Genomic DNA, 56,830 nt, shown 5'->3' with positions numbered 1-56,830 from the left:
TTTCGGCCGTCCCCTTGTCAGGGCTGTCGGGATTGTAGACCTCATCTCGATAAATGAACAGGATCACGTCCGCATCCTGTTCGATTGCGCCCGATTCGCGCAAATCCGACATCACCGGCCGCTTGTTCGGGCGCTGTTCGAGGCCGCGGTTCAGCTGCGACAGCGCGATCACCGGCACGTCGAGCTCCTTCGCGAGGCTCTTCAGCGATCGCGAGATTTCCGAAATTTCGGTCGCGCGGTTCTCGCCCTGCGACGAACCCGACATCAGCTGCAGGTAGTCGACGATGATCAGGCCGAGCTTGCCGCATTGTCGCGCGAGGCGCCGCGCGCGCGAGCGCAATTCCATCGGATTCAGGCCGCCCGTCTCGTCGATGAAGAGCTGCGCCTCGCTCATCTTCTGCACCGCGTGCGTCAGCTTCGGCCAATCCTCGTCCGTCAGGCGGCCGGTACGCATCCGGTGCTGGTCGAGCCGGCCGATCGAGCCGAGCATACGCATCACGAGCTGGGTGCCCGGCATTTCCATCGAGAACACCGCGACCGGCAACCCGTACTCGACCGCGACGTATTCGCCGATGTTCATGGAGAAGGCCGTATTGTGGGTCACGACGTAATCGTCGGTCACGTACAGCCGCGACGGATGCGAGACCGAAATGCATTGCGTGGCCGTCCGGCGCGTCGGCTCGATGCCGGCGATGACCGGCATCTTGCGGCGCACACGCCCGCCCGTCAGCCGGTCGCGCTTGCCCTGGAACAGGAACAGGCTCTGCGGATCCGGATGACTGATCGTGCAAACGTAAGCCGTCGCACCGGTCTTGCGTTCGCCGTCGACCGTGAAGCTCGTCGCCTTTTCGGCAATCTGGCACCATGCACCGAGCGAACGCGCCAGCTCGCGCACGTCGCTCGCCAACTGCGCACTGGCGGTCGAATAACGCACCGTCCCCCACGATTCGACCCAGCCGTCCGTGTCGAGCAGTCCGCGCAACAAATCCAGCCGCGCGTCCTTGTCCGCATCGAGGTAGAGGCGCGGGATGAACTTGTCGTAGCTCGTCCTCCCCCACACACCGAGCTGCTCGAGAGCAGCCTTGAGCGGGTTGGCGGACGGCCGGGCTTCCGCGGCCGTCGACGGCCGGCGCTTGATGCGCCAGTCGTGCTGGCCCGCGTATTCGAGCTCGAGCGACGCGTCGACACGCGCGCGCATCCGGTTCAACGTTTCCTCGGCCTTCACGCTGAAACGCACGGCAGTCCCGCCGAGCGCACCGTCGCCCAGCAGCGCGCCGAGCACCCACGGATCGATCGGCAGCGCCTCGCGATGACCGAACTCGCCGCTCGGCATGTCGATCCACAGCCGGTTCCGGTAGCGTTCGCGCGTCAGCAACGTGCGAATCTCCGCTGTCGACAGTACGCGCGGCTTTTCCCACTCACGGAAATGGACGCACCACAGGTGCTCGTCGCAGCATTCGGCCGAACGCCCATCCGAAAAGCGGACCCGATACACCTGGCGTTCGCCCTGCGGGTAGATCCCGGTCACGATCGACGCTGCGCCGTCGACCGAAGCAAGTGCATCACCGACTGCCAGCTCACCCATCGGCTTCCAGCCCGTCAGCGTCCTGACGCGCGCATCGAGCGGCTGGGCCTTACCCATCGACGGTCTTCCGGCCACGATGATCAGCTCGCCGCCGTGCATCCCGGACGTCATCCGGTCGAGGTCGACGAAGCCGGTCGGCGTGCCTGTGACGTCGCTCGGGTTCGCGGTGTGGTACAGCGTGTCGATGCGCTCGACCACCTGGGTAAGCAGCGGGCCGATCTCGAGGAAACCCTGGTTGCCGCGCGCGCCCTCCTCGGCGATCGAGAAGACCTTCGATTCGGCTTCGTCGAGCAGTTGGCGGACTTCCTTGCCCTGCGGATTGAAGGCGTCGGCCGAGATCTCGTCGGCGACCGACACCAGCCGGCGCAGCACCGCGCGATCACGCACGATTTCCGCGTAGCGGCGGATGTTCGCCGCGCTCGGCGTGTTCTGCGCGAGGGCGTTCAGGTACGCGAGCCCGCCGACGTCGTCGGCCTTGCCGGACGTGGTCAGCGCTTCGTACACGGTCACGACGTCGGCCGGGCGCGTCGACGCGATCAGGCGGCCGATGTGCTCGTAGATGATACGGTGGTCGTAGCGGTAGAAGTCGCCCTGCGACAGGAAATCGGCAATCCGGTCCCATGCCGCGTTGTCGAGCAACAGGCCGCCGAGCACCGACTGCTCGGCTTCGACCGAATGCGGCGGGACTTTCAGCGATTCGATTTGGGGATCTTGCGGCGCGTTCATGGGTTGGGATTATCGCGAATAGATGGCGGCAGCGCTACCACCGCTTGCCGGCGATCGGGCAATAAAAAAGGCAGGCCCCGGTTGCCCGGGCGCCTGCCCTTGTCCGGACGACGGAAGCCGCCCGGCAAGCTTGCATACGCTTACGCGTGGTCGCCGATCACGTTGATCGTGACGTCGACGACGACGTCCGTGTGCAGCGCGACCTGGACGTTGTGCTCGCCGATCATCTTCAGCGGGCCTTCCGGCATGCGCACTTGCAGCTTCTCGACTTCGTAGCCTGCCTTCTTCAGCAGTTCCGCGACGTCGCCGTTCGTGACCGAGCCGAACAGACGGCCGTCGACGCCCGACTTCTGCGTGATTTCGAACGACTGGCCGTTCAGCTTCTCGCCGACTGCCTGCGATGCTGCCAGCTTTTCAGCAGCGATCTTTTCGAGTTCAGCGCGGCGCACTTCGAATTCGGCGATCGCTTCCTTCGTTGCACGGCGAGCCTTGCGGTTCGGGATCAGGAAGTTGCGAGCGTAACCGTCCTTGACCTTGACGATATCGCCGAGGTTGCCCAGATTGGCGACTTTTTCCAACAGAATGATTTGCATTCGAATTCTCCTTATTGCGTCGCCTGATTACGCCTTGTGCTGATCGGTGTACGGCAGCAGCGCGAGGAAACGCGCACGCTTGATGGCCGTATCCAGCTGACGCTGATAGTGCGCCTTCGTACCCGTCAGACGAGCCGGCGTGATCTTGCCGTTTTCGCCGATGAAGTCCTTCAGCGTTTCCGTGTCCTTGTAGTCGATCTGCTCGACGCCTGCAGCCGTGAAACGGCAGAACTTCTTGCGCTTGAAGAGCGGGTTTTGTTGCTGACGACGCTTGTCGAATTTCTTACCAGTCGGGCGGGCCATGATTTCAGTCCTTTCCTGTGTCCTGCAATGCAGTGATGTGAAACACCAAGGTTCTCGCGTTGCGGCTTTTCTTGGCCAGGAAGCCCGTGAACAGCGTTTCGACGCCCATTTCACGACTTTCCAGCTTGCCGCTCGCCTCACCGGCCGCCACCGCCTCGATCGTCATTTCGACCTGACGGGGAATGCCTGCTTCGACGACTTCCGTGCGGTGATGCAATGTGGCGCTTGCGATCGGAACACCGGCCGGCGTATATCGCACCGGTGCGCGTTCGACGACGCTCGCCGTCAATTGCAACCTGTTCACGTGAGTGGCGCGCTCCTTGATGGCTTAATAAGTGACGAACTTAAGCCTGCGCTTCGGCCGGCTGAGCAGCAGCCGCCTTCTTGGCTTCTTCGCGCTGAACTTCCTTCATCATCGGCGACGGGCCGGTTTCGGCCTTCTTCATCTTGACGATGAGGTGACGCAGCACGGCGTCGTTGAACTTGAACGCGTGTTCGAGTTCGTCGAGCGTCGTCTGGTCGCACTCGATGTTCATGCAGACGTAGTGAGCCTTCGCGAGTTTCTCGATCATGTAGGCCAGCTGGCGACGGCCCCAGTCTTCGACACGGTGGATCTGGCCGCCGTGCGACGTGATCGTGGACTTGTAGCGCTCGATCATCGCGGGCACTTGCTCGCTTTGATCCGGGTGCACGATGAATACGATTTCGTAATGACGCATTACACACTCCTTGTGGATTAAAGCCACCCGGGCGTCTGAACCGGTGTGGCAAGTGAGAAGCCGAAGATTCTACCCCGGTTACGGGGCGCATGCAAGGCCAATCGACGATCGGCAGACGGATTCGGCCGTGTTTTCAAAGACTTGAACAGGCATGCGGGCGGCCGCGGCCGACATCCGGCCCTTCCACGGCCGGGGCCGGAACACGCGTGCGCCGCCCCTCGGCCGCGCCGTCATTCGCTGCGCGCGCTGGCAAGCCGCGCGCCGAGGGCCGTCCGGAACGCCGCGAGCGCCGACGGCTCGGCGTCGGTCACGGCCCACCACGTCATCCCGGCCGCGTTCCAGCGGTCGAGCGCATAGCCCTGCGACACGGTCGTGTACGGAGCAGCCGGCCGCTCCCCGGCCGGCTGCACGTAGACGTCGACCACGTGCTGCCGGTGGCGATAGACGAGCACCGCGACACGGCGACGCCCGACGTAGTCGAGCCGGCCGCCGACCAGCGCGAAGCCGTTCTTGGCGAGATCCTCGACCGGCGGCGCATAGTCGAGCCGGCCGTTGAACCACGGCTTGACCGTGTGCTGGTCGGTCGAGATCACGTCGATGGCGCGCGCCGACAGGTCGGCCCGTACATGGCTCGCGACGAGTTCGTCGACCGTTCGCTCGGTGTCGGCGTGGCGGGCCGACCACGCCATTCCGCCCGCCGCCGCGAGCGCCATCAACAGCGCGACGCCCCAGCCGAGGCCCGGCAACGCGGCCACGCGCGGCCCCGCGCCGGTCGATACCGGGCGTGCCGACCCGCCCCGCCCGGTCAGCCAGGAGAACCAGTCGCGTGCGCGCGGCCGCCGTGGCGGCGGTGACTGCCGTTCAGGCCGGGGCGCGGCCCGCGACGGTTCACGGGCAGGCGCATCGGCCGCGGCCGGCAGGCTCGCAAGAATGCTCGCCCGCAGCGCGTCCGGCGCGCGGTGATAATCGGCCTGCCGCACGGCCTGCACCAGCGTGACGATCCGCGCGCGTTCGCGGCGGCACGCGTCGCACCCGTCGACATGCTGCTGGACCCGCAACGCATCGGGCGCCGACAGCTCGCGGTCGACGTCCGCGTCCAGCAACGCTCGCGCTTCGTTACAGTCCATCGATAGCCTCCGATGCGGTTCCGCCCGCCGGCGTCCGGCCCGGCCGGCCTTCGGTCGTCGGCGCCGGCGCGGCGCCCAGCAGCGCGGCGAGCTTGCGCCGGCCGCGCGCGAGCCGCGACATCACCGTGCCGACCGGCACGTCGGCGATCGCCGCGATCTCGCGGTAGCTGAGGTCCTCCATCTCGCGCAGCACGAGCACCTCGCGGTATTCGGTCGGCAGCTTCGCGAGCGCCGCATTCACGAGCCGCACGTTCTCGCCGCGCAGCAGCTGCGCGAGCGGGTCCTCCGTCGCCGGCTGCCAGTCGTCGGGCACGTCCGCGTCGTCGAGCGTGTCGGGCAGCGCCACCTCGTGCGCATGCGTGCGCCGCCGCCACTCGGTGTACCAGGTGTGGCGCACGATCGTCAGCAGCCACGGCCGCGCGTTGTCGCCGCGACACGAATCGACGAAGCGCAGCGCGCGCATGCACGCGTCCTGCACGACGTCGTCCGCATCGCCGGCGCTGCCGCTCAGCCAGCGCGCGAGGTTGTACGCGGCGTCGAGATGCGGCAGCACGAGCATGCGAAACCGCTCGCCGCGCGCGGCTGCATCGTCCGCCGCCCGTTCATCGACCGCCTGTCCGGCTTGCCCCACATGGCCTCCCTGGTCCCGGCGGCCGACGCCGCGCCCGTTCCGCGCCCGGCGCCCGGACAGACCGGCAACGTGCGCGCTCGATGACCTTACCGCTGCTGCGTCGAGTTTATTCCCGCGCCGCACGCATGCAGCGTAAAAAATCGCAGGCGGCCGGGCGCGCCGGCCGTTACGGCGTGGTGCGCCAGTAGCCGGGGCGCGCATACGCTTCGCGCAGGTAATCGATGAAGTAACGCACGCGCGCCGGCACGTAGCGCTGCTGCGGGTAGACGGCGAGGATGTCGTAGTCGGGCAGCGCGTATTCGTCGAGCACGGTCTCGAGTTCGCCCGTTTCGAGCTGCGCGGCGATCTCCCACGTCGAACGCCAGCCGAGCCCGAGCCCCTCGGCCACCCAGCGGTGCAGCAGCTCGCCGTCGTTGCAGTCGAGATTGCCGGTCACGCGCATCGTCGCGATCTTGCCGTGACGCTGGAAATACCAGCCGCGGTTCTGCCCGCCCTGCAGGTTGAACGCGAGACAGTTGTGCTTGAGCAGGTCGTCGAGCGATTTCGGCCGGCCGTGCCGGCGGAAATAGTCGGGCGTGCCGCACACCACGCGCCGGTTCGACGCGAGCTTCACAGCGACGAAGTTCGGATCGACCGCGCCGCCGATCCGGATCGACAGGTCGTAGCCTTCGCGCACGAGATCGACGACGCGGTCGGTCAGGTTGAACGACAGCTGCATCTCCGGCTTGTCGGCCAGGAAGCCGGGCGCGTGCGGCGCGACGTGCTTGCGGCCGAACGCGGCCGGCGCCGACACGATCAGGTGCCCGCTGACCGCGCGCCGGCCGGCAGCCAGCTCGTTCTCGGCCTGATCCCATTCGGACAGCAGCCCGCGGCAGCGCTCGAGGAACGCGGCGCCCTCCTCGCTGACCACCAGCCGCCGCGTCGAGCGGTACATCAGCTTCACGCCGAGGCGCTTCTCCAGCGCGTCGATGCGCCGCCCCAGCACCACCGGCGACACGCCCTCCTCCAGCGCCGCCGCCGCGAGGCTGCCGGCATCGGCCACGCGCACGAACGTCTCGATCTGCTTGAAGCGGTCCATCTCCCGTCTCCGTCTTGGCTCCGACACCGGCGGGAAGCCCCGTCCGGCCGTCATTCCATACTTTTAGTTTCGAAATAAGCGACTTCGGCTGATCTTATCAAACCTTTCCTGCATCCCTAAAGTGTCCCCAACAGACCGATTCGCACGATCCGCCATATTCAAGGAGACATTCATGGCCAAGATGAGAGCCGTCGACGCAGCCGTACTCGTGCTCGAGAAGGAAGGCATCCAGACCGCGTTCGGCGTGCCGGGCGCGGCGATCAACCCGTTCTACTCGGCCATGCGCAAGTCGGGCGGCATCAGCCACGTGCTCGCGCGCCACGTCGAGGGCGCATCGCACATGGCCGAAGGCTTCACGCGGGCGGCGCCGGGCAACATCGGCGTGTGCATCGGCACGTCGGGCCCCGCCGGCACCGACATGATCACCGGCCTCTACTCCGCATCGGCCGACTCGATTCCGATCCTCGCGATCACGGGCCAGGCGCCGCGCGCGCGCCTTTACAAGGAAGACTTCCAGGCCGTCGACATCGAATCGATCGCGAAGCCGGTCACCAAGTGGGCCGTCACCGTGCGCGAACCGGCGCTCGTGCCGCGCGTGTTCCAGCAGGCGTTCCACCTGATGCGCTCGGGCCGCCCGGGCCCGGTGCTGGTCGACCTGCCGATCGACGTGCAGCTCGCCGAAATCGAGTTCGACATCGACACGTACGAACCGCTGCCGGTCTACAAGCCCGCGGCCACCCGCGCGCAGATCGAGAAGGCGCTCGCGATGCTCAACGACGCGGACAAGCCGCTGATCGTGTCGGGCGGCGGCGTGCTCAACGCGGCGGCCGAAGACCTGCTCGTGCAGTTCGCCGAAACGGTCGGCGTGCCGGTGATCCCGACGCTGATGTCGTGGGGCGCGATTCCCGACGATCACCCGCTGATGGCCGGCATGGTCGGCCTGCAGACGTCGCACCGCTACGGCAACGCGACGATGCTCGCGTCCGACTTCGTGCTCGGCATCGGCAACCGCTGGGCGAACCGCCACACGGGCAGCGTCGAGGTCTACACGAAGGGCCGCAAGTTCGTGCACGTCGACATCGAGCCGACGCAGATCGGCCGCGTGTTCGGCCCGGATCTCGGCATCGTGTCCGACGCGAAGGCGGCACTCGAGCTGTTCGTCGCGGTCGCGCGGGAATGGAAGGCCGCCGGCAAGCTGAAGGACCGCGGCGAGTGGGTATCCGAGTGCCAGGCGCGCAAGCGCACGCTGCAGCGCAAGACGCACTTCGACAACGTGCCGGTCAAGCCGCAGCGCGTGTACGAAGAGATGAACAAGGTGTTCGGCCGCGATACCTGCTACGTCAGCACGATCGGCCTGTCGCAGATCGCCGCCGCGCAGTTCCTGCACGTGTTCAAGGCACGCAACTGGATCAACTGCGGCCAGGCCGGCCCGCTCGGCTGGACGATCCCCGCCGCACTCGGCGTGCGTGCGGCCGACCCGAGCCGCCCGATCGTCGCGCTGTCCGGCGACTACGACTTCCAGTTCATGATCGAGGAGCTCGCGGCCGGCGCGCAATTCAAGTTGCCGTACGTGCACGTCGTCGTGAACAACTCGTACCTCGGGCTGATCCGCCAGGCGCAGCGCGCGTTCGACATGGACTACTGCGTGCAGCTCGCGTTCGACAACGTGAACGCGCCCGAACTGAACGGCTATGGCGTCGACCACGTGGCCGTCGCGGAAGGCCTCGGCTGCAAGGCGCTGCGCGTGTTCAAGCCGGAAGAGATCGAGCCGGCGCTGCGTCAGGCGCAAACGCTCGCGGAAGAGTTCAGCGTGCCGGTGGTCGTCGAGGTGATCCTCGAGCGCGTGACGAACATCTCGATGGGCACCGAGATCGACGCGATCAACGAATTCGAGGAGCTCGCCGAAAAGGCCGAGCACGCACCGACCGCGATCTCGATGCTCGACTGAAGCGCACGACATTTTTGACCGACCGAAGAGGCTTAGCTCATGCCGAAGTTTGCTGCAAACCTGACCATGCTGTTCAACGAAGTGCCGTTCCTCGACCGCTTCAAGGCGGCCGCGGACGCGGGCTTCGACGCCGTCGAGTTCCTGTTTCCGTATCCGTACGCGAAAGAAGAACTCGCCGAGCGGCTCGAGACGCACGGCCTGCGCCTCGTGCTGCACAACCTGCCCGCCGGCAACTGGGACCAGGGCGAGCGCGGCATCGCGTGCCTGCCCGATCGCGTCGGCGAATTCCAGGAAGGGGTCGGCCGGGCGATCGACTACGCGAAGGCGCTGAAGGTGCCGCAGCTGAACTGCCTGGTCGGCATCCCGTCGGCGAGCACGGCGCGCGACAAGACGTTCGTGACGATCGTCGACAACCTGCGCTTCGCCGCCGATGCGCTGAAGCGCGAAGGCATCCGCCTGCTCGTCGAGCCGTGCAACCGCTTCGACATCCCGGGCTTCGCGCTGAACCGCTCGTCGGAAGGCCTCGACGTGATCCGCGCGGTCGGCTCGGACAACCTGTTCCTGCAGTACGACATCTATCACATGCAACGCATGGAAGGCGAACTGGCCGCGACGATCGAACGCAACCTCGCGTCGATCGGCCACGTCCAGCTCGCGGACAACCCGGGCCGCAACGAGCCGGGCACCGGCGAGATCAACTACGCGTTCCTGTTCGCGCTGCTCGACCGGCTCGGCTATGCCGGCTACGTCGGCTGCGAATACAAGCCCCGCACCACCACGACGGAAGGCCTCGGCTGGCTGCAAAGCGTGGCCGGTTGCGCACCGGTCTCGGCGCGTCGCGCCGCCTGAGTCGCACCCTTTCCGTTTTCAGCCCCACAGGAGACTTTCACATGGCAACCATCGGTTTCATCGGCCTCGGCATCATGGGCGCGCACATGGCGCGCAACCTGCTCAAGGGCGATCATCAACTCGTCGTGAACGGCGCGTTTCCGATCCCGGACGATCTGCGCGGCAGCGCCAAGGTCGTCGCGAACTCGACCGAAGTCGCACGGCACGCGGACATCATCATCTCGATGGTGCCGGACACGCCGGACGTGCGTAACGTGCTGTTCGCCGACGACGGCGTCGCGAAGGGCCTGAGCGCCGGCAAGCTCGTGATCGACATGAGCTCGATCTCGCCGCTCGACACGCAGGCATTCGCGAAACAGATCAACGCGCTCGGCTGCGACTACCTCGACGCGCCGGTGTCCGGCGGCGAAGTCGGTGCGCGCGAAGCGACGCTGACGATCATGGTCGGCGGCCCCGAGAAGGCGTTCGAGCGCGCGAAGCCGCTGTTCGAGAAGATGGGCAAGAACATCACGCTCGTCGGCGACAACGGCGCGGGCCAGACCTGCAAGGTCGCGAACCAGATCATCGTCGCGCTGAACATCGAAGCGGTCGGCGAAGCGCTGCTGTTCGCCGCGCGTTCGGGCGCCGATCCGGAACGCGTGCGCCAGGCGCTGATGGGCGGCTTCGCCGCGTCGCGCATCCTCGAAGTGCACGGCGCGCGCATGACCAAGCGCACGTTCGACCCGGGCTTTCGCATCGAGCTGCACCAGAAGGACCTGAACCTCGCGCTCGACGGCGCGCGCAAGCTCGGCCTCGCGCTGCCGCACACCGCGAGCGCGCAGCAGTTGTTCAGCGTGTGCGCGTCGCACGGCGGCAAGGCATGGGATCACTCGGCACTCGTGCGCGCGCTCGAGATCATGTCGAACTTCGAGATCGGCCAGACGCCGGCCGCGTAACGCGGCCGCAGCAACGCGCGTTTGTGCTGCGATGGCGGACGCGCGCGACGAATGATTGCGATCCGGCCGCGGCCGGTCGCATCGATGCGCGGTGCACACGCGCATCACGGTGGGGCGCCCCGCCCTGCATCGCCAACGGCATGCGGGACGGGGCGAAAAACGCCGCTCTGGGCTGAGAGCGGCGTGGTGGGGTCCGCAGCGGCACCCGGCGGCGCCGGGGAAGCCTTGGTCGGTCAGACGTCGTCGTCGGGTGTCCGCCTGTCGGATTTCGCGTATTACATTTCTTTACGTTCGAGCGTGCGATTTTTCATGCAATCGTCGCGTCGAACGCCTACACTTTCGCCACGCCTTTCGAGAAAACCGCCGCGCCTGCGTTTCCCTCCGGAGACCGCACCCAGCGCGGTGTTTTTTTCGCCACTTCACGGCGCGTTTTCTTTTCAACCACCTAAGGAGTGCAACGATGGGTCTTCTTTCGTTTATTAAAGAGGCGGGTGAAAAACTGCTGGGTCACGCCGATGCACAGGCAGCGGAAGATCCGAATGCCGCGAACCAGACCGCGGCCGATGCGATCAAGAACTACATCAACTCGCAAGGTCTCGACACGTCGAACCTGACCGTCGCGTTCGACGGCGCGTCGCGCACCGTCACGCTGTCGGGCAGCGTCGCCGATCTCGACACGAAGGCGAAGGTCAAGGTCGCGGCCGGCAACGTGCAGGGTGTCGCGGGCGTCAACGACGACGGCCTGCAGCCGGACGATCCGGAAGTGCGGTACCACGACGTGAAGCCGGGCGACACGCTGTCGGCGATCGCCAAGGAAGTGTACGGCGACGCGAACAAGTACCCGGCGATCTTCGAGGCGAACAAGCCGATGCTGTCGAGCCCGGACCGGATCTACCCGGGCCAGAAGCTCGTGATTCCGCCGCAGTCCTGAGCATTCGCGCAGCGCTGATGCAAAAAAGGCAGGCCGCTCGGCCTGCCTTTCTTCATGGGCGACGCGCACCGCGCGATCGGCGCGTGTCGATCATCCCGTCATCGAATCACAGCGTATCGAACGCGCGCTGCAATGCGTCGCGATCGTGAATGCCGTTCGCGAGCGCGAGCATCAGCAGCACGCGCGCCTTGAACGGGTGCAGCGAGCCCGCGCTCACGAAACCGAGTGCATCGTCGCTCGCGGCGCCGTTGCGCATCACGTGCCCCGACCCGACGCGCGACGCACGGACCACCGCCACGCCCGCATTGACCGCATCGGCGAGCGCCGCCTGCAGCGTCGCATGAATCGACCCGTTGCCGGTGCCCGCGACGACGAGGCCGCGCACGCCGGCCCCGACGAGCGCATCGACGGCCGTGCGCGTCACGCCCGCATAGCTCGCGACGACCTCGACCGGCGGCCAGCTTGCCGCGATCGCCAGTTGCGTGTCGCGCGTGCGCGTGATGCGGCGCGCGAATTCGACGCGGCCGTCCTGTACCCAGCCGAGCGCCCCGAGCTCCGGCGACTGGAACGCGTCGACCGCATAGGTGCTCGTCTTCACGACGTCGCGCGCGCCGTGGATCCGGTTGTTGAACGCGACCAGCACGCCCTGCCCGCGCGCGGCCGGATGGGCGGCCACCGTCACCGCGTTCAGCAGGTTCAGCGGGCCGTCGGACGACAGCGCGGTCGCCGGCCGCATCGCGGCCGTCAGCACGACCGGCTTGTCGCCCCGGACGACCAGATGCAGCGCGTACGCCGTTTCCTCGAGCGTATCGGTGCCGTGGGTGATCACGATGCCGTCGATCGCGGGATCGGCCATCAGCGCGTCGATCCGCGCGGCGAGCGTGTTCCACAGCGGCAGCGCGAGATCCTTGCTGTCGATGCTGGCGATCTGCTCCGCGTCAATGCGCGCGACCGACGCGAGCGCCGGCACGGCGTCGACCAGGAAACTGACGCCGAGCGCGCCGGCCTGGTAGCCGGCCGTGCTGGCCGCGTCGGGCGCGGCGCCGGCGATCGTGCCGCCGGTGGCAAGTACGGCGATGCGCGGCAATGTCGCCGCGGACGAAGGGGATGCGGTGTTCGATGTATTCATGGCCGCGATTGTAATGGCTCCCGGCCGCGAGCCGGCAGGTTCCGGCGCGACGGGCCGGCGCCGGCCGCCGCGCGTCATGGTTTGTCCCGATCTCCTGGCCGCGTGCGCCGTCAACGGCCATGGCGTCCGCAACGTTATAGAAAGTGCCGTTTTGGTGTTTTCACCTTGATTTGCCATAATCGGAACGCGTGGTGCGATGTGGCCCTGTCCACGTCGCGTCGAGCTTCATGACGGCGTCGATCACGCGCAATTCACCCCATGGGAGTGTCGAAATGAAAATCCAATCGCTCGTAGCCGCACTGCTTCTCGGCGGCATGCTGGCTTCCCCCGCCTTCGCGGCGAACAGCCAGCAGGACAAGATGAAGGCCTGTAACACGCAGGCAGCCGGCAAGACGGGCGACGAACGCAAGGCGTTCATGAAGGACTGCCTGTCGGCGAAGCCCGCGAAGGCGATGACGCAGCAGGAAAAGATGAAGGCGTGCAACACGCAGGCCACCGGCAAGAAGGGGGACGATCGCAAGGCGTTCATGAAGAGCTGCCTGAGCAATCAGCCGGCCGCCTGAGTTCCGGCGCTCCCGTCTCGAATGCCGCGCACCGCTTCGGCGGGCGCGGCATTTTCATTTTCGTTGCACGCGCATCGACGCGCGCACGCCGCCTGTCCCTCCCCGTTTTCCGGCCCGCCGTCCCGACGCCGCCACAGGGGCGGTAATTCGGGTGCGGCAATTCGCCGCGTTTTCTTCTATGATGGCTGCAACGCGGCCCACCCAAGACCAAGAAGCGCCATCGGGCCGCCCTCGAGACGAACGCGCACGCGCGTCAAACGGAGGCCTGGATGGCATGGAGACAACACCGCTGGTTTCGCCGCTGGCTGATCGTGATCGTGTTCTGGGCCGTGCCCGTCGCGATCGTCGCCGTGCGCGAGATCCGCGAGGAAATGGCCTACAACAAGGCCGACCTGCAGCTCGCGCTGACCACCTGGCAGCTCACCGACGCGCAGCAGGCCGCCGGCGCCGCCGCGAAGTGCCGCGGGGATGCCGACGAGGCGCGCGCGGCCGGTTGCCCGGCCGATGTGCTGGCGGCCAACGCGCCGCGCCAGCAGGCGGCTCGCGACGAATACGTCGTGCGCCGCAATACGCTCGCCGGCTACCTGTGGCATGCGTTCGTCGGCTACTGGGTCGTCCCGGCCGCGTTCCTGTTCGCGTGCGGCGTCGTGATCGCGCTGATCCGTCGCGCGCTGCGCCGCCCGCCCATCAAGCCGCCCGTTCCCCCCGTCACGCACTGACACCGGCGCGCCGCGGGCGCCGCCCCTGCAATCGCCCGCACGTTCCCGCACGACGCCCCCGTGCGAGGCGCGCGTCGCGCGGGCGTCGCTTCGTCCGTTGGCGCGCCGCGACACCCGCGCGCGATTTGACGCTTTTTCACGTGGCAACGAAAAGTGGCCCTGATCCGCTGTGATATAACTGCCGACGTGATCCGCTCCTTGAGCGAGACTCACTCCGAACATCATCCGATGGAGAACAACGATGCAAAAACGGACTCTTGTGCTCAAAGCCGCCGCCGCGCTCATCGTCGGTAGCCTCGCGCTCACCGGTTGCACCACCACCCCGGACAAGCCGGACAATGCCGCCACCAACGCGTCGAAGCGTCAGTCGATCGACGCGAGCGTCGACGCCACGCTGTCGCGCATGTACTCCACCGTCAAGGGCTCGCGCGAGCTCGTCGCGAAATCGCGCGGCGTGCTGGTCTTCCCCGAAGTGCTCCAGGCCGGCTTCATCGTCGGGGCCCAGTCCGGCAACGGCGCGCTGCGCGTAGGCGGCAGCACCGTCGGCTACTACAACACGTCGTCGCTGTCGGTCGGCCTGCAGGCCGGCGCGCAGTCGAAGGCGGTCGTGTTCCTGTTCATGACGCAGCAGGCGCTCGACGAATTCCGCAGCTCGGACGGCTGGGCAGCCGGCGCCGGCGCATCGGTCGCGCTCGTGAAGATGGGCGCGAACGGCGCGGTCGATTCCAACACGGCCACCGCGCCGATCCAGGTCGTCGTGCTGACGAACGCCGGCCTGATGGGCGACGTGTCGATCAACGGCACCAAGGTCACGAAGCTCAAGATCTGACGTTGACGCACTGCCCGGGCGCTGCGCGCCGGGCATGCGCAAACGGCGATGTCCTCGCGGGCATCGCCGTTTTTTTATCCGCCCGCGCCGCGCGCCAGGTCGGCCAGGCTGCTCGGACCGCTCAGGTCGTCGAGTCGATCACCTTGAAGCGCGAACGCTTCTGCGCGCGGATCACCGACTGGTACACGTCCACGTACTGCTGCGCCATCCGGCGCGACGTGAAGCGCTCGTCGAAGCGCTGCCGCACGCGCGCACGCGGCAGCAGGTGCAACCGGTTCACCGCGGCCACCGCGCTGATTTCATCCTCGACGATGAACCCCGACACGCCCTCGTCCACCACTTCGGGCACCGCGCCGCGGTTGAATGCGATGACCGGCGTGCCGCACGACATCGCCTCGATCATCACCAGGCCGAACGGCTCCGGCCAGTCGATCGGAAACAGCAGCGCATGCGCGCCCGACAGGAATTCGGCCTTCTCGTGATCGGCGATCTCGCCGATGTACTCGACGTGCGGCAACGCGAAGAGCGGCTTGATCTCGCGGTCGAAGTATTCCTGGTCGGCCGCGTCGATCTTCGCGGCGATCCGGATCGGCAGCCCGCACTGGCGCGCGATGCGGATCGCGGTATCGACGCGTTTTTCCGGCGAGATACGGCCGAGGAACGCGAGATAGCGCGGCTCGACGGGCTGCGGCATGTACAGCGTATCGGGCAGCCCGTGATAGACGGTCGTCAGCCATTTCGCCTGCGGCAGCGGCTGGCGCTGCGCATTGGAGATCGAGATCACCGGCGCGGTGTTGAAGGTGTCGAACACCGGCTGCTGCTCGGGCAGGTCGAGCCGGCCGTGCAGCGTCGTCACGTAAGGCGTTTCCTGCCGGTTGAAGACCGAGAACGAGTAGTAGTCCATGTGGAAATGGAGCACGTCGAAATCCTTCGCGCGGCGCGCGACCGTCTCCATCAGCAGCATGTGCGGCGCGACCCGGTCGCGGATCGACGAATCGAGCCGCAGCGCGCGCGGCCACACGGCCTCGAGCGTCGCCCGCGTCGTCGAATCGCCGCTCGCGAACAGCGTCACATCGTGGCCGAGGTCGACGAGCGCCTCGGTGATGTAGGACACGACGCGCTCCGTGCCGCCGTACAGCTTCGGCGGCACGGATTCGGTCAGCGGGGCGATCTGGGCAATTCTCATGGTCCACGTCTCCTGTGTCCTGTCCGTTACGGTACGGCCGGCGGGATTCCGCGCTTGCGCGCGCCCGCCTGCGTCCATGCGGCGCCGGCCGGCGTGGCGCCAGCCGAATATCTCATTATTATTCGCGATCCCGATGAGCGGAACCGCTGGTCTTTCATTTTTTGGGGGTTGTTACAGACCGGATACATTCGGCCGACCGGGCACGGCCGCCTCGCAGCGGGGCCCGGCCGGGCCGATCACGCCCCAGGCGCACCGTCAGGCTGTCAACGCGACGGCCACTTCCACGCCGGCAGGTCGCGCGAGTCGGCATCGACGAGCGCGGTCGCGCCGAGCTGCTTGTCGAGCACCAGCGATTCGCAGCCGGCCTCGCGCTCGAGCGTCGCGATGAGCCGCGCCGCGTGAGACACGACCAGCACCTGCGAACGCCGGGCGGCCTGCGCGATCAGGCGGCCGAGCGCCGGCAGCAGATCGGGATGCAGGCTCGTCTCCGGTTCGTTCAGCACCATCAGCGCCGGCGGCCGCGGCGTCAGCAGCGCGGCCGCGAGCAGCAGGTAACGCAGCGTGCCATCCGACAGCTCGGCCGCCGCCAGCGGCCGCAGCAGCCCCGGCTGGCGCATCAGCACGTCGAAACGGCCGCGGCCGCCCGGGTTGTCGATCTCGACCGACGCACCGGGGAACGCGTCGTCGATCGCCGCGTCGAGCGCCGCGGCATCGCCGATTTCGCGGATCGTCTGCAGCGCGGCGGCCAGGTCGGCGCCGTCGTCCGCGAGCACCGGCGTATGCGTGCCGATGTGCGACTGGCGCGCCGGCGCGTGCGCATCGGTCCGGAAATGGTCGTAGAAGCGCCACGAGCGAATCCGTTCGCGCACCGCGATCATCTCGGGCGCGCCGGTCGGATCGGCGAATTCGGTCATCATGCTGTCGAAGCTCGCGACCGGCTGCGGGATCGTCAGCCAGTCGCCCGACGCGGTACGCGCGCGGATCTGCGCGCCCTGCCGGTCGACCAGCAGAGTGGACGGGCGCAGCACCGCGCCGCCCCAGATGCACTCGCGCTTGACCACCGGGTCGAGCGCGAACTGCGAGCGGCTCGGCAATGGCAGGCCGAGATCGATCGCATAGCCGAAATCGTCGCACGCGAAACCGAGCTTCAGGCTCACCGGGCCCTTGCGCACCGTGCCCGTCACCGGCACCTCGCCGGCCAGCATCGCGCGCGAGAAGCGCTCGGGGCCGGCCCACAACGTCGACGGCAAGCCGCCCTCGCGCGCGAGCGACGGGATCACGCGACCCTGTGCGGTGTCGGCGAGCAGCCGCAGCGCGCGGTACACGCTCGACTTGCCGCTGCCGTTCCGGCCCGTGACGACGTTGAGCGCCGCGAGCGGCACGATCAGCTCGCGCAGCGAGCGGTAATTGGCGATGGCAAGCGTCTTCAGCGCGGTCATGGGAACGGGAAATGGCAAGCAGGGGCCGGGCCGCGCTCAGCGGCCTTCGACGGCCTGCGGGTCGGCGGCGGTGTTGGCCGCCGTGCTGGCGGCAGGCGAGCGCACGTGCGGCCGTTCGCGATTCGGCGCATCGGGCGCCGCGTCGTGCGGATACAGCTCCATCCGGCTGCGCGGCAGGCATTGCGGATAGCGGTCCTGCAGATAGGCGATCAACCCTTCGCGCACGCGGCAGCGCAGATCCCAGCACGACGACGAATCGGCCGCGCTGACGAGCGCGCGCAACTGCATCGTGCGCTCCGTCGCGTCGGTCACCTGCAGCACCTGCACGCGGCCGTCCCACTCGGGCGCGGCGTGGACGAGCCGCGCGAGTTCCTCGCGCAGCGGCGCGAGCGGCGTGCGGTAATCGACCGACAGGTAGACGGTGCCGATGATCTCCGCGCTGCTGCGCGTCCAGTTCGTGAACGGGTTCTCGATGATCCACTGCAGCGGCACGACGAGGCGCCGCTGGTCCCACAGCCGCACCGACACGAACGAGCCGGTGATTTCCTCGATACGCCCCCACTCGCCCTGGATCACGACCACGTCGTCGAGCCGGATCGGCTGCGTGAGCGCGATCTGCAACCCGGCAATCAGGTTGCCGAGCACCGGCCGTGCGGCGATACCGGCGACCAGCCCCGCGACGCCGGCCGACGCCAGCAGGCTCGCGCCGATCTGGCGCACGTTCGGGAACGTCATCAGCGCGGCGCCGGTGCCGATGATCACGATCAGTACCATCACGGTCCGCACGAGCACCTTGGCCTGCGTATGGACGCGCCGTGCCTGAAGATTGTCGGCCGTATCGATCGGATGGGCCTGGATGATCGCGTCGCCGACGCCGGCCGCGAGCCGCACCAGCAGCCACGTGAGCGACACGATCGAGCCGACCGCGGCCGCGGTGCGCATGCCGCGCACGAACGACATGCCGTCGTCGGCCTGGACCCACAGGAATTCGAGCGCCAGCAGCGCCAGCACGACGAGCGACGGCTTGTCGATGTAGCGCAGGATCGCGCTCATCAGCGGATACGGCTGCGCGATGCGCTTGACGATGCGTGCGCCGAGGCGGTGCACGACCGTGACGACCAGTATGACGATGACCGACACGCCCAGCGTGCCGAGCCACGAATGCAGCGGCGCATCGGCGATGCGCTGCAGTTCCTCGATTGAAATCATCGGCGCCCTCGAGTGATGAAGCCCACTGGCTTCGTCCTGGATGCGTCGGCGACGCCCGGGCCGCGCACGCGCCCGGACACGGCGTCAGATCAGCTGCCGTTCCTGCAGGGAAACGCCTTGCCGAGACCGAGCGACACCGCGGTGCTCGCGTTGTAGTCGGCCAGCTTCGGATTTTCCGCGATGTACTTGCGCACCGCGTCCGTCATCTGTTGCGCCCGGATGTCGGGCGGCAGGCAGAAATACTGGCCGACGCGCGGCCCCGTGGTGCCGCCGATCGCATCGATCGTGTTGTAGACGCCGTCGGCGGCGCCTTCGATATAGGCCGCGCACGACGCCCGCGACTTGACGTCCGTCTTCGCGCACAGCCGGTCGAGATCCGCGCCCGTGAAAGCCGCCGCCGACAACGGCACGGCAAACGCCGCGGCACAAAACATTGCGCGCAACATGGTGTTCCTTCTTATGTCAAGGCGGCCCGAGACCGCCTGCTGCGTTGGCCGGTGCGGCAACGGATGCCCTGCTCCGCCCGGAAGCCGGCTGGCCGGACAGGCGCCGCCGCACCAAAAACCGTTATTTTGCACTCTTTTGAGCATCTGCCGGCGTGCCCGCACCGATACGCGTCGTCCGCTTGCTCAGGATCTCGATCGCGTCCGGCGCGTTGTAGTGCTTCGCGAACTCGAGCGCGGTGATGCCGAGCTGGTTCTTCACCTGCGGATCCGCGCCCTGGTCGAGCAGCAGCGTGACCGTCGACGCATGATTGCCGCGCGCGGCCATCATCAGCGGCGTCGTGCCGTTCGGCGATGCGGTATCGATGTACGCGTCGTGGTCGAGCAGCACCTTGACGACCGCGTCCTGGCCGTTGGTCGCCGCGTAGTGAAGCGGCGCCCAGCCCTTCTTGCTGACTTCCGCGCCCTTGTCGATCAGCAGCTTGACGAGGCCGAGGTCGCCATTCAGCGATGCGAGCATCAGCGCGTTTTCGCCGGCCTTGTCTTCCTTCTCGAGGTCGACGTTCGGCGTCGTCGCGATCACGGCCGCGACCTTGTCGGACTTCTCGCGCGCGGCGATCACGAGGATCGGGTCGCCGTTCGGCGCGAGCGTGTTCGGATCGAGCTTGCCGCTCTTGAGCTGCTTGCCGATATCGGCGATGTCGTCGAACTTGACGGCCTTGACGATCGCGTCGAGCGACTCGGCATGCGCGCCGGCGGCGGCGAACAGGCCGCTCGCGACGAATGCGGCGGCAACGAGGGCGCGTTTGGGCAGATGGTTGGTCGGCTTCGTCATTGTTGTGGGCTCCTTCCCTGGGTTGTCGGCTGCGCGCGCGTCGTTAGCGGGCGATCTTGAACAGCCGGAAAAAGTTCTGCGTCGTCGCATCGGCGAGCGCCTCGACGGCGATCCCGCGCTCGGATGAGATAAAGCGTCCGACATGGCTGACGTACGCAGGTTCATTCGGCTTGCCGCGATACGGTACCGGTGCGAGGTACGGCGAGTCGGTCTCGATCAGCAGCCGGTCGAGCGGCACGCGCCGCGCGACGTCCTGCACGTCGGTCGCGTTCTTGAACGTGACGATGCCCGACAGCGAGATATGGAAGTTCCGCGCGAGCGCCTGCTCGGCCACCGGCCACGGCTCGGTGAAGCAGTGCATCACGCCGCCCGGCACGTCCGCGCGCTCCTCGGCCATGATCCGCAGCGTGTCTTCCGACGACGCGCGCGTGTGGATGATCAGCGGCTTCATCGTCGCGCTCGCCGCGCGGATGTGCGTGCGAAAACGCTCGCGCTGCCATTCCATGTCGGCGATCGAGCGGCCTTCGAGGCGGTAGTAGTCGAGGCCGGTTTCGCCGATCGCGACGACCTTCGGGTGCGCGGCCAGCTCGACGAGCTCCGCGAGCGTCGGCTCGCGCGCGTCCTCGTGATCGGGATGGACGCCGACCGACGCGTACACGTTGTCGTGCGCTTCGGCGATCGCGAGCACGTCCGGCAGCGTCTCGAAATCGACCGACACGCACAGCGCATGCGTGACGTCGTGCTCGCGCATGTTCTCGAGAACGGCCGGCAGGCGGTCGGCCAGGCCCTTGAAATTGATGTGGCAGTGAGAGTCGACGAACATCGTGTTTCCTGAATACGTGAGACGGGCGCTCATGCGCCCGCCGGCTGGCGGCACCGGGCGACGTGCGCGGGCCGGGCGGCCACGGCCGCGCCGCAGCGGGACCCGTTCATCGTTTCGCAACCCATCGGAAACAATGCCGGATCAAGCGAACATTTCCCGATATCCGAGAAACAATTCCTCGAATACGAGCCGCGCGTTGAGCGGATGGTTCTCGACCGTCCGCTGCCGCGTCACGGCTTTCATGAAGCGCGCGAATGCGTTCGCGTCGACCGCTTCCGCGCAGCGCGCCAAGGCGGCCGCGTGCGTCGGGAAGTAGCGCGGCGCGCCGGCCATCCGCTGCGCGAGCAGATCGTACAGCCAGCGCTGCAGCCAGCCGAGCACCAGCGGCACCGGCAGCTTCTGCAGCGTCTCGCCGCATGCGAACGGGTCGCACGCCGCGCCGGCCGCGAGTTGCCCGAGCGTGTAGTCGCGCAGCGGGCGGTTCTCGTCGCTCGCGAGCGCCAGCGCGGCGAGCGGCGCGCCGCCGGCTTCGGCGAGCAGCGCGCTGGCGTGGTCGACGCCCTGCGCCGCGAGCCACGCGGCGGCCGCCTCCGGCGCCGGCACGGTCATCGGCCACTGGCGGCAGCGGCTGATGATCGTCGGCAACAGGCGGTCGATGCGCGCCGACACGAGCAGGAACACGACGCCGGGCGGCGGCTCCTCCAGTGTTTTCAGCAGCGCGTTCGACGCGGCGACATTGAGCGCCTCGGCCGGATACAGCACGACGACGCGCGCGCCGCCGCGGTGCGAGCCGACCCCGCAGAAGTCGAGCAGCGCCCGCACCTGCTCGATCTTGATTTCCTTGCTCGGCGCCCGCGTCTTCTTGCCGCCTTCGTCCGCGTCGGCCGGCTTCGCGTCGTCGGCCGCGCCCGGCGCCTCGCCCGCCAGCGCCTCGGGCAGCACGATCCGGTAGTCCGGATGGTTGCCCTGCGAGAACCAGTTGCAGGCCGCGCAGGCGCCGCAGGGCTCGCCGTTCGGCTGCGGCGATTCGCACAGGAAGCCCTGCGCGAGATGCTGCGCGAACTGCAGCTTGCCGATCCCGGCCTGACCGTGCAGCAGCAGCGCATGCGGCCATTGCGCGCGCAGTTGCTGCAGGCGGTTCCAGTCGTCGGTTTGCCACGGATAGATCATGGGGTGCGTTCCTTGCGGGTTACAGCGCGGCGAGCACGCGTTCGAGCTGCTGGCGGATCTCGGGAATCGATCGCGTCGCGTCGACGATCGCGAAGCGGTGCGGCGCCTCCTCCGCTCGCCGCAGGTATTCGGCGCGCGTACGCGAGAAGAACGCATCGGATTCGCTTTCGAACTTGTCGGGCATGCGCGCGGCGCCGCGACGCTCGCTCGCCACCTGCGGCGCAACGTCGAACAGCACCGTGAGATCGGGCTGGAAACCGCCCTGCACCCAGCGCTCGAGCGTCTCGAGCTTGTCGCGCGGCAACCCGCGCCCGCCGCCCTGGTACGCGAACGTCGCGTCGGTGAAGCGATCGGACACGACCCAGTCGCCGCGCGCGAGCGCCGGCTCGATCACGAGCGCGAGGTGCTCGCGACGCGCGGCGAACATCAGCAGCGCTTCCGTCTCGAGATCCATCGGCTGGTTCAGCAGGATCTCGCGCAGTTTCTCGCCGAGCTGCGTGCCGCCCGGCTCGCGGGTGACGACGACCTGCCGGCCGGCCGCGGCCAGCCGGCCCTGGAGGCGTTCGCAGAACCATTGCAGGTGGGTGGTCTTCCCCGCCCCGTCGATGCCTTCGAACGTGATGAATTTACCGCTCGCCATTATTGACCTCGTATGTACTTGTCCACGGCCTTGTTGTGGTCGCCGAGCGTGTCCGAGAACACGCTCGTGCCGTCGCCCTTCGCGACGAAATAGAGCGCGCTCGTCGGGGCCGGATTGATCGCCGCCTGCAGCGCGGCGACACCCGGCAACGCGATCGGCGTGGGCGGCAGCCCGCGTCGGGTGTAGGTATTGTAGGGAGTGTCGGCCTGCAGGTCGCGCTTGCGCAGACGGCCGTCGTACGCGTCGCCGAGCCCGTAGATCACCGACGGATCGGTCTGCAGCGGCATGCCGATGCGCAGCCGGTTCGCGAACACGGCCGCGACGAACGCGCGATCGGCCGCATGGCCGGTTTCCTTCTCGACGATCGACGCGATCGTCAGCATTTCGTAAGGCGACTTGTACGGCAGCCCCGGCGTGCGCGCGGCCCAGGCCTCGTCGACGCGCGCCTGCATCAGGCGGTAGGCGCGCCGGTAGATGTTCAGGTCGCTCGTGCCCTTGTCGAACAGGTAGGTGTCGGGGAAGAACAGCCCCTCGCCGCTGCCGCGCTGCACCGCGCTCTCCGGCGCGCCGATCGCGCGCAGCAGCTCGGCGTCGCTCATGCCGGCCGTCGCGTGCGTGAGATCGGGGTTCGCGTCGAGCTCCGCGCGCATCCGCTTGAAGGTCCAGCCTTCGATGACGGTCGCGACGTACTCGTTCACGTCGCCGCGCGCGATCTTCTGCAGCACGTCGTACGGCGTGATGCCGGTCTTGAATTCGTAGTTGCCCGATTTGAGCCGGCTCGACAGCCCGAGCACGCGCGTCATCGCGACGAACGCGAACGGCTCGACCGGCACGCCGCCGCGCTGGAGCTGCAGCGCGACGCTCTTCACGCTGCTGCGCGGCTTGATCGTGACGTCGAGCGATGCCGAGCCCAGCAACAGCGGCCGGGTCGCCCAGTAATACCCGCCGCCCGCGCCGGCAGCGGCCACAACGACGGCCAGCGCCACGATCGTCGCGGCGCATTTCTTCAGTAGGGACATGGAAACGTGACTCAGGTAAGACCCATATAATACTTGCTCGCCTCCGTCAAAGTCAGGGTTGACTGTTCCCTCATTCCATGAGCACACCGTTCGCTTCACCGGCTGCCCAGGCCGCATCCGCCTCGCTCCCCGTTTTCCCCCGCCCGCCGGCCGCCGATTTCGATGCGCCGGCCGCCTGCATGCCGCTGCCGCAGTTCGGCGTGATCGACGTGGCCGGCGACGACGCCGCGACGTTCCTGCACAGCCAGCTCACCAACGACGTCGAGCATCTCGATGCCGGCAGCGCGCGGCTGTCCGGGTACTGCTCGCCGAAGGGCCGGCTGCTCGCGTCGTTCCTCGCGTGGCGCGCCGGCCACGACGTGCGCCTGCTCGTGTCGAAGGACGTGCAGCCGGCCGTGCAGAAGCGGCTGTCGATGTTCGTGCTGCGCGCGAAGGCGAAGCTGACGGACGCGAGCGACACGCTCGCGGTGGCCGGCTTCGCGGGCGACGTGCGCGACGCGCTGTCGGGCATCTTCGATGCGCTGCCCGACGGCGTGCACGTGAAGGTCGACGGCCCGGCCGGCGCGCTGATCCGCGTGCCCGATGCGGCCGGCCGCAAGCGCTATGTGTGGATCGGCCCGCGCGCCGAAGTCGACGCGCGCGTCGCCGCGCTCGCCGGCACGCTGCCCGTCGTGTCGCCCGCCGTGTGGGACTGGCTCGACGTTCGCGCGGGCGAGCCGCGCATCACGCAGCCGGCCGTCGAACAGTTCGTGCCGCAGATGGTCAACTTCGACGTGATCGGTGCCGTTAACTTCAGGAAAGGGTGCTACCCGGGCCAGGAAGTGGTGGCGCGCAGCCAGTACCGCGGCACGATCAAGCGCCGCACCGCGCTCGCGCACGTCGCCGGCGAGACCGATACCGTGCATGCCGGCGTCGAGCTGTTCCACAGCGACGATCCGGGCCAGCCGTGCGGGATGATCGTCAACGCGGCGGCCGCGCCGGCGGGCGGCGTCGACGCGCTCGTCGAGATCAAGCTCGCCGCGCTCGACAGCGGCTCGGTGCACCTCGGTTCGGCCGACGGCCCGGCGCTCGCGTTCGACGCGCTGCCGTACGCGTGGCCGACCGAAGCCTGATGCACCGACAACCCGTGCGCGCGCCGGCTCGCGAGTCGCAGCCGGCGCGCGACGTTTCCTGCGAGAGATTCGCCCGATGTGTCTGATTGCCTTCGACTGGCAGCCCGATGCCGCCGCCGGTCCCGTCTTTACCCTCGTGGCCAATCGCGACGAGTTCTTTCGCCGGACCAGCGCGCCGCTCTCGTGGTGGGAAGACGTGCCGGGCGTATTGGCCGGCCGCGACCTCGAGGCCGGCGGCACGTGGCTCGGCGTCTCGCGCGACGGCCGCTTCGCCGCGCTGACCAACTACCGCGCGCCGTTCGACATCCGCGCGGGCGCGCCGACCCGCGGCAAGCTGGTATCCGATTTTCTCGGCGGCACGCCGGTCGCGCCGCTCGACTATCTCGCGCAGCTTGCCGAGCATGCGGCCGTCTACAACGGCTTCAACCTGCTCGTCGGCGACTGGCGCCGGCGCGAACTCGCATGGTTCTGCAACCGCGCGCCGGAGGGCGAAAGCCGGGTCGCCGCGCCCGTCGCGATCGAGCCGGGCGTGCATGCGCTGTCGAATGCACGGCTCGATACGCCCTGGCCCAAAGTGGTGCGCAAGCGCGCGGAGCTCGGCACGCTGCTCACCGACAATCCGACCCCGTCGCTCGACGAACTGATCGCGCTGATGCGCGACCCGCACGTCGCGGACGACGACGCACTGCCGCACACGGGCATTCCGATCGAGCGCGAGCGCGCGCTGTCGGCCGCGTTCATCGAGACGCCCGAATACGGCACGCGCGGCACGACCGCGCTGCGCGTCACGATGAAGGAAGGCGTGCGGCTGACGGTCGAGGTCAAGGAGCGCAGCGACGACGACGGCTCGCACCGCACCGTGCGCCCGGGCGCGTTCGAGCGCGCGTTCACGTTCGATATCGACGCGGCGCGCCCGCGCTGAGCGCACGCGTGGCGTGCTACGGCGCGCGCGCCATCTCGACGTGCGGCACGCCGGCTTCGACGAACGGTTCGCCGACCGCCGCGAAGCCGTGCCGCAGATAGAACGACACCGCCGAATCCTGCGCGTACAGCCGCACGACGGCTTCGCCGCGGCGCCGCGCGGCGTCCAGCAGCGCATTCAGCACGGCCGACCCGACGCCCTGCCCGCGCACGTCGGCCAGCACCGCGACGCGGCCGATCGTGCCGGACGGCAGCAGCCGCCCCGTCGCGACCGCGCGGCGCAGCCCGGTCGCCGCGTCGGTCCGGTACGCGACCGCATGCAGCGACAGCGGATCGTCGTCGTCGAGTTCCCATTCCGGCGGAATCTGCTGCTCGCGCACGAACACCGCGTCGCGGATCCGCGCAGCGTCGCCGCCCAGTACCGTCCAGTCGCCCGTTTCCACGCTGCCCACGCCGTTCGTCATCGCCATCCTCCCGCGGCGTGCGCACCGTCAGGCGCTCGCCGTCAAACCTCGTCGAATGCGGCCTTCAGCGCCGCGACCGCATCGGCATGCGCGGCCCGCACCTCGGCCACGTAGCCGCCCATCTTGAAGAATTCGTGGATCATCCCCGGATAGCAGACCAGCGTGACCGCGTTGCCGGCCGCGCGCAACTTGTCCGCGTACGCGGCGCCCTCGTCGCTCAGCGGATCGTACTCGGCCGTCGCGATCCACGCGGGCGCGACACCGGCGAACGACGGCGCGCCGCGCGTACCGTCGAGCGGCGCGAAACGCCAGTCGTCGCGATCGGCCCGATCGCGCACGTATTGCGTGAAGAACCACTGGATCGTGTCCTGCGTCAGCAGGTAGCCGCTCGCGAGCCGCGCGTGCGATTCGGTGTCCTGGTGGCCCGTCACGCCCGGGTAGATCAGCAGCTGCAGCGCAAGACGAATGCCCGCGTCGCGCGCGAGCACCGCGCAGACCGTCGCGAGCGTGCCGCCCGCGCTGTCGCCGCCGACCGCCAGCCGCGCGGCGTCGATGCCGAACGTGGCGGCCTCGCGATGCAGCCACTGCAATGCGTCGTCCGCGTCGTTCACCGCGGTCGGAAACTTGTGTTCGGGCGCGAGCCGGTAGCCGACCGACAGCACCGCGCATTGCGCGTCGTGCGCGAACATCCGGCACAGCGCATCGTGCGTGTCGACGCTGCCGACCGTGAAGCCGCCGCCGTGGTAGTACACGAGCGCGGGCAGCGGCTCCGCGAGGCTCGGCGCGACCGGCAGATACAGGCGCGCGCCGATCGTGCGGCCGTCGCGCGTCGGTACGACGCATTCCTCCACCGCATGCATCGGCGCCGGCGCGACGTCGAGGATCGGCGCGCTCTTCTCGTACGCGGCGCGCGCCTGCTGCGGCGTCTGATGGTGATACGACGGGCGTTTCGCGCGCTCGATCATGTCGAGCACCTGAGCGATCTTCGGATTCAGCGGCATCGGTGTGGACGGCGCCGGTGCGGCGTCGTGAACGGACAAGCGTCACATGATGCCACGCGCGCGCCGGGCAGGCGCCGCCGTGCCATGTACCGTCATCCCGTGCTCCAAAACGAAACGGCCCTGCCGCATCGAAGAGACAGGGCCGTGCGTGGCGGATGCTTACGCGTCGCTCGGGCCGGGTTGCGCGTCCGGCGCGGTGCGCGAGCGTTGCCGCTTGATGTCCCGGCCGACCGCGAGCCGTCGCATGTACTTGAACGTGCCGAGCGCCTTCGCGACGAAATTGCCGTCGCTGTCGCGCACTTCGCCTTCGCAGTAGGCCATCGTCGTCGAGCGGTGCATCACGCGCCCGTAAGCGCGCAGCTCGCCGCGGCCCGGCTGCATGAAGTTCACCTTCATCTCGACCGTGACGACGCCGACGCCGTCGTCGGTCAGGCTGCGCGCCGCCATCGCGAGCGCGATATCGGCGAGCGTCATCGTCACGCCGCCGTGCGCGATGCTCCACGTGTTCATGTGCCGCTCCTCGAGCGGCAGCACGATCTCGCTCGCGCCATCCTTCGCGGACACGAGTTGCACGCCGAGCAGATCGACGAACGGGCTTTCGATCGACGGGCCTTCCGTCGGGGTTGCCGCGTCGCTCATCACGCGTTGTCGACGATGTAGTCGACGCACTCGCGCGATTCGGCCACCGCGACGACGAATTTCTTCACTTCCTGGTGAACCGGATGCACCTGGTATGCGTCGAGCGCGGCCTTGTCGGCGAAATCGGAGACGAGCACGATGTCGGCGGTCGCATCGAGGCCCGGCGTCGCCACGCCGACGTCGATCTGCAGGGTGCCCGGCACGAGGTCGCGGCAGCCTTCGAGCTTTTCCTTCAGCTTCAGCGCGTTCTGTGCGCGCGTCGCGCCTTCGGCCGATTCCTTCAACTTCCACATGACGATATGTCTGATCACTTCGTTCGCTCCAGTTCGTGTTGGTTCGGCGATTGGCCTGTCGTCCTTGGCAGCCGGGCACTTTACACCCTTCCGGCGTTCGCTCACGGTCACCCTCCTGCCCGGCATCAGGATCCGACAAGCTCGCGCAGGCGACAAGCCTACCAAACTTGCCGATGGCAATGGACGGTATCTTGAGGTCGGCACGTGCGTTGCGACGCTCCGGCGCCTGTCGACTCGGTTCGCGTTCCGGCGCCCCAATGCAAAAGCCCCGAGCGCGCTTGCACCCAGGGCTTTGACAGCGTCACATTCGACCACGCCGAACTAATCCCAAACCAGGTTCTCGAACGGCGTGAACCATCCATACGTTCTTGAGCTGACCACGACCTTCCCGCCGTACACGCCGTAGCAAACGTCCTTGCTATCCACGTTTCCCACCACGGGCGCGCCACTGTCACCCGGTTGGGTCTGCGCGTCGCCGTCCAGGTTGAGCAGGACGACGTTCTTGACCTTATCGTTGGTGCCAGGCACCGTGATATCCGCATCCGCCTCGGCAACCGAGCAACTCACGAGACCGGAGAGCGCACCTTGCAACCACAAACGCTGGCCCTTTACGGGACGAACGTTTGAGCCGAACTCCACCGGTTTTTTACCACTGTCCGTCCATATCTCATTGGCCGTTGCCTTGACTCCCGACAACACCGTCACGAGGGCGATATCCTGATTTTCCTCGAGGAAGTTGATGAGCAGATCGCCCACGTGGTTTGCCTCATCGGGCTGACCCACCTTCACATCCTTCTTTCCGAACACATGGCCCGCCGTCGCAAAGCACGTGCCGCCGTCATATTCCACGACCAGACCTAAAGTGCCGATCTTGCTGGGGGTCACAATTTTGATCCCGCCGACCAAAGGACGAACTTTGAGATTGTTTGCAGGCATCACGGGCTCCGCTAACGGTTGAAAAAAGCGATTGATCATTGCCGGATGACTATCAAGAACGTTGAAACATGACGCTTGTGAACCTTGGACTGTCTAGCGATCCATCGACGACCCTCGTCGTGCGGCACAGGCGCAGGAACACGGTTTGCTCGGCCTCGCGCGTGCCGCGATTTGCATATCGGCCTGTCTCGACACTGCCCGACACAACGCGGCGATTCATTTCCTGTTGGGCATCAATGCCCGGCCCGGCATCGTATTTCCGGTCGTTTTGTCACCGGATATCCGGAGTACGTTAATTCGGATCCATTGAATCGCACATTTTACCGAAGCGACTGGCAATAATTTCATCCCATTTTTCAATTCAACATTCGAGAACAAAAACATTATTGACTTCGACTTTCCCGTAAATTTAGAATCGCCTACGACGGCTTATGCATCATTTTCCGCGCCGCCCCGGATTCGCCGCTCACCTGCGCGAAGGCCTGTCTCATCGCCTTTCCCGCGGGGCATCGACGCACACCTCTGCCGTTTTCAGCTTTCGGCATTTATCGGCCAACCGGTTATTTGCCAGCCTGTTTTCCTTTCGAAGAAGCGCAACACCCCGATTTAATTCCCGCCATTCGCCGCAACGAATGCAAAACGGGATCAGACGGACCCAAGATCCGTCGATTGGAACATCCAGATAAAAAATCGCGAGTCATCAGGAGGGACATCAACATGCATCGCCTTGCGAAGTCGCTGTGTCTCGGGCTCGTCTGCGCCGGCCTGCTGTCGGCCTGCAACGACGACGACGTCAAATCGAACAACCCGCCGTCGAACACCGCCGCGTTGTCGTTCCGCATGGACACCGGCGGCCAGATCAACGCGTTCTACCGGCAGGACAAGGTCGCCGCGCACCTGCTGGCGCGCTCGTCCACGAAGCCGCGTCTGCTCGTGGTCTTCCCCGCCGGCAATAGCGGCACCGGACTGTGGTTCGACGACACCGCGCAGCCGGTGAACTGGAGCCTCGACACGCCGCCGGCCGCACTGTCGGCCCCGGACGCGCACGGCCGTCCGCTGTACGGCATCGGCGCCGACGTGTCGGTCGATACCGCTACGCTGACGATCCGCCAGGGCGTGCTCAGCAACGTGCGCTTCCTGCGCGACTTCAACGGCGGCGCCACGATTCCGCCGCAGATCCTCACCGCGCCGACGGTCCAGGGCAGCACCGCGCAATGGCAACGCGACCGGCTCGACGGCGCGCCCGGCTATGCGCTGCGCATCACGCTGCGCGACGGCGGCAGCATCGCGCCGGCGGCCGGCGGCAAGCTCGTGCTCAACGCACCGGCCGGCTCGCACACGCTGAAGCTGCACATCGATGCGCTGTCGGGCGAGACGCAGCTGTCGCCGATCACGCACGCCGACCTGTTCGCGCCGTCCGTGAACCCCGACCCGGTCAGCCAGAACGTGCTCGAATTCCTGAGCTTCAACGACAAGCTGCTGGCCGGTTCGTGGCAATACGACACGTACTTCGGCCGCGACACGCTGATCTCGGTCCGCATGCTGATGCCCGTGCTCGAACCGGCGGCGATCGAGGCCGGGCTGTCGTCGGTGCTGAGCCGCCTGTCGCCCGACGGCAAGGTCGCGCACGAGGAAGGCATCGGCGAATTCGCGCTGGTCGACAACCAGAAGAACGGGCGGCCGAACGATGCGACACCGACCTACGACTACAAGATGATCGACAGCGACTACCTGCTCGCACCGATCGCCGCCGCGTGGCTGATCGACGATACGCGCGGCCAGGCCCGCGCGGCCGCGTACCTGGCGCAGCGCGGCAGCGACGGGCAGACCAACGGCAGCCGCCTCGTCGTCAACCTGCTGCACGTCGCGACGACCGCGCAGCCGTTCGCACAGCAACCGTCGGTGGCAAACCTGATTCACCTGCGGCCCGGCGAAATCGTCGGCAACTGGCGCGACAGCACCGACGGCCTCGGCGGCGGCGTCTACCCGTACGACGTGAACGCGGTGCTCGTGCCGGCCGCGCTGCGCGCGGCGAATGCGTTCCTCGCCCGCGGCCTGCTCGATCCGTATCTCGATGCGCAGCAACGCGCGACGCTCGCCAACACGGCGAACGAGGCGGCCACATGGGAAACGCAGGCGCCGCCGCTGTTCCAGGTCAGCGTGCCGGCCGCGCAGGCGGCGACCGACGTGTCGGCCTATGCGCCATCCGCCGGCGTGCCGGCCGGCGCCGCGCCCAATGCACCGCTGGCCTTCTACGCGCTGTCGCTCGACCAGCAGGGCAACCCGATTCCGGTGATGCATTCGGACGGCGGCTTCGCGCTGCTGTTCGGCACGCCGCCGGACGATCAGCTCCAGCGGATCGTCGGCGACGTCACGCGGCCGTTCCCGACCGGGCTCGTGACCGATGCCGGGATGCTGATCGCGAACCCCGCGTATGCGAGCCCGTCGCTGTGGCCGAAGTTCACGAGCTCCGCGTATCACGGCACGGTAGTCTGGTCGTGGCAGCAGGCGATGTGGGTGGCCGGGCTCGATCGCCAGCTAGCGCGCCAGGACCTGTCGGCCACGACACGCACGCTGCTCGCGCAGGCGCGGCAGACGATCTGGCAGGTGATCTCGAACGGACGCGACATGCGCACGTCGGAAATGTGGACGTGGTCCTACGTGAACGGCAAGTACCAGACCGACGCATTCGGCACGCGCAGCGCCGATGCGACCGAAGCCAACGCGGCGCAACTCTGGAGTACGACGTATCTCGCGATCCGCGACCCGCAGCAGCGCGCGGGCAAGTACTGGTGGCAGGCGTCGCAGCCGATGCAGGACGAACGATCGAAGCAGGCGACGGCCGTGGCGTCGCGCTAGCGCGTCGCCACGCGCGTGCAGGCCGGCACCGGCACCGGCGCCGGCATGCGGACTAGCGCGTCACCACGCGGTTGCGCCCTTCCCGCTTCGCCTGGTACAGCCGCTCGTCGACCACCCGCAGCAGCGCATCGACCGTGCCGCCGTCGACGCCGTATTGCGCGACGCCGACGCTGACCGTCACCTGCACGCGCTTGAAGTCCAGTCCGAACGGCGCACTCGCGATCGACGAACGCACGCGCTCGGCCGTCATCCGCGCGCCCTCGAGCGGCATCTCGGGCAGGAGCGCCATGAACTCCTCGCCGCCGACCCGCGCGAGCGCGCCCGCCGGCCGGATCGCCTCGAGGCACTGGCGCACGACGCCGCGCAGCACTTCATCGCCGATCTGGTGCCCGTAGGCATCGTTGATGTTCTTGAAATTGTCGAGATCGAGCGCGAGCAGGCAGAACGGCGTGCCGTCGCGCTCGGCCCGCACGATCTCGCGCTCGACCTGCGCGATGAACTGGCGGCGGTTCGACGCGCCCGTCATCGGGTCGGTCGCGGCCATGTACTCGAGCTTCTGGTTCGTGCGCCGCAGCTCCTGCAGCGCGCTTTCGGTGCGCGCCATCGATTCGGACAAGCGGCTCATCAGGTCTTCCTGGCTGTAGATCGCCGAGAACGAGCGCGTCGTCTGCAGCGCCTGCACGACGCCGTAACTGAGCAGGAAGAACCCGCCCGCGAAGATCGCATGCGCGAGCCACCACATGTGATTCCACGGCTTGCCGAGGATGAACGCGAGCGACGACAGCGCGAACGCCATGATCGACATGCCGTAGATCACCATCAGCGGCGAGCGGATCCGCCGCGCGAGCAGCAGGCACACGTTCAGCAGCGAGAACACCAGCGCGCCGCCTTCCATCGACAGCCGCGTGCCGAGTGCACCGGCAACCGGCGAATACGCGATGTACGCGACCACCACGTCGACGATCAGGAAGAGCACGATCCAAGGCAGCCACGTCCGTGCGCTCGTGCGCTTGTCGACCCGGTCGGGCGGACGCGAATACGACAGCAGGCCCGTGAGCAGCAGCACGGACATCGCCAACCGCGACGCGGGCCCGTACAGCAGGAACAGCCAGATATTGTGATGCGCCATCCCGGTGAACGCGCCGTGCAGCGCATAGATCATCGCGAAACCGAGAAAGCCGAGCGTCAGCCAGCGCAGCAGCGGCTCGCCGGACGACCGGTAGCACACCCACGTCACATAGGTGACGAACGCGCCTTCGATCGTCGCCGCCGCGATCGCGATTTCATGGAAAGCGTGGTTCTCGAATACGACGCTCCGGTCGCTGAAGAACCACAGATAGGCAATCAGATACGCAGGCAGCAACGCGAATCCGACCAGCAGGCATTTCGCGTAGAGCCTTGCGGCCGCACTGACGACGCGCGGCGGTTCCCCGGCTGCATAGGTCGTACTCATTCGGTCCCCGGTCGGTCTGCTGCGTTGATTGGAGTCTTCGCGGCACGGATCGCGCAACGCATGATCTGACCCATCGTGCCGAAAGGCAAATGTCAGAGCAAGTATAGGTGGGGTAATTCGTTTGACAAGTCAGGGGAAACGGCATTGCCGGGTGCATGCCTTTTGCTTCCCCGTCGTTGCGAATCGCGCATCGGTCGCGCCGATTCATCGCGGCGGCGTGCGGTGACGCCGAAGCGCCACCGCGGCCGGTCAAAGATCAGAGGATTTCGAACAGGCCGGCCGCGCCCTGCCCGCCGCCGATGCACATCGTGACGACCACGTACTTCACGCCGCGCCGCTTGCCCTCGATCAGCGCATGGCCGGTCAGGCGCGCGCCCGATACGCCATACGGATGGCCGACCGCGATCGCGCCGCCGTTCACGTTCAGGCGCTCCTCAGGAATCCCGAGCGTGTCGCGGCAGTACAGCACCTGCACCGCGAACGCCTCGTTCAGCTCCCACAGGCCGATGTCGTCGACTGTCAGCCCGGCCTGCTTCAGCAGTTTGGGCACCGCGAACACCGGGCCGATACCCATTTCGTCCGGTTCGCAGCCGGCCACCGCGAAGCCGCGGAACGCGCCCAGCGGCTGCAGCCCTTCGCGTTGCGCGGCGTCGGCGCTCATCACCACGCATGCCGACGCGCCGTCCGAGAACTGGCTCGCATTGCCCGCGGTGATCACGCCGCCCGGCACGGCCGAACGGATCTTCGACACGCCTTCGAGCGTCGTGTCGGGGCGGATGCCTTCGTCGGCCGAGACCGTCACTTCCTGCGTGTACAGGCGGCCCGTCGCCTTGTCGGCGATGCCCGCGAGCACGGTGATCGGCACGATCTCGTCGCGAAAGCGCCCGGCTTCCTGCGCGGCCGCGGCACGCAGTTGCGACTGCACGCCGTACGCGTCCTGCCGCTCCTTCGAGATGCCGTAGCGCTTCGCGACGTTCTCCGCGGTCTGCAGCATGTTCCAGTAGATCTCGGGCTTGTGCTGGACGAGCCAGCCTTCCTGGATCATGTGCCGGTTCATCTCGTTCTGCACGCACGAGATCGATTCGACGCCGCCGGCCACATAGATCTCGCCTTCGCCCGCGACGATCCGCTGCGCGGCCAGCGCGATGGTCTGCAGCCCCGACGAACAGAAACGGTTCACCGTCATCCCCGGCACGCTCACCGGCAATCCCGCGCGCAGCGCGATCTGCCGCGCGATGTTCGCGCCCGTCGCGCCTTCGGGATTCGCGCAGCCCATGATCACGTCCTCGACGCGCGCCGGATCGAGCTTCGCGCGTTCGAGCGCGGCCGCGACCACGTGGCCGCCGAGCGTCGCGCCGTGCGTCATGTTGAATGCGCCGCGCCAGGACTTCGCGAGCGGCGTGCGTGCGGTCGATACGATTACGGCTTCGGTCATGCGAGTCTCCTTCGGTCCTGCTTCATGTCCTGAATCGGATGGGAAATGCGCTACGCCGCCGGGCGCGCGCCGGCGGACGTCACATGCGCGACGCCCGCTGCCTGCATCTGCTGCCATGCGTGCGCGAGCGACCCGTTCAGGTCGATCGCACGGCACGCATCGTTGATCACCGCGGCTTCGAAACCGGCCGCGCGCGCATCGAGCGCCGACCACGCGACGCAATAGTCGGTCGCGAGCCCGCAGCACCACACGCGCTTCGCGCCGAGCTCGCGCAGATAGCCCGCGAGCCCCGTGCGTGTCGTGCGGTCGGCCTCGACGAACGCGGAATAGCTGTCGACCTGCGCGTCGCCGCCCTTGCGGATCACGAGCCGCGCGTGCGGGATGTCGAGGTCGCGATGCAGCGCCGCGCCGTCGGTGTCCTGCACGCAGTGCACGGGCCACAGCACCTGCTCGCCGTACGGCAGCGACAGCGTGGAAAACGGCTCGCGGCCCGGATGGTTCGCCGCGAACGACACGTGCTCGCGCGGGTGCCAGTCCTGCGTGAGCACGACCTGGTCGAAGCGTTGCGCGAGCGCGTTGATCACCGGCACGACCGCATCGCCGTCGGGCACCGCGAGCGCGCCGCCCGGCATGAAGTCGTATTGCACGTCGATCACGAGCAGGACGTCGTCGGTGCGTTTCATTTCAATTCTCCTGGGTGAATCGGGCGCGCCGTCGTGCGAGATCGTCAGCCGTTGAACCCGCGGCCGGCCTTGGCCAGTTCCGCGATGGACGGCGCGAGCTGCCACGCGTCGCCGTTCGGCGCCGCCGCATAGCGGCGAATCGCGCGCTCGACGTTGTAGAGGCCGACCGTATCCGCGTACAGCATCGGGCCGCCGCGCCACAGCGGGAAGCCATAGCCGGTCAGATAGACCATGTCGATGTCGGACGCCTTCGACGCGATCTTCTCCTCGAGGATCTTCGCGCCTTCGTTGACGAGCGCGAACACGAGCCGCTCGACGATCTCGTCGTCGCCGATCTTGCGCCGCTCGACGCCGCGCTCCTTCGAGTACGCGACGACCATCTCGTCGACGAGCGCCGACGGCTTGGCCTTGCGATCGCCCGGCACGTAGTCGTACCAGCCGGCGCCCGTCTTCTGGCCGAAGCGGCCCTGCTCGCACAGGCGGTCGGCGATCTTCGAATAGTGCAGGCCAGGCTGCTCGACGTAGCGCCGCTTGCGGATCGCCCAGCCGATGTCGTTGCCGGCGAGGTCGCTCATCCGGAACGGCCCCATTGCGAAGCCGAACTTCTCGATCGCGCGATCGACCTGCGCGGGCAGCGCGCCTTCCTCGAGCATGAACAGCGCCTGGCGGATGTACTGCTCGATCATCCGGTTGCCGATGAAGCCGTCGCACACGCCCGACACGACCGCCGTCTTGCGGATCTTCTTCGCCACCGCCATCACGGTCGCGAGCACGTCCTTCGCGGTCCGCGCGCCGCGCACGACCTCGAGCAGCTTCATCACGTTCGCCGGGCTGAAGAAGTGCATGCCGACGACGTCCTGCGGGCGCTTCGTGAACGCCGCGATCTTGTCGACGTCGAGCGTCGACGTGTTGGACGCAAGGATCGCGCCCGGCTTCGCGACTTCGTCGAGCTTCCTGAACACCTGCTCCTTCACGCCGAGTTCCTCGAACACCGCTTCGACGATCAGGTCGGCGTCCTTCAGGTCGTCGTAGGACAGCGTCGGCGTGATCAACGCCATGCGCGCGTCGAGCTTCTCCTGCGAGAGCTTGCCCTTCTTCACCTGCGCGTCGTAGTTCTTGCGGATCGTCGCGAGGCCGCGCTCGAGCGCGTCCTGCTTCGTCTCGAGCAGCGTGACCGGCAGCCCGGCGTTGATGAAGTTCATCGCGATCCCGCCGCCCATCGTGCCCGCGCCGATCACGCCGACCCGGCGGATCTCGCGCAACGGCGTATCGGCCGGCACGTCGGGAATCTTGCTCGCCGCGCGCTCGCCGAAGAATGCATGGCGCAGCGCGCGGCTTTCCGGCGTCATCATCAGCGCGACGAAACCCTCGCGCTCGGCGATGCTGCCCTTGTCGAAGCCGTTCAGCACGCCGGCCTCGATCGCGTCGATGCACTTGTGCGGCGCGGGGAAATTCGGCGCGGCGGCCCGTGCGGAATTGCGCGCGAACTGGATGAAGCCCGCCGCGTTCTCGTGGACGATCTTGCGATCGCGCACGCGCGGATGCGGCCCCTTCTGCGCGCCGACCTTGCGCGCGAACGCAACGGCCGCGTCGAGCAGGTCGCCGTCGGCCATTTCGTCGAACAGCCCGCTCTTCGCGAGTTGCTCCGACGGCACCGGCGCGCCCGACACGATCATGTTCAGCGCGGTTTCAAGCCCGACCGCGCGCGGCAGGCGCTGCGTGCCGCCCGCGCCCGGCAGCAGCCCGAGCTTCACCTCGGGCAGCGCGACCTGCGCGCCGGGCGCGGCGACCCGGTAATGCGCGCCGAGCGCGAGCTCGAGGCCGCCGCCCATCACGACGCTGTGCAGCGCCGCGACGACCGGCTTCGCGCTCGCCTCCACCGCGCGGATCACGGTGTGCAGCGTCGGCTCCTGCAGCGCCTTCGGCGTATTGAATTCGGTGATGTCGGCGCCGCCCGAGAACGCGCGGCCCGCGCCGGTCAGCACGATGGCCGTGACCGACGGATCCTGCGCGGCGCGATCGAGCGCATCCATGACGCCCTGGCGGGTCGACAGGCCAAGCCCGTTGACGGGCGGATTGTTGAGCGTGATGACGGCCACGCCGTCGCGAGTCGAGTAATCCACTGCCATCTGCCTGCCTCCATGCATCGCGCGCCGGATTGGCTGCGCTTCATTGTGCGCGGTCGAACGGCCGCATGTCCGGATGAACGCAGGCAGCATACAACGAAAAAGCACGATCGTTCAATTTGAATTGCGTTCCCGATTCGGGGACGGAGCGGGGCGACCGGCATCGGGCGACCGGCATCGGGCGACCGGCCCCGCGTGCCGGCGGCTGCCCGGGCGCGACGGCTTACGGCGCGCCCACCGCCGTCGGCAACACGTAATCGCGGAACGTCTCGCGCAACTTCAGCTTCTGCAGCTTGCCGGTCGCGGTGTGCGGCAGCGACTCGACGAACACGACGTCGTCGGGAATCCACCACTTCGCGACCTTGCCCTCGTAGAACGCGAGCAGCGCGTCGCGGCTCAGGTTCGCGCCTTCGCGCGGCACCACGACGAGCAGCGGCCGCTCGGTCCATTTCGGGTGCGCGCACGCGATGCAGGCGGCCTCGGCCACGCCCGGATGCGCGATCGCGACGTTCTCGATGTCGATCGAGCTGATCCACTCGCCGCCCGACTTGATCACGTCCTTGCTGCGGTCGGTGATCTGCAGGAAGCCGTCAGGGTCGATCGTCGCGACGTCGCCGGTCGGGAACCAGCCGTCCGCCAGCGGCGATTCATTGCCGCGAAAGTAGTGGTCGATCACCCACGGCCCGCGCACCTGCAGTTCGCCGAACGCGACGCCGTCCCACGGCAGCTCGCGGCCGTCCTCGCCGACGATGCGCATGTCGACGCCGCAGATCACGCGCCCCTGCTTCTCGAGCAGCCGGCGCTGCGCGTCGAGCGGCCGCCGCGACTGCGCCCAGTTGAGCTTCGCGAGCGTGCCGAGCGGCGACAGTTCGGTCATCCCCCACGCATGGATCACGCGCACGCCGTATTCGTCCTCGAACGTGCGCAGCATCGCGGGCGGGCACGCGGAGCCGCCGATCACCGTGCGGTTCAGCGTCGAGAAACGCACGCCGGCTTCGCGCATGTAGTTCAGCAGGCCGAGCCACACGGTCGGCACGCCCGCGGAGAACGTCACGCGCTCGGCCTCCATCAGCTCGTACAGCGATTTCCCGTCGAGATCCTTGCCGGGCAGCACCAGCTTGCCGCCTGTGAGCGGCACCGCGTACGGCAGCCCCCATGCGTTGACGTGGAACATCGGCACGACGGGCAGCACGGCGTCCATCGCGGACAGGTTCATCGCGTCGGGCAGCGCGGCGCCGTACGCATGCAGCACGGTCGAGCGATGCGAATACAGCACGCCCTTCGGGTTGCCGGTCGTCCCCGACGTGTAGCAGAGCCCCGACGCCTGCTGCTCGTCGAGGCGCGGCCAGTCGTAGCGGCCGTCCTCGGCGTCGACGAGTGTTTCGTAGCAGAGGAACGGCGTGGCGCCGGACGGCAGGTGCGCGGCGTCCGTCATCGCGATCCAGCCCTGCACGTGCGGACATTGCGGCGCGATCGCATCGACGAGCGGCGCGAAATTGATGTCGAAGAAGACGTAGCGGTCTTCCGCATGATTGACGATGTACGCGATCTGTTCGGGGAACAGGCGCGGGTTGATCGTGTGGCAGACGGCACCCATCCCGCCGATCCCGTAATACGCTTCCAGATGCCGGTAGCCGTTCCACGCCAGCGTGCCGACGCGGTCGCCGGTGTCGACGCCGAGCCGCGCGAGCGCCTGCGCCAGTTGCTTCGCGCGGCGTTCGCAATCGCGGTACGTATAGCGATGCAGGTCGCCTTCCACGCGCTTCGACACGATCTCCGTGTCGCCGGCGTGCCGCGCGGCATGCGAAATCAGCGACGACACGAGCAACGGCACATCCATCATCTGGCCCAGCAACGGCTTACCCATCGTCTTGTTCTCCGTGAAGGATGCGAATCGGTGACCGGCTCCCGCGGCGCGCCCGTCGGCGGCCCGGACGGGCGCGGCGCACGGTGCGCGGGCCGCCATGCGGGCGGCGCGGCGCCGCCTTACAATATCGGCTTACCCAGAGGCGCTCAACATGTCGTTTTCCCGAAGCGCAGCCGATGCGGCTGACACCCTGCCCGACCTCGCCGCGACGCTCGGCGCGCCCGCCGAACGCGCGTTCGTGACGCTCGGCGACGCGTTTCATACGCGGCTGCCGGCCGCGCCGCTCGCCGCGCCGTACGTCGTCGGCTTTTCCGACGAAGTCGCGCGACTGCTCGACCTGCCGCCGTCGATCGCCGCGCGGCCCGGCTTCGCCGAGCTGTTCGCCGGCAACCCGACGCGCGACTGGCCCGCGCACGCGATGCCGTACGCGTCGGTCTATTCCGGCCATCAGTTCGGCGTGTGGGCCGGCCAGCTCGGCGACGGGCGCGCGCTGACGATCGGCGAACTGCCCGGCGCCGACGGCCGGCGCTACGAACTGCAGCTCAAGGGCGGCGGCCGCACGCCGTATTCGCGGATGGGCGACGGCCGCGCGGTGCTGCGCTCGTCGATCCGCGAATTCCTGTGCTCGGAAGCGATGCATCACCTCGGCATCCCGACCACGCGCGCGCTGACGGTGATCGGCTCCGACCAGCCGGTGGTGCGCGAGGAGATCGAGACGGCGGCCGTCGTCACGCGCGTGTCGGAAAGCTTCGTGCGCTTCGGCCACTTCGAGCACTTCTTCTCGAACGATCGCCCCGACCTGCTGCGCCAGCTTGCCGATCACGTGATCGACCGCTTCTATCCGGCCTGCCGCGACGCGGACGATCCGTACCTCGCGCTGCTCGAAGCCGCGACGCTGCGCACGGCCGAGCTCGTCGCGCAATGGCAGGCCGTCGGCTTCTGCCACGGCGTGATGAACACCGACAACATGTCGATCCTCGGCGTGACGATCGACTACGGTCCGTTCGGCTTCGTCGACGCATTCGACGCGAACCACATCTGCAACCACTCGGACACCGGCGGCCGCTATGCGTACCGGATGCAGCCGCGCATCGCGCACTGGAACTGCTATTGCCTCGCGCAGGCGCTGCTGCCGCTGATCGGGCTGCAGCACGGCATCGCCGACGACGATGCGCGCGCCGAGCGCGCGGTGGACGATGCACAGGCCGTACTCGCGACATTCCCCGAACGCTTCGGTCCCGCGCTCGAACGCGCGATGCGCGCGAAGCTCGGCCTCGAGCTCGAGCGCGAGAACGACGCCGAACTCGCGAACAAGCTGCTCGAGACGATGCACGCGAGCCACGCGGATTTCACGCTGACGTTCCGCCGGCTCGCGCAGCTCTCGAAGCACGACGCGAGCCGCGACGCGCCCGTGCGCGACCTCTTCATCGACCGCGAAGCATTCGACGCATGGGCGAACCTCTACCGCGCGCGGCTGTCCGAGGAAACGCGCGACGACGCGGCACGCGCGGTTGCAATGAACCGCGCGAACCCCAAATACGTGCTTCGCAACCATCTGGCCGAAGTCGCGATCCGGCGCGCGAAGGAAAAGGATTTTTCGGAAGTCGAGCGGCTCGCGCGGATCCTGCGCCGCCCGTTCGACGAACAACCGGAGCACGAAGCATACGCGGCGTTGCCGCCCGACTGGGCGGGCTCGCTCGAAGTGAGCTGCTCGTCGTAAGCCCGCAACCCGCGCATCTCGACCGACCGATCAGGAGAACCTCATGTCCCACGATTCCGACGACAAAACCTACCCGTACCAGAAGGACGACGCCGAGCTGCGCCGCCGGCTCACGCCGATGCAGTACGAGGTCACGCAGCACGCGGCGACCGAGCGCGCGTTCACCGGCGAATACACCGACACCGAGGATGCCGGCATCTACAAGTGCGTCGTCTGCAGCACGCCGCTGTTCGAATCCGGCGCCAAGTTCCACTCGGGCTGCGGCTGGCCCAGCTACTTCAAGCCGCTCAACGGCGAGGTGATCGACGAGAAGGTCGACTACTCGCACGGGATGGTGCGCGTCGAGGTGCGCTGCAACCACTGCGGCGCGCATCTGGGCCACGTCTTCGAGGACGGCCCGCGCGACAAGACCGGTTTGCGGTACTGCATCAATTCGGCTGCGTTAAACTTCGAGTCCCGACCCGAAAACGAATGAGCGGCGCCGGGCGGATCTGCCGGGCGGCCAGCCTCGAGCCGGACCGCCCCGATCCGCGACGGCGATGCCTGGCGGGTCCCTACAACGGTGACGGGCCGCACGAGCGGCCCGTCACGCAGCTGCGAGCGCCATGAAATTCCTGTTCGATCTGTTTCCGATCATCCTGTTTTTTGTCGCCTTCAAGGTCTGGGGCATCTTTACCGCCACCGCCGTCGCGATCGTCGCGACGCTGGCCCAGGTCGCGTGGGTCGCCTTCCGGCACCGGAAGGTCGACACGATGCTGTGGGTCAGTCTGGGCGTGATCGTCGTGTTCGGTGGCGCCACCCTCGTCCTGCATGACGAGAAATTCATTCAATGGAAACCGACCGTGCTGTACTGGCTGTTTGCGATCGGGTTGCTCGCCGCGCGTTATGCGTTCAGCAAGAACCTGATCGAGAAGATGATGGGCAAGCAGCTCACGCTGCCGTCCCCCGTGTGGGACAAGCTGAACGTCGCGTGGGCGCTGTTCTTCGCGGTGCTCGGCGTCGCGAACCTGTACGTGGTGCACAACTTCACCGAATCGCAATGGGTGAACTTCAAGCTGTTCGGTACGACGGGCGCGATGGTCGTATTCATCATCCTGCAGAGCCTGTGGCTCACGAAGTACCTGAAGGACGAATGACATGAGCGACGCCTTTCTCCACGCCTCCGCCGACGAACGCATCGCGCTGATCGAAGCGCGCCTCACCGCGTCGTTCGCGCCGCTGTCGCTCACCGTGCGCGACGACAGCGCGCAGCACGCAGGCCACGCGGGCGCGGCCGCCGGCGGCCATTTCACGGTCACGATCGTATCGTCCGCGTTCGCGGGCAAGCCGCGCGTCGCTCGGCACCGGCTGGTGTATGATGCGCTCGCTGATGCGATGCAGCGCGGCATTCACGCGCTCGCGATCGTGGCTTACACGCCCGAAGAATTCAACGAATCTTCAATCTAGTCTCATTAGGAATTCCCGATGATCCTGAAATCCCCCCGCCTGTGGGTCGCGGCGGCTGCGTTTGCAGCGGCGCCGGCATTCGCCCAGAACATCGCCGTCGTCAACGGCACGCCGATTCCGAAATCGCGCGCCGACGCGATGGTCGCGCAGCTCGTCCAGCAAGGCCAGACCGACGGCCCGCAACTGCAGCAGGCCGTGCGCCAGGAACTCGTGAACCGCGAAATCCTGATGCAGGAAGCGATCCGCGAAGGCATCCCGAATCGTCCGGACGTGAAGGCGCAAGTCGCCGTCGCGCAGCAGACCGTCGTGCTGCGCTCGATGATCGAGAGCTTCCTGAAGAAGAACCAGCCGACCGACGCCGAAGTGAAGGCGCGCTACGACGAACTCGTCAAGGGCGTGGGCGGCAACCGCGAGTATCACCTGCACCACATCCTCGTCGAGAGCGAACAGCAGGCGAAGGACCTGATCGCGAAGATCAAGGGCGGCGCGAAGTTCGAGGATCTCGCGAAGCAATACTCGAAGGATCCAGGCTCGGGCAAGAACGGCGGCGATCTCGACTGGTCCGACCCGAAGGCGTACGTACCGGAATTCGCGGCGGCCGCGCAGAAGCTGCAGAAAGGCCAGATGACCGACGCGCCGGTGAAGACGCAGTTCGGCTGGCACATCATCCGCGTCGACGACATCCGCGACATCGCCCCGCCGCCGTTCGACCAGGTGAAGGCGCAGATCGCGCAGCAGCTCGTGCAGCAGAAGCTGCAGGCGTTCGAGGAAGGTCTGCGCCAGCAGGCGAAGATTCAGTAACGCCGGCGCGCGTCATACGCGCATCGCAAAGCCGCTCTTCGGAGCGGCTTTTTCTTTTGGCGCGCGCGAACATGTATCTCGCGATGCGGCGACGCGCGGCCGACGTGCAATAAAAAACCGCTCCAAAGAGCGGCTTTGCCATGCCAGGTGTGACCGCACACCGCGTTCGCTACGCGGCGGGATAGAACACGTCGTGGTAACGCACGTTACCTGACGGCACCGGTGCCGATTCGTCGAACGACAGCGCGAGGAAATACTCGGCCGGCACGCCCGGAAACACGATGCCGCCGTGCGGTTCGAACCCGAAACGCGCGTAATACGCCGGCTCGCCGAGCACGACGCAGCCACGCGCGCCGAGCCGCCGCAACGCGTCGAGCCCCGTGCGCACGAGCCCCGCGCCGATGCTTTGCCGCTGGCATTCGGGCCGCACCGCGAGCGGCGCGAGCCCGTACCACTGCTGGCTGGCGGCCGGCTCGCCGCCGATCGCGACCGGCGAGAACGCGACGTGCCCGACGATACGCCCGTCGCGCTCCGCGACGAGCGACACGCTCAGCGCACCGTCGGCGCGCAGCGTGTCGACGATGCGCTGCTCGAACTGCCCGCCCTGCGGCTCGCCCGCGAACGCCGCGCGGATCACGCGGCCGATCGCGTCGGCCTCGCTCGCACGCGCGTCACGCAGCGTGACGACCTCGACCGGCGCGTTCGGGTCGAACATCATCCCCGAATCAGCCGATCCAGCGGCGTGCGTTGCGGAACACACGCATCCACGGGCTCGCCTCACCCCAGCCTTCCGGGTGCCAGCTCATCGTGACCGTGCGATGCACGCGCTCCATGTGCGGCATCAGCACCGAGAAGCGGCCGTCGGCCGTCGTCACCGACGTGATGCCGGCGGGCGAGCCGTTCGGGTTGAACGGATAGCGCTCGGTCGCTTCGCCGCGGTGGTCGACGTAACGCATCGCGACCGCGACGCGCTCGATGTCGCCCTGCTGCGAGAAGTCCGCATAGCCTTCGCCGTGCGCGACCGCGACCGGAATCCGCGAGCCTTCCATCCCCGCGAAGAAGATCGACGGCGACTTCTCCACTTCGACGAACGAGAAGCGTGCCTCGAACTGCTCGGACTTGTTGCGCGTGAACTTCGGCCACGCCTCCGCGCCCGGGATCATCGACGCGATGCTCGACAGCATCTGGCAGCCGTTGCAGATGCCGAGTGCGAACGTATCGGGACGCGCGAAGAACGCCGAGAACATGTCGGCGAGGTTCGCGTTGAACCGGATCGTCTTCGCCCAGCCTTCGCCGGCGCCCAGCACGTCGCCGTACGAGAAGCCGCCGCATGCGACCGCACCCGCGAAATCGGCCAGCGTCGCGCGGCCCGCGAGCAGGTCGCTCATGTGCACGTCGTGCGCATCGAAGCCTGCGCGGTCGAACGCGTACGCCGTTTCCAGATGCGAGTTCACGCCCTGCTCGCGCAGGATCGCGACGCGCGGCCGAGCGCCCGTCGCGATGAACGGCGCGGCGATGTCCTCGGCCGGATCGAACGTCAGCACCGGCGAGATGCCCGGATCGGCCGCGTCGAGCAGCGCGTCGTATTCGGCATCCGCACAGGCGGGGTTGTCGCGCAGGCGTGCGATGCGCCAGCTTACTTCGCTCCATGCGCGATGGAGCTCGGTCCGCGGCGCGTCGAAGATCTTCTTCGCATCGCGGTACACCTCGATCACGTCGCGATCGTTGACCGAGCCGATCACGTGCGAGCACGTCGACAGGCCGAACTCGCGCAGCGCGCCGAGCACCGCGTCGCGGTCGGACGCGCGCACCTGCACGACGGCGCCGAGCTCTTCGGAGAACAGCGCGCGCAGCGTGCGGTCGTCGCGACGGCCGCTCGTCTGCTTCGCCCAGTCCTTCGCGTCGCCGTAGTCGGATTCGTGGTTCGGGTCGAGCGTCAGCATGTCGACGTTCAGCGACACGCCCGCGTGGCCCGCGAACGCCATTTCGCACACGGTCGCCCACAGGCCGCCGTCCGAGCGATCGTGGTACGCGAGCAGCAAATCTCGCGCATTGAGCGACTGGATCGCGTTGAAGAAGCGCTTCAGGTCCTCCGCGTCGTCGACGTCCGGCGTCGTGTCGCCAACCTGCTGCGTGACCTGCGCGAAGATGCTGCCGCCCATCCGGTTCTTGCCGCGGCCGAGGTCGATCGCGATCAGCACGCTGTCGCCCGCATCCGCCACGCGGCGCAGTTGCGGCGTGAGATGGCGGCGCACGTCCTCGACCGGCGCGAATGCGGAGATGATCAGCGACACCGGCGACACCACTTCCTTCGCGACGCCCTGCTCGTTCCACTTCGTCTTCATCGACAGCGAGTCCTTGCCGACCGGGATGCCGATCCCGAGTGCCGGGCACAGCTCCATGCCGATCGCCTTGACCGTGTCGAACAGCGCGGCGTCTTCGCCGGCCGTGCCGCACGCGGCCATCCAGTTCGCCGACAGCTTCAGCTTGTCGAGCGACGCGATCGGCGCGCTCGCGATGTTCGTGATCGCTTCGCCGACGGCCATGCGGCCCGATGCCGGCGCATCGATGACCGCGAGCGGCGTACGCTCGGCCATCGTCATCGCCTCGCCCTTGAAGCCGGCGTAGTCGAGCGCGGTGATCGCGCAGTCGGCCACCGGCACCTGCCACGGGCCGACCATCTGGTCGCGCACCGACGTCCCGCCGACCGAACGGTCGCCGATCGTGATCAGGAACGACTTGCTGCCGACCGTCGGGTGCTTCAGCACGTCGAGTGCGACTTCCGACAGCGCGATGCCCGTCACGTCGACCGGCGCGCGCTCGGTCTTCACGCGCACGACGTCGCGGTGCATGCGCGGCGGCTTGCCGAGCAGCACTTCCATCGGCATGTCGACCGGGTATTCGCCGGCGCCCGTCGCTTCGTCGTCGACGAGCTTCAGCTGGCGCTCGTCGGTCGCGACACCGACCACCGCAAACGGGCAACGCTCGCGCGCGCAGATCGCCTCGAAGCGCGGCAGGTCGGCCGGCGCGATCGCCAGCACGTAGCGCTCCTGCGCCTCGTTCGACCAGATTTCGCGCGGCGACAGGCCCGATTCCTCGAGTGCGACCTTGCGCAGCTCGAAGCGCGCGCCCTTGCCCGCGCCGTCGACGATTTCGGGGAACGCGTTCGACAGGCCGCCCGCGCCGACGTCGTGGATGCTCAGGATCGGATTTTCCGCGCCGAGCTGCCAGCAGCCGTTGATCACTTCCTGCGCGCGACGCTCGATTTCCGGGTTGCCGCGCTGCACCGAGTCGAAGTCGAGCTCGGCCGTGTTCGCGCCGGTCGCCATCGAGCTCGCAGCGCCGCCGCCCATGCCGATCCGCATGCCGGGGCCGCCGATCTGGATCAGCAGCGAGCCCGCCGGCACGTCGTGCTTGTGCGTGTGCTGATCCGCGATGTTGCCGAGGCCGCCCGCGATCATGATCGGCTTGTGATAGCCGTGCACCGTGCCGCCGACGTTCTGTTCGTACACGCGGAAGTAGCCGCCGAGGTTCGGGCGGCCGAATTCGTTGTTGAACGCGGCGCCGCCGAGCGGGCCGTCGATCATGATCTGCAGCGGCGACGCGATGCGGTCCGGACGGCCGTACGGGCCGTGCGCTTCGTTCGGGTTGCGCTCGGCCATCGGCTGCGCGGCGTCGCGATCGTTTTCCCACGACCGGCGGGCGTCCGGCAGGTCGAGGTTCGACACGGTGAAGCCCGTGAGGCCGGCCTTCGGACGCGCGCCGCGGCCCGTCGCGCCTTCGTCGCGGATCTCGCCGCCCGCGCCGGTCGCCGCCCCCGGGAACGGCGAGATCGCCGTCGGGTGGTTGTGCGTCTCGACCTTCATCAGCGTGTGCGTGAGCTCGGTGTGGCGGCCATAACGTTCACCCGGCTCGCCCGCGGCACCCGACTTGCGCGGGAACCAGCGCTCGGCTTCGGCGCCGACCATGATCGACGAGTTGTCCGAATACGCGACGATCGTGCCCTGCGGGCTCAGCTTCTCGGTGTTGCGGATCATCGCGAACAGCGACATGTCCTGCGCTTGCCCGTCGATCGTCCACTGTGCATTGAAGATCTTGTGGCGGCAGTGTTCGCTGTTCGCCTGCGCGAACATCATCAGCTCGACGTCGGTCGGATTGCGTTCGAGCTTGCGGAACGCGTCGACCAGGTAGTCGATCTCGTCGTCGGCGAGCGCGAGGCCCAGCTCGACGTTCGCCTGCTCGAGCGCGGCGCGGCCGACACCCAGCACGTCGACGGTCGACAGCGGCTTGGCCGGCAGCTCGTCGAACAGATGCTTCGCGTCGTCGCGGGCCGCGACCACGCTTTCGGTCATCCGGTCGTGCAGCGCGGCCGCGACGGCCGCACGGGCGTCGTCCGACAGCGCCTTCTTGCCGCCGAGCAGGCCCGACTTCAGCGTGACCGTGAATTCGACGCCACGCTCGATGCGGCGCACGTGCGTGAGGCCGCAGTGCTGCGCGATGTCGGTCGCCTTGCTCGCCCACGGCGAGACCGTGCCGAAGCGCGGCAGCACGACGAAGGTCTCGGTCGCGCCCTTCTCGCCCGCCGGCTGGAACGGCTCGCCGTAGTGCATCAGCGCGTCGATGCGCGCGCTGTCGTCGGCCGACAGCGGCTCGGCCGCATTGACGAAGTGCAGGAACTGGCCGCGCACCGCGACGATGTTGGCGTCGATTTGCCTGAGCGTGTCGAGCAGACGGGTTTGACGGAAATCGGAGAGGGCCGAAGCGCCGGGAAAACACGAGAAGTGAGCCATGGGCTGGACTGACGTCGAAGAGTCGCGCGAGGTGGCGACGTGGGGCGAAAGGAAGGCCGTAATTATACCCGGAAGTCGGGCGTCCCAGACCGGCCGATCGGTGCGCCTCATGCACCGCACCGGTGCCCGCGCGCGGGGCGCGCACGGCCGCCCGCCTAGCCGGCACGAGCAGCCCGTGCGCCGCGCCGTCGTGGCGCGCCCGCACGACCCATGCTCGGCCGGCGCCGGCTCGCGCACTTTTGGCGCTATCATTCCGGGTTCACCGGGCCCGGGCCCTCAGCGAATTCTCACCGGGCGGCGTGCGCGCCGCCCGTCATCGAAGCAATCCATGGATGTGATCGTCATCGGCGGCGGGATCAGCGGCGTCGCCACCGCCTACCAGCTGCGCGCGGCCGGCCATCGCGTGTGCGTGATCGAACGCCACGCGACCGTCGCGCAAGGCGCGACCTACGGCGACGGCGGCGCGCTGCTGCCGAGCCCCCTCGACGTCTGGTTCGGCCCGACTTTCATGCGCCAGCGCCAGCCGCGCGACAGCGGTATCGTCTACAAACCGGGCTTGAACGGCGGCGTGCGCCGCTTCGTCAAGCAGCTCGGCGCGCTGCGCGAGCCCGACGCGTTTGCCGCGCAGTACGCGCGGCTGCGCCCGCTGATCGACGTGTCGCGCGACACGCTCGCCGATATCGAGGCGCGCCTCGAGCTCGAATTCGAGCAGAAGCCGGGCATCCTGCACGTCGTGCGCGATCCGCGCGACTGGGACGCGCTGCAACCCGCGCTCGACCTGCTGCGCACGCTCGACCAGCCGTACCGCACGCTCACCGCCGACGAATGCACGGCGCTGGAGCCGTCGGTGCCGGCCGAACCCGGCTTTGCGGGCGGCGTGCTGCTCGAAACCGAGCGCACCGGCAACTGCCCGCTGTTCGCGAAACTGGTCAAGCAGACGCTCGACGAGCACGGCGTGCAGTTCCGCTTCGGCGCGGACGTCGCCGCGATCCGCATCGACAACGGCCGCGCCGCGGTCGAACTCGTGCCGCCGGGCAATGGAAACCCGGCGAAGGCGCGCGAGGTCGACGTGATGTCCGCCGACGCGATCGTGGTCGCGGCCGGCGCCGGCAGCCTCGCACTGCTCGAACGGCTCGGCTGGCGCCTGCCGCTGCACCCGGTGCGCACCCACACGCTCACCGCGCCGGTTGCATACGAAGAGCATGCGCCACACCTGAGCGTCGTCGATTCGATCAAGCGGATCTCGATCACGCGCACCCACCAGCGGCTGCGCATCGGCGGCGGCGCCGTGCTGCAGAGTCTCGCCGATACCGCGAAGCCGCTCGCCGAGCCGCTGTCCGAGGCCGCGCTCGCACTGCTCGGCCAGGCCGTCCACGATTGGGTACCCGGCGCGGCGCGGATTTCGGCCGCGCTGTCGTGGCAGGGCATGCAACTGCTGTCGCCGGACGGCCTGCCCGTCGTGGGTCCGACCCCGCATCCACGCGTGTTCGTCAATTTCGGCCATGGCCCGGCCGGCTGGGGGCTCGCGTGCGGGTCTGCTAAAGTGGTGGCCGACTATCTGGGCGGCAACGTCCAGCACTGGCCCGCCGACACGCTCGCCGCGCTGAGCGCCGGCCGCTTCACGACCTGACCGCCGCGGGCCGTCCCGTGGCGGCATCCTTGCCAGCCGCCACGATCCCGCGATGACCGCTACCCACCCGCTTCCCGATTCCGACCCGATCGCGCTGCTGCGCGTCGCCGACCTGCGCGCGGCCGAAGCCGACGCCACCGCCGCGCTGCCGCCGCACACGCTGATGGGCCGCGCCGGCGCCGCCGCCGCACATTGGCTGTCCGAGCGCATGGCCGGCGACGAACGCCCCGTCTGGTTCGCGGTCGGCCCCGGCAACAACGGCGGCGACGCACTGGTGGCCGCCGCGCAGCTCCAGCAGCTCGGCGTCGCGACGCATGCGTGGATGCCGGTGCCGGTCAAGCCGGACGACGCGCAATGGGCGCTCGGTCTCGCGCGCTCGGCCGGCGTGCCGTTGTCGGCCACCCCGCCCGCGTCGCTGGATGGCTACGCGTGGGTCGTCGACGGGCTGTTCGGCATCGGTCTCGGCCGCGCGCTCGACGGCGCGTTCGCCGAGCAGGCCGCGCGCATCGCCGCCCATGCGCGCGGCGGCGGCCGCGTGCTCGCGCTCGACGTGCCGAGCGGGCTCGACAGCGACACGGGCCGGATCGTCGGCGCGGGCGTCGCCGTCGCGGCCACCCACACGCTCACCTTCATCGGCGCGAAGCCCGGCCTCTACACGGGCGACGGCCGCGACCTCGCCGGTGAAATCCACGTCGCGTCGCTCGACGTCGCGCCGCCCGCCGCGCCGGCCATCGTGCTGAACGCAGCCGCGCGGTTCGCCGCGGCGCTGCCCGTGCGCGCGTTCGCATCCCACAAGGGCACGTACGGCAGCCTCGCGGTGCTCGGCGGCGACACAGGCATGTGCGGCGCGCCGATCCTCGCCGCCCGCGCCGCGCTGTTCGCCGGCGCCGGCAAGGTGCACGTCGGCTTCCTTGGCGCGGGTGCGCCGCCGTACGATCCGCCCTTTCCCGAACTGATGCTGCATCCGGCCGACACCCTCGACCTCGGCGCGATGACCGCGATCGCGGCCGGTTGCGGGCTCGGCACGCGCGAGGCCGCGGCGACGCTCGTGCGCGACGTGCTCGCGTACGACACCGCGACGCTGCTCGATGCCGACGCACTGAATCTCGTCGCGACGCACGCGGACCTCGCGGCCGCGGTCGCCACGCGCGGCGCGCGTGGCAATCCATGCGTGCTGACGCCGCATCCGCTCGAAGCCGCACGCCTGCTCGGCAGCGACACCGCCGCCGTGCAACGCGATCGCGTCGCGGCCGCACAGGCGCTCGCCGCCCGTTACGCGGCCATCGTCGTGCTGAAAGGCTCGGGTACGGTGATTGCGGCGCCCGACGGCCGCGTGACGATCAATCCGACCGGCAACGCGGCGCTCGCCACCGGCGGCACCGGCGACGTACTCGGCGGCCTGATCGGCGCGCTGCTCGCGCAGCGGGTCGCGCCGTACGAGGCCGCGCTGGCCGGCGTCTACCTGCACGGCCTCGCGGCCGACACGCTGACCGCGAACGGCACCGGCCCGGCCGGGCTGACCGCGGGCGAGCTCGCGCCGATGGTGCGCACGCTGATCAATCGCCTTTTTTATCCGTCGCCGCGCGCCGACACGTAACGCCGCTATACTGACTGCCCCGCCGCACGGCGGGCCTTCTCGTCCGCCGGCTTTCCGATCCCGATGAGCCGGCGCGGCATTCCTCCCGATTCACGCTTCACTCGAACCGCCATGACGCTGAAATCGCTCCCCGCCTGGACTGCCCTTCAATCCCACTTCGAACAGATCCGCCACGCGCGGCTGCGCGACTGGTTCGCGCCGGAAAACGACCGCGCGCCCACCCGCGCCGAGCGCTTCACGATTGCCGGCGGCGGTCTCGCGGCCGATTTCTCGAAGAACCGTATCGACGACGAAACGGTACGCCTGCTCGTGCAGCTCGCGCGCGACGCGGGCGTCGAAGCGCGCCGCGACGCGATGTTCGCGGGCGAGATCGTCAACCCGACCGAAGGCCGCGCCGCACTGCACACCGCGCTGCGCGCGACCGACCCGCAGGCGCCGTTTCACGCGCAGGTGAGCGCCGAGCGCGCGAAGATGGCGACGTTCGCGCGCGCCGTGCGCGGCGGCACGTGGACGGGCTATACGGGCAAGCGCATTCGCCACGTGATCAATATCGGCATCGGCGGCTCCGATCTCGGGCCGAAGATGGTCGTGCATGCGCTGCACCACGTCGCGACGCCCGAGATCTCGACCCACTTCGTGTCGAACGTCGACGGCGCCGATCTCGCGCGCGTGCTCGAACAGGTCGATCCCGAGGAAACGCTCGCGATCATCGTGTCGAAGACGTTTACGACGCTCGAGACGATGACCAACGCACGCTCGCTGCGCGACTGGTTCGTCGCGCGCGGCTGCCCCGAGGACGCGCTCGCGAAACACTTCGTCGGCGTGTCGGCGAACCCGGCCGAAGTCGTGAAGTTCGGCATCGCCGCGGACAACGTGTTCGAAATGTGGGACTGGGTCGGCGGCCGCTATTCGCTGTGGTCGGCGGTCGGCCTGTCGATCATGATCGCGGTCGGCCCTGAACGGTTCGACGAGCTGCTGGCCGGCGCGAACGACATGGACCGCCACTTCCGCGAAGCGCCGCTCGAGCGGAACCTGCCGGTGCTGCTCGGCCTGATCGGCATCTGGTACCGGAATTTCTTCGGCTCGCAGAGCTATCTCGTCGCGCCGTATTCGGAAGCGCTGCACTACCTGCCGTCGTACCTGCAGCAGCTCGAAATGGAGAGCAACGGCAAATCCGCGCGCCTGGACGGCACCTTCGTCGACTACCCGACGTCGGCCGTCACGTGGGGCGAGCCGGGCACCAACGGCCAGCATGCATTCTTCCAGATGCTGCACCAGGGGCCGACGATCGTGCCGATCGATTTCATCGCGGTGCTGACGCCCGAGCATCCGCTGGCGAGCCATCATCCGAAACTGCTCGCGAACTGCTTCGCGCAGAGCGAGGCGCTGATGCTCGGCCGCACGCTCGAAGAAGCGCGCAAGGTGGCCGGGCCGGGCAAGGAAGCGCTCGCGCCGCACCTGACGTTCCCCGGCAACCGCCCGACCACGACGCTGCTCGTCGATGCGCTGACGCCGCGCACGCTCGGCGCGCTGATCGCGCTTTACGAGCACAAGGTGCTCGTGCAGGCGACGGTGTGGGACATCAATCCGTTCGACCAGTGGGGCGTCGAGCTCGGCAAGATTCTCGGCAAGGTCGTCGAAGCCGACCTGTCGGCCGAATCGGTCGATCCGGCGAAGCACGACTCGTCGACCACGGCGCTGATCGAGCGCGCCCGTGCGGCGCTCAAGCGTTGAAGAAGGACTGACGCGACGGCGTCGCACCCGTGCTGGCCGCGCAATTCACCATGCGCGGCCAGCACGACATTCACACGTCACGCGGAGCGATTGTGTGCGGCGCGACGATGCGCCCGGCGTCGATGGTGACTGTCGTCGCGCAGCGGCGCGCGAGTTCGGTATCGTGCGTGACGAGCACGAGCGTCGCGCCATGCGTGCGGTTCAGCTCGAACATCAGGTCGATGACCGCGTGGCCGGTGGCCGCGTCGAGGCTGCCGGTCGGCTCGTCGGCGAACAGGATCGCCGGGCGCGTTACGAACGCGCGGGCGAGCGCGACGCGCTGCTGTTCGCCGCCCGACAGCAGCTTCGGATAATGCGCGGTGCGTTCGCCGAGACCGACCTGCACGAGCAGCGCGCGGGCGCGGTCGGCCGCGTCGCGCGCGCTGATGCCGCCCTGCAGTTCGAGCGGCAGCATCACGTTCTCCAGCGCCGTCAGGTGCGGCATCAACTGGAACGACTGGAACACGAACCCGACCGCGCCGTTGCGCAGCGCCGCGCGTTCGTCCTCGTCGAGCGGGTCGAGCGCGCGGCCGAGCAGGCGAACCGTGCCGCTCGTCGCGCTGTCCAACCCCGCAAGCAGGCCGAGCAGCGTCGATTTGCCCGAGCCCGACGCGCCGACGATCGCGAGGCTGCTGCCCGGCTGCACGGCGAGCGTGATGCCGTCGAGGATCGTCAGCTCGCCCGTTGCATCGGCAACCCGCTTGCACACGTCATGGACTTCGATGATCGGATCGGTAATCTGGAACATGGACACGACATTTCGCTGGAAAAGACGCGCGACGGCCGCCGCGCTGCTGGGCACGTTGCTGGCCGTCACCGTACCCGCACGCGCCGCGACGGCGCCGGCATCGAGCCCGCCCGTGATCGTCGTGCTCGGCGACAGCCTGTCGGCCGAATACGGATTACCGCGCGACACTGGCTGGGTGGCGCTGCTGCGGCAACGGCTCACCACCGAGCGAATCGATTATAGCGTCGCGAACGCCAGCGTCAGCGGCGACACCACGAGCGGCGGCCGTGCGCGGCTGCCGGCGGTGCTGCAGCGGCTCAAGCCGTCGATCGTCGTCGTCGAACTCGGTTCGAACGACGCGCTGCGCGGCGTGCCGCTCGCGACGACCGAGCAGAACCTGCGCGACATCATCGCCGGCGCACGGCGTGCACAGGCGAAGGTCGTGCTGGTCGGCATGTACGTGCCGCCCAATTACGGCCCCGACTACACGCAGAAGTTCCACGCGCTCTATACGCGGCTGTCGAAGGACCTCGGCGTGCCGCTCGTGCCGTTCCTGCTGGCCGGCATCGAGAACAAGCCCGAGATGTTCCAGGCCGACCAGATGCATCCCGCGCAGCAGGCCCAGGGCATTCTGCTCGACAACGTGTGGCCGACATTGAAGCCGCTGCTCGGCAAGCCGCGCGGCTGAGCGCAGCCGACGCACCGGAAAACGAAAAGCCCCGCTTCGAGCGGGGCTTTTCGATGGTTGCGGGCGAAACGACGCTCAGTTGTCGCCGTCCTGCTGCTGGCTGGCCGTCGTGCTGCCGTACAGCTTCACCTTCGAGCGATCGCGCAGCGCGGCGAGGTACGCCTCGCCTTCGCTTTGCGCGTCGACCTGGGCCATCTGCTGCTGCGCGGCCGCCAGTTGCTGCGGATCGACCGCCGAACCCGGAATGACCGCGTTCACGCGATAGATCGCATAGCCGTCCGCGCCGAGGTCGACACCGACGTAAGCCGGCAGCGTCTTCGCATCGACCTTGTAGACGGCGCTCAGCGCAGCCGGCGTCAGGCCCTGCGACTGCGTGCGCGACACCTTCTGCGCGGCCGTAAAGCCGTCCGTCGACTTCGACTTCTGCAGTTCGGCCAGCTTCGCCGCACCGTCCTTCTTCGCGAGTTCCGCGGCCTGCTCGGCGATGACCTTCTGGCGCACGACATCCTTGATCGCGTCGAGCGCGGGCACCGCGGCCGGCTTGTGCTCGGTCACGCGCGCCGAGATCAGCGTGTTGTTGCCGACGTCGATCGCCTGCGTGTTGTTCTGGTTCTTCACCGCGTCGTTCGCGAACACGGCGGCCAGGAACTTCGGATTGTTCAACGGGCTCGTCGGCGGCAGTTGCGGATTCGGCGTCGGCGTGACCGTGGCCGTCTGTATCGTCAGCTTGTACTTGTCCGCGGCCGGCTGCAGCGTCTTCGCCTTTTCGTAGACGGTCGACGTGAAGCCTTCCGCGTTCTCCGAGAACGCCTTCGATGCGTACTGCTGCTTCAGGTCGACCGCGATCTGGTCCTTCACTTCCGCGAACGGCTTGACGACGGCCGGCTTCACTTCGGTTGCCTTCAGGATGTGGAAACCGAGATCCGACTGCACGATACCGCTGACGTCGCCCTGCTTCAGCGAGAAGGCGGCATCGTCGAACGCCTTGCCGCCCGCGGTCGAGCCGCGCGTGATGAAGCCGAGGTCGCCGCCCTTCGCCGCCGACGGCGCGTCCTGCGAGTTCTTCTGCGCGATCTGCGCGAACTGGTCCGGATGCGCCTTCACGTCGGCGAGCAGTTGCTCGACCTTCGCCTTCGCGGCTGCCTTGTCGGCCGCGCTCGCGCTGCCCGGCGCGGCGATGAAGATGTGGCTCACGCGCACCTGCGCTTCGGTACGGAAGTGCGTCGGGTTGTCGTCGTAGAACTTCTTGATGTCCGCCTCGGTCGGCTGCGCGCTCGCGGCCGCCGCTGCCGGCGAATAGACGAGGTACTGGATCGTCGCGGTTTCCGGCGTCGCGAAGCTCTGCTTGTGCGCGTCGTAGTACGCGGCGAGCTGCGCGTCGGTCGGCTGGACCTTCGCTGCGAAGTCGCTCGTCTTCAGCACGAGCGCCTGCACTTCGCGCTGTTGCGCGGCGAGTTCGGACAGGCGTTGCGCGAGGCTCTTCGGCGTGAACGCGCTCGACACGATGCTTGCGGGAATCTGCTGCAGCGCGAGGCTGTAACGCACGCGCTCCTGGTACTGCTCGGGCGTCATCCCCTGGAACGACAGCAGTTGCGCATAGCGTTCGACGTCGATCGTGCCGTCGGGCTTCTTCAGCGACGCGATCATCGGGTCGCTCATCAGCGCGTCGCGCACGGCGTTGTCGGAGGCGGTCAGGTGCAGACGTTGCGTCTCGTCGGCCAGCACGCGTTGCTGAATCAGGCCGTCGAGCACCTGCTTGCGATGCTCGGGCGTATCGAACATCTTGATGTCGAACTGCCCGCCGAGCGCCTGGCGCGCCTGGTCGATCTGCTGACGGAACGCGCCGTCGAATTCGACCCGCGTGATCTTGTGTCCGTTGACCGCCGCGACGTTCGCACTGTCGTCGAAGAAGCCGCGGAAGCCTTGGATCCCGACGAAACCCAGCCCCGGCAACACGATCAGGAGCAGGAGCGCCATCATCAGGCGCTGGTGATTACGGAAGAAATCGAGCATGCGTGACGGGAAAATTGGACAAAACGTCCGATATTACAACATACGGGGTGGGACGGGATAAAACGCAGGCGGCTTCCCCCACTCCGCAATCACGCGCCCGCCAGCGGGCGCAAAACCGAATGCACAAACAACAATGCCCGCACGAGGCGGGCATTGTTGTTCGTTTGGCGGAGCGGACGGGACTCGCCTACATCCCGCAGGCCGCGGCTGCGCTTGCAAGCGCAGCCCTTCGAGTCCCGCCGGAAGCCGCGCAGGCGGCTTCCTCCACTCCGCAATCACGCGCCCGCCAGCGGGCGCAAAACCCACAACGCACAAACAACAATGCCCGCACGAGGCGGGCATTGTTGTTTGTTTGGCGGAGCGGACGGGACTCGCCTACATCCCGCAGGCCGCGGCTGCGCTTGCAAGCGCAGCCCTTCGAGTCCCG

At 68.0% G+C, this 56,830-nt stretch carries 51 protein-coding genes (1 of these 51 cut by a window edge); 19 read left to right on the top strand and 32 right to left on the bottom strand.

From position 1 onward, the window contains the following. The 8 genes from dnaB to C5F75_RS08915 all read right to left on the bottom strand — a co-directional run. On the bottom strand, positions 1–2,311 hold the 5' portion of the coding sequence (gene dnaB / locus C5F75_RS08950) for a replicative DNA helicase (RefSeq protein WP_059585263.1). It extends 113 nt beyond the left edge of the window; 2,311 of the gene's 2,424 nt are visible here — the first part of the coding sequence; it begins with the start codon at positions 2,309–2,311; the stop codon falls past the left edge of the window. A 140-nt stretch (positions 2,312–2,451) separates the two neighbouring features. Next, entirely contained in the window at positions 2,452–2,904 is a 453-nt protein-coding gene (rplI, locus tag C5F75_RS08945) for a 50S ribosomal protein L9 (protein WP_006486256.1), read from the bottom strand. A gap of 27 nt (positions 2,905–2,931) precedes the next feature. After that, positions 2,932–3,207: a 30S ribosomal protein S18 gene (rpsR, locus tag C5F75_RS08940; protein ID WP_004193360.1), complete on the bottom strand. Its 276-nt coding sequence runs from the start codon at positions 3,205–3,207 to the stop codon at positions 2,932–2,934. A 4-nt stretch (positions 3,208–3,211) separates the two neighbouring features. Beyond that, on the bottom strand, positions 3,212–3,511 hold the full coding sequence (priB, locus tag C5F75_RS08935) for a primosomal replication protein N (RefSeq protein ID WP_011549649.1): 300 nt from the start codon (positions 3,509–3,511) through the stop codon (positions 3,212–3,214). 40 nt (positions 3,512–3,551) lie between these two features. Further along, positions 3,552–3,926, bottom strand: coding sequence for a 30S ribosomal protein S6 (rpsF, locus tag C5F75_RS08930; RefSeq protein ID WP_006486255.1), 375 nt, complete (start codon positions 3,924–3,926; stop codon positions 3,552–3,554). Between the two features lie 230 nt (positions 3,927–4,156). Beyond that, positions 4,157–5,053, bottom strand: a complete 897-nt coding sequence (locus C5F75_RS08925) for an anti-sigma factor family protein (RefSeq protein WP_059585262.1) — start codon at positions 5,051–5,053, stop codon at positions 4,157–4,159. Continuing rightward, entirely contained in the window at positions 5,043–5,684 is a 642-nt protein-coding gene (locus tag C5F75_RS08920; RefSeq protein ID WP_059585261.1) for an RNA polymerase sigma factor, read from the bottom strand. Before C5F75_RS08920 ends, C5F75_RS08925 begins: the two co-directional genes overlap by 11 nt. A gap of 166 nt (positions 5,685–5,850) precedes the next feature. Then, positions 5,851–6,762, bottom strand: coding sequence for a LysR family transcriptional regulator (locus C5F75_RS08915; RefSeq protein ID WP_059645602.1), 912 nt, complete (start codon positions 6,760–6,762; stop codon positions 5,851–5,853). Between the two features lie 172 nt (positions 6,763–6,934). Here C5F75_RS08915 and gcl point away from each other — a divergent pair, with 172 nt between their 5' ends. The 4 genes from gcl to lysM all read left to right on the top strand — a co-directional run bounded on the left by gcl (position 6,935) and on the right by lysM (position 11,425). After that, entirely contained in the window at positions 6,935–8,710 is a 1,776-nt protein-coding gene (gcl, locus tag C5F75_RS08910; RefSeq protein ID WP_059585259.1) for a glyoxylate carboligase, read from the top strand. A 39-nt stretch (positions 8,711–8,749) separates the two neighbouring features. Further along, complete coding sequence (hyi, locus tag C5F75_RS08905; protein WP_104012111.1) at positions 8,750–9,559, top strand: hydroxypyruvate isomerase; 810 nt, start codon at positions 8,750–8,752, stop codon at positions 9,557–9,559. Positions 9,560–9,600: 41 nt separating this feature from the next. After that, positions 9,601–10,494, top strand: coding sequence for a 2-hydroxy-3-oxopropionate reductase (locus tag C5F75_RS08900; RefSeq protein ID WP_059585257.1), 894 nt, complete (start codon positions 9,601–9,603; stop codon positions 10,492–10,494). A gap of 460 nt (positions 10,495–10,954) precedes the next feature. Continuing rightward, a complete protein-coding gene (gene lysM / locus C5F75_RS08895; RefSeq protein ID WP_059585256.1) occupies positions 10,955–11,425 on the top strand; it encodes a peptidoglycan-binding protein LysM in 471 nt (156 codons plus the stop codon). A gap of 106 nt (positions 11,426–11,531) precedes the next feature. Here lysM and C5F75_RS08890 read toward each other — a convergent pair whose 3' ends face one another. Continuing rightward, positions 11,532–12,554 (bottom strand): asparaginase, encoded by a 1,023-nt coding sequence (locus C5F75_RS08890; RefSeq protein WP_059585255.1) that lies wholly within the window; start codon positions 12,552–12,554, stop codon positions 11,532–11,534. A 272-nt stretch (positions 12,555–12,826) separates the two neighbouring features. On the opposite strand from C5F75_RS08890, the gene C5F75_RS08885 reads away from it, so the two are divergent. The 3 genes from C5F75_RS08885 (at position 12,827) to C5F75_RS08875 (ending at position 14,665) form a co-directional block, all read left to right on the top strand. Next, on the top strand, positions 12,827–13,117 hold the full coding sequence (locus tag C5F75_RS08885; protein WP_059585254.1) for a PsiF family protein: 291 nt from the start codon (positions 12,827–12,829) through the stop codon (positions 13,115–13,117). A gap of 269 nt (positions 13,118–13,386) precedes the next feature. Continuing rightward, positions 13,387–13,836, top strand: coding sequence for a hypothetical protein (locus C5F75_RS08880; protein ID WP_059585253.1), 450 nt, complete (start codon positions 13,387–13,389; stop codon positions 13,834–13,836). A 241-nt stretch (positions 13,837–14,077) separates the two neighbouring features. Next, a complete protein-coding gene (locus C5F75_RS08875; RefSeq protein WP_059585252.1) occupies positions 14,078–14,665 on the top strand; it encodes a BPSL1445 family SYLF domain-containing lipoprotein in 588 nt (195 codons plus the stop codon). Positions 14,666–14,786: 121 nt separating this feature from the next. On the opposite strand, the gene C5F75_RS08870 is transcribed toward C5F75_RS08875, so the two are convergent. From C5F75_RS08870 to mltG, 9 genes are all read right to left on the bottom strand, one after another. Then, entirely contained in the window at positions 14,787–15,851 is a 1,065-nt protein-coding gene (locus C5F75_RS08870) for a glycosyltransferase family 4 protein (RefSeq protein WP_059585251.1), read from the bottom strand. Between the two features lie 263 nt (positions 15,852–16,114). Continuing rightward, entirely contained in the window at positions 16,115–17,290 is a 1,176-nt protein-coding gene (locus tag C5F75_RS08865) for an AAA family ATPase (RefSeq protein WP_059585250.1), read from the bottom strand. Between the two features lie 36 nt (positions 17,291–17,326). After that, the gene (locus C5F75_RS08860; RefSeq protein WP_059585249.1) at positions 17,327–18,499 is read right to left on the bottom strand and encodes a mechanosensitive ion channel family protein; all 1,173 of its coding nucleotides are present in this window, start codon (positions 18,497–18,499) and stop codon (positions 17,327–17,329) included. 89 nt (positions 18,500–18,588) lie between these two features. After that, positions 18,589–18,945 (bottom strand): Rap1a/Tai family immunity protein, encoded by a 357-nt coding sequence (locus C5F75_RS08855; protein ID WP_059585248.1) that lies wholly within the window; start codon positions 18,943–18,945, stop codon positions 18,589–18,591. 121 nt (positions 18,946–19,066) lie between these two features. Continuing rightward, positions 19,067–19,777, bottom strand: coding sequence for an ankyrin repeat domain-containing protein (locus C5F75_RS08850; protein WP_059585247.1), 711 nt, complete (start codon positions 19,775–19,777; stop codon positions 19,067–19,069). A gap of 43 nt (positions 19,778–19,820) precedes the next feature. Beyond that, positions 19,821–20,600 carry a TatD family hydrolase gene (locus tag C5F75_RS08845; protein ID WP_104012110.1) on the bottom strand — a complete coding sequence of 260 codons (780 nt, stop codon included), beginning with the start codon at positions 20,598–20,600 and terminating at the stop codon, positions 19,821–19,823. 141 nt (positions 20,601–20,741) lie between these two features. Further along, positions 20,742–21,770 carry a DNA polymerase III subunit delta' gene (locus C5F75_RS08840; RefSeq protein WP_059585245.1) on the bottom strand — a complete coding sequence of 343 codons (1,029 nt, stop codon included), beginning with the start codon at positions 21,768–21,770 and terminating at the stop codon, positions 20,742–20,744. Positions 21,771–21,789: 19 nt separating this feature from the next. Beyond that, complete coding sequence (tmk, locus tag C5F75_RS08835; protein ID WP_006478605.1) at positions 21,790–22,410, bottom strand: dTMP kinase; 621 nt, start codon at positions 22,408–22,410, stop codon at positions 21,790–21,792. Beyond that, complete coding sequence (gene mltG, locus C5F75_RS08830) at positions 22,410–23,429, bottom strand: endolytic transglycosylase MltG (RefSeq protein WP_059585244.1); 1,020 nt, start codon at positions 23,427–23,429, stop codon at positions 22,410–22,412. Before mltG ends, tmk begins: the two co-directional genes overlap by 1 nt. Positions 23,430–23,506: 77 nt before the next feature. On the opposite strand from mltG, the gene ygfZ reads away from it, so the two are divergent. Both ygfZ and C5F75_RS08820 read left to right on the top strand, forming a co-directional pair. After that, on the top strand, positions 23,507–24,541 hold the full coding sequence (ygfZ, locus tag C5F75_RS08825) for a CAF17-like 4Fe-4S cluster assembly/insertion protein YgfZ (RefSeq protein ID WP_059585243.1): 1,035 nt from the start codon (positions 23,507–23,509) through the stop codon (positions 24,539–24,541). A 76-nt stretch (positions 24,542–24,617) separates the two neighbouring features. Next, positions 24,618–25,463, top strand: a complete 846-nt coding sequence (locus C5F75_RS08820) for an NRDE family protein (RefSeq protein ID WP_059585242.1) — start codon at positions 24,618–24,620, stop codon at positions 25,461–25,463. 16 nt (positions 25,464–25,479) lie between these two features. Here C5F75_RS08820 and C5F75_RS08815 read toward each other — a convergent pair whose 3' ends face one another. The 5 genes from C5F75_RS08815 to C5F75_RS08795 form a co-directional block, all read right to left on the bottom strand. Continuing rightward, the gene (locus C5F75_RS08815) at positions 25,480–25,926 is read right to left on the bottom strand and encodes a GNAT family N-acetyltransferase (RefSeq protein ID WP_059585329.1); all 447 of its coding nucleotides are present in this window, start codon (positions 25,924–25,926) and stop codon (positions 25,480–25,482) included. A gap of 41 nt (positions 25,927–25,967) precedes the next feature. After that, the gene (locus tag C5F75_RS08810; protein WP_104012109.1) at positions 25,968–26,927 is read right to left on the bottom strand and encodes an alpha/beta hydrolase; all 960 of its coding nucleotides are present in this window, start codon (positions 26,925–26,927) and stop codon (positions 25,968–25,970) included. A 159-nt stretch (positions 26,928–27,086) separates the two neighbouring features. Further along, complete coding sequence (locus C5F75_RS08805; protein WP_006483907.1) at positions 27,087–27,566, bottom strand: PaaI family thioesterase; 480 nt, start codon at positions 27,564–27,566, stop codon at positions 27,087–27,089. Next, the gene (locus C5F75_RS08800; RefSeq protein ID WP_059585240.1) at positions 27,566–27,877 is read right to left on the bottom strand and encodes a Dabb family protein; all 312 of its coding nucleotides are present in this window, start codon (positions 27,875–27,877) and stop codon (positions 27,566–27,568) included. The genes C5F75_RS08805 and C5F75_RS08800 overlap by 1 nt, the downstream gene beginning before the upstream one ends. A 303-nt stretch (positions 27,878–28,180) precedes the next feature. Then, positions 28,181–28,795, bottom strand: a complete 615-nt coding sequence (locus C5F75_RS08795) for a trypsin-like peptidase domain-containing protein (protein WP_146075192.1) — start codon at positions 28,793–28,795, stop codon at positions 28,181–28,183. Positions 28,796–29,512: 717 nt separating this feature from the next. Here C5F75_RS08795 and C5F75_RS08790 point away from each other — a divergent pair. After that, positions 29,513–31,654, top strand: a complete 2,142-nt coding sequence (locus C5F75_RS08790; RefSeq protein WP_104012107.1) for a glucosidase family protein — start codon at positions 29,513–29,515, stop codon at positions 31,652–31,654. A gap of 52 nt (positions 31,655–31,706) precedes the next feature. On the opposite strand, the gene C5F75_RS08785 is transcribed toward C5F75_RS08790, so the two are convergent. The 5 genes from C5F75_RS08785 to C5F75_RS08765 all read right to left on the bottom strand — a co-directional run bounded on the left by C5F75_RS08785 (position 31,707) and on the right by C5F75_RS08765 (position 39,218). Continuing rightward, positions 31,707–33,107: a GGDEF domain-containing protein gene (locus C5F75_RS08785; protein WP_059585196.1), complete on the bottom strand. Its 1,401-nt coding sequence runs from the start codon at positions 33,105–33,107 to the stop codon at positions 31,707–31,709. A gap of 256 nt (positions 33,108–33,363) precedes the next feature. Beyond that, positions 33,364–34,542, bottom strand: a complete 1,179-nt coding sequence (locus C5F75_RS08780; protein WP_059585195.1) for an acetyl-CoA C-acyltransferase — start codon at positions 34,540–34,542, stop codon at positions 33,364–33,366. Positions 34,543–34,592: 50 nt separating this feature from the next. Beyond that, positions 34,593–35,225, bottom strand: coding sequence for a bifunctional nicotinamidase/pyrazinamidase (pncA, locus tag C5F75_RS08775; RefSeq protein WP_039367118.1), 633 nt, complete (start codon positions 35,223–35,225; stop codon positions 34,593–34,595). 44 nt (positions 35,226–35,269) lie between these two features. Continuing rightward, a complete protein-coding gene (locus tag C5F75_RS08770) occupies positions 35,270–37,354 on the bottom strand; it encodes a 3-hydroxyacyl-CoA dehydrogenase NAD-binding domain-containing protein (RefSeq protein WP_059585194.1) in 2,085 nt (694 codons plus the stop codon). A gap of 220 nt (positions 37,355–37,574) precedes the next feature. Further along, positions 37,575–39,218 carry a 3-(methylthio)propionyl-CoA ligase gene (locus C5F75_RS08765; protein WP_059585193.1) on the bottom strand — a complete coding sequence of 548 codons (1,644 nt, stop codon included), beginning with the start codon at positions 39,216–39,218 and terminating at the stop codon, positions 37,575–37,577. Between the two features lie 151 nt (positions 39,219–39,369). Between C5F75_RS08765 and C5F75_RS08760 the strand changes: the two genes are divergently transcribed. The 5 genes from C5F75_RS08760 (at position 39,370) to C5F75_RS08740 (ending at position 43,185) form a co-directional block, all read left to right on the top strand. Further along, positions 39,370–40,938 carry a protein adenylyltransferase SelO gene (locus tag C5F75_RS08760; RefSeq protein ID WP_059585192.1) on the top strand — a complete coding sequence of 523 codons (1,569 nt, stop codon included), beginning with the start codon at positions 39,370–39,372 and terminating at the stop codon, positions 40,936–40,938. Between the two features lie 43 nt (positions 40,939–40,981). Beyond that, complete coding sequence (msrB, locus tag C5F75_RS08755) at positions 40,982–41,413, top strand: peptide-methionine (R)-S-oxide reductase MsrB (RefSeq protein WP_059585191.1); 432 nt, start codon at positions 40,982–40,984, stop codon at positions 41,411–41,413. A gap of 130 nt (positions 41,414–41,543) precedes the next feature. Further along, complete coding sequence (locus tag C5F75_RS08750; RefSeq protein ID WP_059585190.1) at positions 41,544–42,074, top strand: septation protein A; 531 nt, start codon at positions 41,544–41,546, stop codon at positions 42,072–42,074. Between the two features lies 1 nt (position 42,075). Then, on the top strand, positions 42,076–42,384 hold the full coding sequence (locus tag C5F75_RS08745; RefSeq protein ID WP_059585189.1) for a BolA family protein: 309 nt from the start codon (positions 42,076–42,078) through the stop codon (positions 42,382–42,384). 18 nt (positions 42,385–42,402) lie between these two features. Continuing rightward, positions 42,403–43,185 carry a peptidylprolyl isomerase gene (locus tag C5F75_RS08740; protein ID WP_050013274.1) on the top strand — a complete coding sequence of 261 codons (783 nt, stop codon included), beginning with the start codon at positions 42,403–42,405 and terminating at the stop codon, positions 43,183–43,185. Between the two features lie 169 nt (positions 43,186–43,354). Here the strand turns inward: C5F75_RS08740 and C5F75_RS08735 are convergent, their stop codons facing one another. Both C5F75_RS08735 and purL read right to left on the bottom strand, forming a co-directional pair. Continuing rightward, positions 43,355–43,903, bottom strand: a complete 549-nt coding sequence (locus C5F75_RS08735; RefSeq protein ID WP_059585188.1) for a GNAT family N-acetyltransferase — start codon at positions 43,901–43,903, stop codon at positions 43,355–43,357. A 7-nt stretch (positions 43,904–43,910) separates the two neighbouring features. Further along, positions 43,911–47,975, bottom strand: coding sequence for a phosphoribosylformylglycinamidine synthase (purL, locus tag C5F75_RS08730; RefSeq protein ID WP_059585187.1), 4,065 nt, complete (start codon positions 47,973–47,975; stop codon positions 43,911–43,913). A 328-nt stretch (positions 47,976–48,303) separates the two neighbouring features. On the opposite strand from purL, the gene C5F75_RS08725 reads away from it, so the two are divergent. The 3 genes from C5F75_RS08725 (at position 48,304) to pgi (ending at position 52,936) form a co-directional block, all read left to right on the top strand. Then, entirely contained in the window at positions 48,304–49,605 is a 1,302-nt protein-coding gene (locus tag C5F75_RS08725; RefSeq protein ID WP_059585186.1) for an FAD-dependent oxidoreductase, read from the top strand. Between the two features lie 52 nt (positions 49,606–49,657). Beyond that, complete coding sequence (locus C5F75_RS08720) at positions 49,658–51,202, top strand: NAD(P)H-hydrate dehydratase (protein ID WP_059585185.1); 1,545 nt, start codon at positions 49,658–49,660, stop codon at positions 51,200–51,202. A gap of 111 nt (positions 51,203–51,313) precedes the next feature. After that, positions 51,314–52,936, top strand: coding sequence for a glucose-6-phosphate isomerase (gene pgi / locus C5F75_RS08715; protein ID WP_059585184.1), 1,623 nt, complete (start codon positions 51,314–51,316; stop codon positions 52,934–52,936). 70 nt (positions 52,937–53,006) lie between these two features. Here pgi and C5F75_RS08710 read toward each other — a convergent pair whose 3' ends face one another. Next, positions 53,007–53,723 carry an ABC transporter ATP-binding protein gene (locus C5F75_RS08710; protein ID WP_104012106.1) on the bottom strand — a complete coding sequence of 239 codons (717 nt, stop codon included), beginning with the start codon at positions 53,721–53,723 and terminating at the stop codon, positions 53,007–53,009. On the opposite strand from C5F75_RS08710, the gene C5F75_RS08705 reads away from it, so the two are divergent. Then, a complete protein-coding gene (locus C5F75_RS08705; protein ID WP_059585182.1) occupies positions 53,722–54,390 on the top strand; it encodes an arylesterase in 669 nt (222 codons plus the stop codon). The two genes, C5F75_RS08710 and C5F75_RS08705, sit on opposite strands and share 2 nt — an antisense overlap. Before the next feature lie 75 nt (positions 54,391–54,465). Here the strand turns inward: C5F75_RS08705 and C5F75_RS08700 are convergent, their stop codons facing one another. Then, complete coding sequence (locus C5F75_RS08700; RefSeq protein ID WP_059585181.1) at positions 54,466–56,403, bottom strand: SurA N-terminal domain-containing protein; 1,938 nt, start codon at positions 56,401–56,403, stop codon at positions 54,466–54,468. Between the last annotated feature and the right edge of the window lie 427 nt (positions 56,404–56,830).

Origin of the sequence: Burkholderia anthinoferrum (assembly GCF_002925705.1) — a bacterium.
Lineage (GTDB): Bacteria > Pseudomonadota > Gammaproteobacteria > Burkholderiales > Burkholderiaceae > Burkholderia > Burkholderia semiarida.
Note: the sequence above shows the minus strand (reverse complement) of the source record. Positions and strands in the feature narration are given on the sequence as shown.

Excerpts from the sequence above, each read along its gene's own strand:
- C5F75_RS08900 (WP_059585257.1), top strand. The coding sequence starts at position 9,601 with ATGGCAACCATCGGTTTCATCGGCCTCGGCATCATGGGCGCGCACATG.
- tmk (WP_006478605.1), bottom strand. The coding sequence starts at position 22,410 with ATGGCGAGCGGTAAATTCATCACGTTCGAAGGCATCGACGGGGCGGGG.
- C5F75_RS08865 (WP_059585250.1), bottom strand. The coding sequence starts at position 17,290 with ATGACCGCGCTGAAGACGCTTGCCATCGCCAATTACCGCTCGCTGCGC.
- C5F75_RS08890 (WP_059585255.1), bottom strand. The coding sequence starts at position 12,554 with ATGAATACATCGAACACCGCATCCCCTTCGTCCGCGGCGACATTGCCG.
- ygfZ (WP_059585243.1), top strand. The coding sequence starts at position 23,507 with ATGAGCACACCGTTCGCTTCACCGGCTGCCCAGGCCGCATCCGCCTCG.
- rplI (WP_006486256.1), bottom strand. The coding sequence starts at position 2,904 with ATGCAAATCATTCTGTTGGAAAAAGTCGCCAATCTGGGCAACCTCGGC.
- pgi (WP_059585184.1), top strand. The coding sequence starts at position 51,314 with ATGACGCTGAAATCGCTCCCCGCCTGGACTGCCCTTCAATCCCACTTC.
- C5F75_RS08915 (WP_059645602.1), bottom strand. The coding sequence starts at position 6,762 with ATGGACCGCTTCAAGCAGATCGAGACGTTCGTGCGCGTGGCCGATGCC.
- C5F75_RS08725 (WP_059585186.1), top strand. The coding sequence starts at position 48,304 with ATGGATGTGATCGTCATCGGCGGCGGGATCAGCGGCGTCGCCACCGCC.
- C5F75_RS08880 (WP_059585253.1), top strand. The coding sequence starts at position 13,387 with ATGGCATGGAGACAACACCGCTGGTTTCGCCGCTGGCTGATCGTGATC.
- C5F75_RS08805 (WP_006483907.1), bottom strand. The coding sequence starts at position 27,566 with ATGAGCGACGCGGCAACCCCGACGGAAGGCCCGTCGATCGAAAGCCCG.
- C5F75_RS08870 (WP_059585251.1), bottom strand. The coding sequence starts at position 15,851 with ATGAGAATTGCCCAGATCGCCCCGCTGACCGAATCCGTGCCGCCGAAG.
- C5F75_RS08815 (WP_059585329.1), bottom strand. The coding sequence starts at position 25,926 with ATGACGAACGGCGTGGGCAGCGTGGAAACGGGCGACTGGACGGTACTG.
- C5F75_RS08700 (WP_059585181.1), bottom strand. The coding sequence starts at position 56,403 with ATGCTCGATTTCTTCCGTAATCACCAGCGCCTGATGATGGCGCTCCTG.
- C5F75_RS08860 (WP_059585249.1), bottom strand. The coding sequence starts at position 18,499 with ATGATTTCAATCGAGGAACTGCAGCGCATCGCCGATGCGCCGCTGCAT.
- rpsF (WP_006486255.1), bottom strand. The coding sequence starts at position 3,926 with ATGCGTCATTACGAAATCGTATTCATCGTGCACCCGGATCAAAGCGAG.
- C5F75_RS08765 (WP_059585193.1), bottom strand. The coding sequence starts at position 39,218 with ATGGGTAAGCCGTTGCTGGGCCAGATGATGGATGTGCCGTTGCTCGTG.
- C5F75_RS08740 (WP_050013274.1), top strand. The coding sequence starts at position 42,403 with ATGATCCTGAAATCCCCCCGCCTGTGGGTCGCGGCGGCTGCGTTTGCA.
- C5F75_RS08705 (WP_059585182.1), top strand. The coding sequence starts at position 53,722 with ATGGACACGACATTTCGCTGGAAAAGACGCGCGACGGCCGCCGCGCTG.
- C5F75_RS08735 (WP_059585188.1), bottom strand. The coding sequence starts at position 43,903 with ATGATGTTCGACCCGAACGCGCCGGTCGAGGTCGTCACGCTGCGTGAC.
- C5F75_RS08810 (WP_104012109.1), bottom strand. The coding sequence starts at position 26,927 with ATGCCGCTGAATCCGAAGATCGCTCAGGTGCTCGACATGATCGAGCGC.
- lysM (WP_059585256.1), top strand. The coding sequence starts at position 10,955 with ATGGGTCTTCTTTCGTTTATTAAAGAGGCGGGTGAAAAACTGCTGGGT.
- C5F75_RS08925 (WP_059585262.1), bottom strand. The coding sequence starts at position 5,053 with ATGGACTGTAACGAAGCGCGAGCGTTGCTGGACGCGGACGTCGACCGC.
- C5F75_RS08875 (WP_059585252.1), top strand. The coding sequence starts at position 14,078 with ATGCAAAAACGGACTCTTGTGCTCAAAGCCGCCGCCGCGCTCATCGTC.
- C5F75_RS08845 (WP_104012110.1), bottom strand. The coding sequence starts at position 20,600 with ATGTTCGTCGACTCTCACTGCCACATCAATTTCAAGGGCCTGGCCGAC.
- C5F75_RS08760 (WP_059585192.1), top strand. The coding sequence starts at position 39,370 with ATGTCGTTTTCCCGAAGCGCAGCCGATGCGGCTGACACCCTGCCCGAC.
- C5F75_RS08750 (WP_059585190.1), top strand. The coding sequence starts at position 41,544 with ATGAAATTCCTGTTCGATCTGTTTCCGATCATCCTGTTTTTTGTCGCC.
- C5F75_RS08745 (WP_059585189.1), top strand. The coding sequence starts at position 42,076 with ATGAGCGACGCCTTTCTCCACGCCTCCGCCGACGAACGCATCGCGCTG.
- C5F75_RS08840 (WP_059585245.1), bottom strand. The coding sequence starts at position 21,770 with ATGATCTATCCGTGGCAAACCGACGACTGGAACCGCCTGCAGCAACTG.
- C5F75_RS08710 (WP_104012106.1), bottom strand. The coding sequence starts at position 53,723 with ATGTTCCAGATTACCGATCCGATCATCGAAGTCCATGACGTGTGCAAG.
- C5F75_RS08855 (WP_059585248.1), bottom strand. The coding sequence starts at position 18,945 with ATGTTGCGCGCAATGTTTTGTGCCGCGGCGTTTGCCGTGCCGTTGTCG.
- gcl (WP_059585259.1), top strand. The coding sequence starts at position 6,935 with ATGGCCAAGATGAGAGCCGTCGACGCAGCCGTACTCGTGCTCGAGAAG.
- hyi (WP_104012111.1), top strand. The coding sequence starts at position 8,750 with ATGCCGAAGTTTGCTGCAAACCTGACCATGCTGTTCAACGAAGTGCCG.
- rpsR (WP_004193360.1), bottom strand. The coding sequence starts at position 3,207 with ATGGCCCGCCCGACTGGTAAGAAATTCGACAAGCGTCGTCAGCAACAA.
- pncA (WP_039367118.1), bottom strand. The coding sequence starts at position 35,225 with ATGAAACGCACCGACGACGTCCTGCTCGTGATCGACGTGCAATACGAC.
- msrB (WP_059585191.1), top strand. The coding sequence starts at position 40,982 with ATGTCCCACGATTCCGACGACAAAACCTACCCGTACCAGAAGGACGAC.
- C5F75_RS08850 (WP_059585247.1), bottom strand. The coding sequence starts at position 19,777 with ATGACGAAGCCGACCAACCATCTGCCCAAACGCGCCCTCGTTGCCGCC.
- C5F75_RS08820 (WP_059585242.1), top strand. The coding sequence starts at position 24,618 with ATGTGTCTGATTGCCTTCGACTGGCAGCCCGATGCCGCCGCCGGTCCC.
- C5F75_RS08770 (WP_059585194.1), bottom strand. The coding sequence starts at position 37,354 with ATGGCAGTGGATTACTCGACTCGCGACGGCGTGGCCGTCATCACGCTC.
- C5F75_RS08720 (WP_059585185.1), top strand. The coding sequence starts at position 49,658 with ATGACCGCTACCCACCCGCTTCCCGATTCCGACCCGATCGCGCTGCTG.
- C5F75_RS08885 (WP_059585254.1), top strand. The coding sequence starts at position 12,827 with ATGAAAATCCAATCGCTCGTAGCCGCACTGCTTCTCGGCGGCATGCTG.
- mltG (WP_059585244.1), bottom strand. The coding sequence starts at position 23,429 with ATGTCCCTACTGAAGAAATGCGCCGCGACGATCGTGGCGCTGGCCGTC.
- C5F75_RS08795 (WP_146075192.1), bottom strand. The coding sequence starts at position 28,795 with ATGCCTGCAAACAATCTCAAAGTTCGTCCTTTGGTCGGCGGGATCAAA.
- C5F75_RS08790 (WP_104012107.1), top strand. The coding sequence starts at position 29,513 with ATGCATCGCCTTGCGAAGTCGCTGTGTCTCGGGCTCGTCTGCGCCGGC.
- C5F75_RS08780 (WP_059585195.1), bottom strand. The coding sequence starts at position 34,542 with ATGACCGAAGCCGTAATCGTATCGACCGCACGCACGCCGCTCGCGAAG.
- C5F75_RS08785 (WP_059585196.1), bottom strand. The coding sequence starts at position 33,107 with ATGAGTACGACCTATGCAGCCGGGGAACCGCCGCGCGTCGTCAGTGCG.
- purL (WP_059585187.1), bottom strand. The coding sequence starts at position 47,975 with ATGGCTCACTTCTCGTGTTTTCCCGGCGCTTCGGCCCTCTCCGATTTC.